52 protein-coding genes and 1 pseudogene (1 of these 53 running past the window's edge) are annotated in these 55190 nt (G+C 58.9%); 24 read left to right on the top strand and 29 right to left on the bottom strand.

Features of this window, described 5'->3' with window-relative positions; translation table 11 throughout:
• Nucleotides 1-74 precede the first annotated feature (74 nt).
• The 4 genes from AC1ROI_RS29075 to AC1ROI_RS29060 form a co-directional block, all read right to left on the bottom strand.
• Complete coding sequence (locus AC1ROI_RS29075; RefSeq protein WP_010455442.1) at nt 75-959, bottom strand: ABC transporter permease subunit; 885 nt, start codon at nt 957-959, stop codon at nt 75-77.
• Nucleotides 956-1837: an ABC transporter permease subunit gene (locus AC1ROI_RS29070; RefSeq protein ID WP_173677532.1), complete on the bottom strand. Its 882-nt coding sequence runs from the start codon at nt 1835-1837 to the stop codon at nt 956-958. The genes AC1ROI_RS29075 and AC1ROI_RS29070 overlap by 4 nt, the downstream gene beginning before the upstream one ends.
• Before the next feature lie 29 nt (nt 1838-1866).
• Complete coding sequence (locus AC1ROI_RS29065; protein WP_010455438.1) at nt 1867-3009, bottom strand: ABC transporter ATP-binding protein; 1143 nt, start codon at nt 3007-3009, stop codon at nt 1867-1869.
• 349 nt (nt 3010-3358) lie between these two features.
• The gene (locus AC1ROI_RS29060; RefSeq protein WP_077749123.1) at nt 3359-4120 is read right to left on the bottom strand and encodes a gamma-glutamyl-gamma-aminobutyrate hydrolase family protein; all 762 of its coding nucleotides are present in this window, start codon (nt 4118-4120) and stop codon (nt 3359-3361) included.
• A gap of 280 nt (nt 4121-4400) precedes the next feature.
• Between AC1ROI_RS29060 and AC1ROI_RS29055 the strand changes: the two genes are divergently transcribed.
• From AC1ROI_RS29055 to AC1ROI_RS29035, 5 genes are all read left to right on the top strand, one after another.
• Nucleotides 4401-5777 (top strand): glutamine synthetase family protein, encoded by a 1377-nt coding sequence (locus AC1ROI_RS29055; protein WP_010455434.1) that lies wholly within the window; start codon nt 4401-4403, stop codon nt 5775-5777.
• A gap of 223 nt (nt 5778-6000) precedes the next feature.
• Nucleotides 6001-7491, top strand: a complete 1491-nt coding sequence (locus AC1ROI_RS29050) for an aldehyde dehydrogenase (RefSeq protein ID WP_102594485.1) — start codon at nt 6001-6003, stop codon at nt 7489-7491.
• Nucleotides 7492-7543: 52 nt separating this feature from the next.
• Nucleotides 7544-8827, top strand: a complete 1284-nt coding sequence (locus tag AC1ROI_RS29045) for an NAD(P)/FAD-dependent oxidoreductase (protein WP_010455430.1) — start codon at nt 7544-7546, stop codon at nt 8825-8827.
• Nucleotides 8828-9244: 417 nt separating this feature from the next.
• On the top strand, nt 9245-9793 hold the full coding sequence (locus AC1ROI_RS29040; protein WP_007946335.1) for a cupin domain-containing protein: 549 nt from the start codon (nt 9245-9247) through the stop codon (nt 9791-9793).
• Between the two features lie 115 nt (nt 9794-9908).
• Complete coding sequence (locus AC1ROI_RS29035) at nt 9909-10385, top strand: NUDIX hydrolase (protein ID WP_083376438.1); 477 nt, start codon at nt 9909-9911, stop codon at nt 10383-10385.
• A 153-nt stretch (nt 10386-10538) separates the two neighbouring features.
• Here the strand turns inward: AC1ROI_RS29035 and AC1ROI_RS29030 are convergent, their stop codons facing one another.
• From AC1ROI_RS29030 to AC1ROI_RS29015, 4 genes are all read right to left on the bottom strand, one after another.
• On the bottom strand, nt 10539-11051 hold the full coding sequence (locus AC1ROI_RS29030) for a DUF6644 family protein (RefSeq protein WP_083376439.1): 513 nt from the start codon (nt 11049-11051) through the stop codon (nt 10539-10541).
• Nucleotides 11051-11401, bottom strand: coding sequence for a DUF6152 family protein (locus AC1ROI_RS29025; protein ID WP_077749504.1), 351 nt, complete (start codon nt 11399-11401; stop codon nt 11051-11053). The genes AC1ROI_RS29030 and AC1ROI_RS29025 overlap by 1 nt, the downstream gene beginning before the upstream one ends.
• A gap of 257 nt (nt 11402-11658) precedes the next feature.
• Nucleotides 11659-12090, bottom strand: coding sequence for a hypothetical protein (locus AC1ROI_RS29020; protein ID WP_042932767.1), 432 nt, complete (start codon nt 12088-12090; stop codon nt 11659-11661).
• A 79-nt stretch (nt 12091-12169) separates the two neighbouring features.
• Nucleotides 12170-12667, bottom strand: coding sequence for a hypothetical protein (locus tag AC1ROI_RS29015; RefSeq protein WP_083376440.1), 498 nt, complete (start codon nt 12665-12667; stop codon nt 12170-12172).
• A 369-nt stretch (nt 12668-13036) separates the two neighbouring features.
• On the opposite strand from AC1ROI_RS29015, the gene AC1ROI_RS29010 reads away from it, so the two are divergent.
• The gene (locus tag AC1ROI_RS29010) at nt 13037-13501 is read left to right on the top strand and encodes a GNAT family N-acetyltransferase (protein ID WP_010455408.1); all 465 of its coding nucleotides are present in this window, start codon (nt 13037-13039) and stop codon (nt 13499-13501) included.
• 120 nt (nt 13502-13621) lie between these two features.
• On the opposite strand, the gene AC1ROI_RS29005 is transcribed toward AC1ROI_RS29010, so the two are convergent.
• Entirely contained in the window at nt 13622-14071 is a 450-nt protein-coding gene (locus AC1ROI_RS29005; RefSeq protein WP_102594483.1) for a hypothetical protein, read from the bottom strand.
• A 200-nt stretch (nt 14072-14271) separates the two neighbouring features.
• Here AC1ROI_RS29005 and AC1ROI_RS29000 point away from each other — a divergent pair, with 200 nt between their 5' ends.
• Complete coding sequence (locus AC1ROI_RS29000; RefSeq protein ID WP_010455404.1) at nt 14272-14694, top strand: hypothetical protein; 423 nt, start codon at nt 14272-14274, stop codon at nt 14692-14694.
• A gap of 53 nt (nt 14695-14747) precedes the next feature.
• Here the strand turns inward: AC1ROI_RS29000 and AC1ROI_RS28995 are convergent, their stop codons facing one another.
• Together AC1ROI_RS28995 and AC1ROI_RS28990 are read right to left on the bottom strand one after the other, a co-directional pair.
• Nucleotides 14748-15041: a hypothetical protein gene (locus AC1ROI_RS28995; protein ID WP_010455402.1), complete on the bottom strand. Its 294-nt coding sequence runs from the start codon at nt 15039-15041 to the stop codon at nt 14748-14750.
• A 674-nt stretch (nt 15042-15715) separates the two neighbouring features.
• Nucleotides 15716-17017, bottom strand: coding sequence for a cation:dicarboxylate symporter family transporter (locus tag AC1ROI_RS28990; protein WP_102594482.1), 1302 nt, complete (start codon nt 17015-17017; stop codon nt 15716-15718).
• Nucleotides 17018-17276: 259 nt separating this feature from the next.
• Between AC1ROI_RS28990 and AC1ROI_RS28985 the strand changes: the two genes are divergently transcribed.
• The 3 genes from AC1ROI_RS28985 to AC1ROI_RS28975 all read left to right on the top strand — a co-directional run bounded on the left by AC1ROI_RS28985 (nt 17277) and on the right by AC1ROI_RS28975 (nt 20335).
• The gene (locus AC1ROI_RS28985; protein ID WP_102594481.1) at nt 17277-18680 is read left to right on the top strand and encodes an MmgE/PrpD family protein; all 1404 of its coding nucleotides are present in this window, start codon (nt 17277-17279) and stop codon (nt 18678-18680) included.
• Nucleotides 18681-18861: 181 nt separating this feature from the next.
• On the top strand, nt 18862-19569 hold the full coding sequence (locus AC1ROI_RS28980; RefSeq protein ID WP_010455399.1) for a TetR/AcrR family transcriptional regulator: 708 nt from the start codon (nt 18862-18864) through the stop codon (nt 19567-19569).
• Entirely contained in the window at nt 19559-20335 is a 777-nt protein-coding gene (locus tag AC1ROI_RS28975) for a pyrroline-5-carboxylate reductase family protein (protein ID WP_102594480.1), read from the top strand. Before AC1ROI_RS28980 ends, AC1ROI_RS28975 begins: the two co-directional genes overlap by 11 nt.
• Nucleotides 20336-20403: 68 nt before the next feature.
• Here the strand turns inward: AC1ROI_RS28975 and AC1ROI_RS28970 are convergent, their stop codons facing one another.
• Entirely contained in the window at nt 20404-22440 is a 2037-nt protein-coding gene (locus AC1ROI_RS28970; RefSeq protein ID WP_102594479.1) for an NADH:flavin oxidoreductase, read from the bottom strand.
• 318 nt (nt 22441-22758) lie between these two features.
• Here AC1ROI_RS28970 and AC1ROI_RS28965 point away from each other — a divergent pair, with 318 nt between their 5' ends.
• Nucleotides 22759-23667 (top strand): glycine betaine ABC transporter substrate-binding protein, encoded by a 909-nt coding sequence (locus AC1ROI_RS28965; protein WP_102594478.1) that lies wholly within the window; start codon nt 22759-22761, stop codon nt 23665-23667.
• 200 nt (nt 23668-23867) lie between these two features.
• Here AC1ROI_RS28965 and ycaC read toward each other — a convergent pair whose 3' ends face one another.
• The 4 genes from ycaC to AC1ROI_RS28945 form a co-directional block, all read right to left on the bottom strand.
• The gene (gene ycaC / locus AC1ROI_RS28960) at nt 23868-24500 is read right to left on the bottom strand and encodes an isochorismate family cysteine hydrolase YcaC (RefSeq protein WP_077749496.1); all 633 of its coding nucleotides are present in this window, start codon (nt 24498-24500) and stop codon (nt 23868-23870) included.
• A gap of 162 nt (nt 24501-24662) precedes the next feature.
• Nucleotides 24663-25118 (bottom strand): VOC family protein, encoded by a 456-nt coding sequence (locus tag AC1ROI_RS28955; protein ID WP_102594477.1) that lies wholly within the window; start codon nt 25116-25118, stop codon nt 24663-24665.
• 51 nt (nt 25119-25169) lie between these two features.
• Nucleotides 25170-26129: an EamA family transporter gene (locus tag AC1ROI_RS28950; RefSeq protein WP_102594476.1), complete on the bottom strand. Its 960-nt coding sequence runs from the start codon at nt 26127-26129 to the stop codon at nt 25170-25172.
• On the bottom strand, nt 26126-27409 hold the full coding sequence (locus tag AC1ROI_RS28945; protein ID WP_102594475.1) for an MFS transporter: 1284 nt from the start codon (nt 27407-27409) through the stop codon (nt 26126-26128). The genes AC1ROI_RS28950 and AC1ROI_RS28945 overlap by 4 nt, the downstream gene beginning before the upstream one ends.
• 125 nt (nt 27410-27534) lie before the next feature.
• On the opposite strand from AC1ROI_RS28945, the gene AC1ROI_RS28940 reads away from it, so the two are divergent.
• Nucleotides 27535-27993, top strand: a complete 459-nt coding sequence (locus AC1ROI_RS28940) for a winged helix-turn-helix transcriptional regulator (RefSeq protein WP_083376446.1) — start codon at nt 27535-27537, stop codon at nt 27991-27993.
• A gap of 34 nt (nt 27994-28027) precedes the next feature.
• Here the strand turns inward: AC1ROI_RS28940 and tspO are convergent, their stop codons facing one another.
• The 3 genes from tspO to AC1ROI_RS28925 form a co-directional block, all read right to left on the bottom strand.
• Entirely contained in the window at nt 28028-28471 is a 444-nt protein-coding gene (tspO, locus tag AC1ROI_RS28935; protein WP_083377295.1) for a tryptophan-rich sensory protein TspO, read from the bottom strand.
• A gap of 63 nt (nt 28472-28534) precedes the next feature.
• Complete coding sequence (locus AC1ROI_RS28930) at nt 28535-29350, bottom strand: DUF1206 domain-containing protein (protein WP_083376447.1); 816 nt, start codon at nt 29348-29350, stop codon at nt 28535-28537.
• 97 nt (nt 29351-29447) lie between these two features.
• Entirely contained in the window at nt 29448-30371 is a 924-nt protein-coding gene (locus AC1ROI_RS28925; protein WP_083376448.1) for an AraC family transcriptional regulator, read from the bottom strand.
• Between the two features lie 197 nt (nt 30372-30568).
• Between AC1ROI_RS28925 and AC1ROI_RS28920 the strand changes: the two genes are divergently transcribed.
• The gene (locus AC1ROI_RS28920; protein WP_077749510.1) at nt 30569-31318 is read left to right on the top strand and encodes a glucose 1-dehydrogenase; all 750 of its coding nucleotides are present in this window, start codon (nt 30569-30571) and stop codon (nt 31316-31318) included.
• Between the two features lie 122 nt (nt 31319-31440).
• On the opposite strand, the gene katG is transcribed toward AC1ROI_RS28920, so the two are convergent.
• The 6 genes from katG to AC1ROI_RS28890 all read right to left on the bottom strand — a co-directional run bounded on the left by katG (nt 31441) and on the right by AC1ROI_RS28890 (nt 40055).
• The gene (gene katG / locus AC1ROI_RS28915) at nt 31441-33699 is read right to left on the bottom strand and encodes a catalase/peroxidase HPI (protein ID WP_102594474.1); all 2259 of its coding nucleotides are present in this window, start codon (nt 33697-33699) and stop codon (nt 31441-31443) included.
• Nucleotides 33700-34089: 390 nt separating this feature from the next.
• A complete protein-coding gene (locus tag AC1ROI_RS28910) occupies nt 34090-36126 on the bottom strand; it encodes an LTA synthase family protein (protein ID WP_102594473.1) in 2037 nt (678 codons plus the stop codon).
• A 28-nt stretch (nt 36127-36154) separates the two neighbouring features.
• Nucleotides 36155-36769 (bottom strand): hypothetical protein, encoded by a 615-nt coding sequence (locus AC1ROI_RS28905; protein ID WP_102594472.1) that lies wholly within the window; start codon nt 36767-36769, stop codon nt 36155-36157.
• Nucleotides 36766-38064 (bottom strand): sialidase family protein, encoded by a 1299-nt coding sequence (locus tag AC1ROI_RS28900; RefSeq protein ID WP_102594471.1) that lies wholly within the window; start codon nt 38062-38064, stop codon nt 36766-36768. Before AC1ROI_RS28900 ends, AC1ROI_RS28905 begins: the two co-directional genes overlap by 4 nt.
• 389 nt (nt 38065-38453) lie before the next feature.
• Nucleotides 38454-39026, bottom strand: coding sequence for a hypothetical protein (locus AC1ROI_RS28895; RefSeq protein WP_102616858.1), 573 nt, complete (start codon nt 39024-39026; stop codon nt 38454-38456).
• Between the two features lie 135 nt (nt 39027-39161).
• Entirely contained in the window at nt 39162-40055 is an 894-nt protein-coding gene (locus AC1ROI_RS28890; protein WP_083376451.1) for an AraC family transcriptional regulator, read from the bottom strand.
• A 152-nt stretch (nt 40056-40207) separates the two neighbouring features.
• Here AC1ROI_RS28890 and AC1ROI_RS28885 point away from each other — a divergent pair, with 152 nt between their 5' ends.
• The 4 genes from AC1ROI_RS28885 (at nt 40208) to AC1ROI_RS28870 (ending at nt 42650) form a co-directional block, all read left to right on the top strand.
• Nucleotides 40208-40930 carry a cysteine hydrolase family protein gene (locus AC1ROI_RS28885; RefSeq protein WP_102594469.1) on the top strand — a complete coding sequence of 241 codons (723 nt, stop codon included), beginning with the start codon at nt 40208-40210 and terminating at the stop codon, nt 40928-40930.
• A gap of 125 nt (nt 40931-41055) precedes the next feature.
• Complete coding sequence (locus tag AC1ROI_RS28880) at nt 41056-41304, top strand: hypothetical protein (RefSeq protein WP_102594468.1); 249 nt, start codon at nt 41056-41058, stop codon at nt 41302-41304.
• Nucleotides 41305-41399: 95 nt separating this feature from the next.
• Complete coding sequence (locus AC1ROI_RS28875) at nt 41400-41900, top strand: CinA family protein (protein WP_077749509.1); 501 nt, start codon at nt 41400-41402, stop codon at nt 41898-41900.
• A gap of 390 nt (nt 41901-42290) precedes the next feature.
• Entirely contained in the window at nt 42291-42650 is a 360-nt protein-coding gene (locus AC1ROI_RS28870; RefSeq protein ID WP_077749483.1) for a hypothetical protein, read from the top strand.
• A gap of 38 nt (nt 42651-42688) precedes the next feature.
• Here AC1ROI_RS28870 and AC1ROI_RS28865 read toward each other — a convergent pair whose 3' ends face one another.
• Nucleotides 42689-43549 (bottom strand): CAP domain-containing protein, encoded by an 861-nt coding sequence (locus AC1ROI_RS28865; protein ID WP_102594467.1) that lies wholly within the window; start codon nt 43547-43549, stop codon nt 42689-42691.
• 227 nt (nt 43550-43776) lie between these two features.
• On the opposite strand from AC1ROI_RS28865, the pseudogene AC1ROI_RS28860 reads away from it, so the two are divergent.
• Nucleotides 43777-44532, top strand: a pseudogene (locus tag AC1ROI_RS28860) (HAMP domain-containing protein); the annotation flags it as partial.
• Entirely contained in the window at nt 44527-45390 is an 864-nt protein-coding gene (locus AC1ROI_RS28855) for a methyl-accepting chemotaxis protein (protein WP_404940322.1), read from the top strand. The pseudogene AC1ROI_RS28860 and the gene AC1ROI_RS28855, both read left to right, overlap by 6 nt.
• A gap of 170 nt (nt 45391-45560) precedes the next feature.
• Here AC1ROI_RS28855 and ilvD read toward each other — a convergent pair whose 3' ends face one another.
• Entirely contained in the window at nt 45561-47243 is a 1683-nt protein-coding gene (gene ilvD / locus AC1ROI_RS28850; protein WP_102594466.1) for a dihydroxy-acid dehydratase, read from the bottom strand.
• 91 nt (nt 47244-47334) lie between these two features.
• Nucleotides 47335-48234 carry a LysR family transcriptional regulator gene (locus tag AC1ROI_RS28845; protein WP_102594465.1) on the bottom strand — a complete coding sequence of 300 codons (900 nt, stop codon included), beginning with the start codon at nt 48232-48234 and terminating at the stop codon, nt 47335-47337.
• A 129-nt stretch (nt 48235-48363) separates the two neighbouring features.
• On the opposite strand from AC1ROI_RS28845, the gene AC1ROI_RS28840 reads away from it, so the two are divergent.
• The 3 genes from AC1ROI_RS28840 (at nt 48364) to treS (ending at nt 52632) form a co-directional block, all read left to right on the top strand.
• Nucleotides 48364-49767 (top strand): MFS transporter, encoded by a 1404-nt coding sequence (locus tag AC1ROI_RS28840; protein ID WP_102594464.1) that lies wholly within the window; start codon nt 48364-48366, stop codon nt 49765-49767.
• A gap of 148 nt (nt 49768-49915) precedes the next feature.
• Nucleotides 49916-50278, top strand: coding sequence for a hypothetical protein (locus AC1ROI_RS28835; protein ID WP_156375903.1), 363 nt, complete (start codon nt 49916-49918; stop codon nt 50276-50278).
• Nucleotides 50279-50565: 287 nt separating this feature from the next.
• Nucleotides 50566-52632, top strand: a complete 2067-nt coding sequence (treS, locus tag AC1ROI_RS28830) for a maltose alpha-D-glucosyltransferase (protein ID WP_083376456.1) — start codon at nt 50566-50568, stop codon at nt 52630-52632.
• A 45-nt stretch (nt 52633-52677) separates the two neighbouring features.
• On the opposite strand, the gene AC1ROI_RS28825 is transcribed toward treS, so the two are convergent.
• Complete coding sequence (locus AC1ROI_RS28825) at nt 52678-53466, bottom strand: alpha/beta hydrolase (RefSeq protein WP_102594462.1); 789 nt, start codon at nt 53464-53466, stop codon at nt 52678-52680.
• Between the two features lie 100 nt (nt 53467-53566).
• Here AC1ROI_RS28825 and AC1ROI_RS28820 point away from each other — a divergent pair, with 100 nt between their 5' ends.
• Both AC1ROI_RS28820 and AC1ROI_RS28815 read left to right on the top strand, forming a co-directional pair.
• The gene (locus AC1ROI_RS28820) at nt 53567-54853 is read left to right on the top strand and encodes an NTP/NDP exchange transporter (protein WP_102594461.1); all 1287 of its coding nucleotides are present in this window, start codon (nt 53567-53569) and stop codon (nt 54851-54853) included.
• A protein-coding gene (locus tag AC1ROI_RS28815) for an aldo/keto reductase (protein ID WP_083376467.1) crosses the window boundary here: on the top strand, nt 54840-55190 show its 5' portion. It continues 594 nt past the right edge of the window; 351 of the gene's 945 nt are visible here — the first part of the coding sequence; the start codon lies at nt 54840-54842; the stop codon falls past the right edge of the window. The genes AC1ROI_RS28820 and AC1ROI_RS28815 overlap by 14 nt, the downstream gene beginning before the upstream one ends.

The following is a 55190-nucleotide window of genomic DNA, read 5'->3' as shown; positions in this document are numbered from 1 at the left end:
GCAACCCTGCCAATTGTGTGAGTGCTGCGCACTCAAGCGGGAGCAAGCTCCCTCGCCACAGTTAACTCAACAACCTAAACCGTCGCTTCCACCATTCGCTTTTCAGGTTGCTGCCACGATTCGCTCGCGGTCTGGTCCATCGCTTCCTGGATCGCACGTTTGCGGGTGGCTTCGGCACGGCGGCTGAAGTACCAGACCATGAAGGTCACGATCGAAACGGCCAACAGAATCAAACTCGCCACGGCGTTGATCTCAGGCTTCACCCCCAGACGTACCGCCGAGAACACTTCCATCGGCAAGGTCGTCGAACCCGGCCCCGAGACGAAACTCGCCAACACCAAGTCATCCAGCGACAGGGCAAACGACATCATGCCGCCGGCCGCCAGTGACGGCGCGATCATCGGAATGGTGATCAGGAAAAACACCTTGAACGGCTTCGCCCCAAGGTCCATCGCCGCTTCTTCGATGGACAAATCCAGCTCACGCAAACGCGCCGAGACCACCACCGCGACATACGCCGCACAGAACGTGGTGTGGGCGATCCAGATGGTGACGATGCCACGCTCCATCGGCCAGCCGATCAACTGCGCCATCGCCACGAACAGCAGCAACAGCGACAGGCCGGTGATGACTTCCGGCATCACCAGCGGCGCGGTCACCAGACCGCCAAACAAGGTGCGACCCTTGAAGCGCGTCACGCGAGTCAGCACGAATGCCGCCAACGTCCCCAGCGCCACCGCCGCAATCGCCGTGTAGCAGGCGATTTCCAGCGAGCGCACCACCGAGCCCATCAGTTGCGTGTTGTCGAGCAGACCGGCGTACCACTTGAACGACCAGCCGCCCCAGACCGTCACCAGTTTGGAAGCGTTGAACGAGTAGATCACCAGAATCAGCATCGGCAAGTAGATAAACGACAGGCCGAAAATCAGCATGAACTTTGAAAATCCGAAGCGTTTCATCCCCGTGCCTCCATCTCTTTGGCCTGGCTGCGGTTGAACAGCAGAATCGGCACAATCAGGATCAACAGCATCACCACCGCCAGGGCAGACGCCACCGGCCAGTCGCGGTTATTGAAGAACTCTTGCCACAGCACGCGACCGATCATCAGCGTCTCAGGGCCGCCCAGCAGCTCCGGAATCACGAATTCACCGACCACCGGAATGAACACCAGCATGCAACCGGCAATGATCCCGTTCTTGGCCAGCGGCACGGTGATTTTCCAGAAGTTGTTGAAGTTGCTCGAACCCAGATCCGACGCCGCTTCCAGCAAGCTTTGATCGTGCTTGACCAGGTTGGCGTACAGCGGCAGCACCATGAACGGCAAGTAGGCGTAAACCACGCCGATATACACGGCCGTGTTGGTGTTGAGGATCTCGATCGGGTGATCGGTCAGCCCGGTCCACATCAAAAACCCGTTGAGCAAACCGTTGTTGCTGAGGATGCCCATCCACGCATACACGCGGATCAGGATCGCGGTCCAGGTCGGCATCATGATCAGCAGCAGCAAAACGTTTTGCGTTTCCTTGTTGGCCTTGGTGATCGCGTAGGCCATCGGAAAACCGATCACCAGGCAAATCAATGTGCTTAAAAACGCGACCTTCAACGAGCCGAAGTAGGCCGAGATGTACAGCTCATCCTGAGTCAGTAGCGAGTAGTTACTGAGGTTCAGCAGCAGCTGGAATTTCTGCTCGGCGAAGGTGTAGATCTCGGAGTAAGGAGGAATGGCCAGGGCCGCTTCCGAGAAGCTGATCTTCATCACCAGGAAGAACGGCAACAGGAAAAACAGGCACAGCCACAGGAAAGGAATCCCGATGACGAGCTTTCGACCACTCGGCATCAGCCGCATGAACCGCTGATTGAGTGTTTTCATGAGCGCAGTACCACGCCGCTGTCGTCTTCCCACCACACGTAGACTTTGTCGTCCCAGGTCGGTCGCGCGCCACGGCGTTCGGCGTTGGCCATGAACGATTGCACGACTTTGCCGCCAGGCAATTCCACGTAAAACACCGAGTGACCGCCGAGGTAAGCGATGTCATGCACCTTGCCTTCGGACCAGTTGTAGCGAGAGTCCGGCTTGAGGGTACTGACCAACATTTTTTCCGGGCGGATCGCGTAGGTGATCGACTTGTCCTGCACCGAGGTGCTGACGCCGTGACCAACGTAAATCTTCTGTTCCAGGTCCGGGCTGTGAATGATCGCGTGACCTTCAAGGTCTTCCACCACCGTGCCTTCGAAGGCATTCACGTTGCCGATGAACTCGCAGACCATGCGGCTGACCGGTGCTTCATAAATGTCGACCGGGCTGCCGATCTGCGCGATCCAGCCCAGGTGCATGATCGCGATGCGCTCAGCCATGGTCATGGCCTCTTCCTGGTCATGAGTCACCATCACGCAGGTCACGCCGACCCGTTCGATGATTTCTACCAGCTCCAGTTGCATCTGCGAACGCAGCTTCTTGTCCAGGGCGCCCATCGGTTCGTCGAGCAGCAACAGCTTCGGACGCTTGGCCAGGGAGCGGGCGAGGGCCACGCGCTGACGCTGACCGCCGGACAATTGATGGGGTTTGCGTTTGGCGTACTGGGTCATGTGCACCAGGCGCAGCATCTCTTCAACGCGGGCGTCGATTTCGCTGGCGGGCAAACGGTCCTGCTTGAGGCCGAAGGCAATGTTCTGCGCCACTGTCATGTGTGGGAACAAGGCGTATGACTGGAACATCATGTTGATCGGCCGTTCATACGGCGGCATGTCGGTGATGTCGACACCGTCGAGCAGAATCCGTCCCTCGGTCGGGCGCTCGAAGCCCGCGAGCATGCGCAGCAGGGTCGATTTGCCGGAGCCGGAACCACCGAGCAGGGCGAAGATTTCGCCTTGATGGATCTCAAGCGAGACATCATCCACCGCGGTGGTTTCGTCGAATTTCTTGGTGACGCGGTCGACTTTCACCAGCACCTTTTTCGGTGCCTGGTGACCCTCAAGAGCCTTCCTGTAGATGCTGGAGGCGTTTGCCATGTGAAACTCCCAACAGGTTTCAGTCGTCGGGCCAACGCGGCCTGACTTAAGAGTGGATTGCTAGCCCGGACAGGTTTAGTCGGAGCACGAACCCTGTAGGAGCGAGGCTTGCCCGCGAAGGCGGTGTATCAGGTATCGATGATGTCGACTGACACTCCGCCTTCGCGGGCAAGCCTCGCTCCTACAAGAGGTTGCGCTCGCCTGATCCGCATCGATCGGGCTTGTTCGGCGCCGCCGTCCTGGCTGCCTGGTAGTACTTGTTGTTATCGCAGTGTGTTGTTGTCGCAAGTCACGGACGCGCAAAGACACGCCCGCCTGACTCGCGGGGGCAGTAAAGGGTTGTTTTAAGTCAGCGGGTTTTACGCAACGCGGCCCGTCGCCGGCACGCATCACCGAACGCCTGGAAAATGCTCAAGTAGGGCGGGTTCGACAGGACCTGCCATTCCGGGTGCCATTGCACGCCGACGGCAAACGCCTGGCTGTGTTCCACCGAAATGGCTTCGATCAAACCGTCCGGCGCAACCGCTTCGGCGCGCAGGCCTGGCGCCAATCGATCAATACCCTGACTGTGAATCGAATTGACCCTGAACTCGGCGGGCAACTCCATCGCTTCGAACACGCCACCCGGTTGCACCGTCACGGTATGCGCCGGGGCGTATTGCACCGCCAGCTCGGGACTGTCCGCTTCCCGGTGATCGAGCATGCCGGGCAGTTCATGCACCTTCTGGTGCAGGCTGCCGCCGAACGCCACGTTCATTTCCTGAAAGCCGCGGCAGATGCCGAGCACCGGCACGCCCGCCGCAATGGCTGCACGCAATAAAGGAAGGGTGGTGGCGTCCCGCGCCGGATCGTGATCCGTGCCGGGGGCACTGTCCGGGCCTTGATAGTGGAAGGGTTCCACATTCGAGGGCGAGCCGGTCAGCAGCAGACCGTCGAGCTGCGCGAGCAGATCGTCGATATCGGTCAATTCGCCTAAGGAAGGAATAACGACGGGCAGCCCCAAAGCCGCAACGCTGACAGCACGCAAGTACTTGTCGCCGCTGATGTGGTAGGGGTGCAGGCCAATCTGTTTGACGCACGCTGTAACGCCGATCAATGGCTTGAATGCCATTTTTATCACCTCGAAGTTTCACACTTGAACGAGCTTTTCCGGAGCTTAGCCTTGTTGATTTTAATTAACAACTCTCATGTAAAAAATTCTAAACGCCGATCGTCCGATCCTCAGGGTTTACGCGGTGCTCAAGACCGTTATGGCACTCTCGTCCCCCAAAAAGGCCCGAAAATAAAGGTGGAGAGGCCAAGTGTTCGCTATTGACTTCACTTTGCCGTTCGGGTTGACTGGGCTCGCAACAAGGTAGTGAACATAATAATTAACAGCTAATAGGTGCATCATGTCGGTCCCTCTGCGTACCGTTCAACTCAACGAAGCAAACGCATTCCTTAAGAAATATCCTGAGGTTTTGTACGTCGACCTTCTGATTGCGGATATGAACGGTGTGGTGCGCGGCAAGCGCATCGAACGCACCAGTCTTCATAAGGTTTACGAAAAAGGCATTAACCTGCCGGCGTCTCTGTTTGCTCTGGACATCAATGGTTCTACGGTGGAAAGCACCGGCCTGGGTCTGGACATCGGCGACTCGGATCGAATCTGCTATCCCATCCCTGGCACTCTGAGCATCGAGCCGTGGCAGAAGCGTCCAACCGCGCAGTTGCTGATGACCATGCACGAACTGGAAGGCGAGGCGTTCTTCGCTGACCCGCGTGAAGTGCTGGCCAATGTGGTGCGCAAGTTCGACGACATGGGCCTGACCATCTGCGCGGCGTTCGAGCTTGAGTTCTACCTGATCGACCAGGACAACGTGAACGGTCGCCCGCAATCGCCACGTTCGCCGGTCTCGGGCAAGCGTCCGGTGTCGACCCAGGTGTATTTGATCGACGACCTGGATGAATACGTCGACTGCCTGCAAGACATCCTTGAAGGCGCGAAAGAGCAGGGCATTCCTGCCGACGCCATCGTCAAGGAAAGCGCCCCGGCGCAGTTCGAAGTGAACCTGCATCACGTCAACGACCCTATAAAGGCCTGCGACTACGCGGTGTTGCTCAAGCGTCTGGTGAAGAACATCGCCTACGACCACGAGATGGACACCACGTTTATGGCCAAGCCGTATCCGGGCCAGGCGGGCAACGGTTTGCACGTGCACATTTCGATTCTCGACAAAGAAGGCAACAACATCTTTGCCAGCGAGGATCCCGAGCAGAACGCCGCGCTGCGACACGCGATCGGCGGTGTGCTCGAGACCCTGCCGGCGCAGATGGCCTTCCTGTGCCCGAACGTCAACTCATACCGCCGTTTCGGCGCGCAGTTCTACGTACCGAACTCGCCGAGCTGGGGCATCGACAACCGTACCGTTGCCGTGCGTGTGCCGACCGGTTCCGCCGATTCGGTGCGCATCGAACACCGCGTGGCGGGTGCCGATGCCAACCCGTATCTGTTGATGGCGTCGGTGCTGGCCGGTATTCACCACGGCCTGACCAACCAGATCGAGCCGGGCGCCCCGGTGGAAGGCAACAGCTACGAGCAAAACGAGCAGAGCCTGCCGAACAACCTGCGCGATGCATTGCGCGAGCTGGACGACAGCGAAGTCATGGCCCGTTACATCGACCCGCTGTACATCGACGTGTTCGTGGCGTGCAAGGAAAGCGAGCTGGCCGAGTTCGAGAACTCCATCTCCGACCTTGAGTACAACTGGTATCTGCATACCGTTTGATGGGTTGAGCGGTGGGGCAATTACTTTCGATATTGAATGTGAGGGCCTCTTCGCGGGCAAGCCTCGCTCCTACAGGGAGAAGTGCCTGGCGCAGAAGCCGTGCACGCTGCAATACCTGTAGGAGCGAGGCTTGCCCGCGAAGACGGCCGCGCAGTCAGCGATGCAATTCGCCTGATACACCACCTTCCAACGACTTCTTATTCCTCTGCGTCGAGTCACAACCATGACAAACACTCGCAGCGACTGGGAACAACGCTTCCAGTCCCTCACTATCGAAGGCCGCGCATTCATCGACGGCCAATACCGCCCGGCACTCAGCGGCGACACCTTTGAATGCATTAGCCCGGTCGACGGTCGCTTCCTCACCAACGTTGCCAGCACCGACGAAGCCGATGCCAACGAAGCCGTGGCCGTCGCGCGTCGCACCTTCGAATCCGGTATCTGGGCCAACCTCGCCCCGGCCGAGCGCAAGCGCATCCTGATCCGCTTCGCCGATCTGATCCTGGCCAACCAGGAAGAACTCGCCCTGCTCGAAACCCTCGACATGGGCAAGCCGATCAACGATTCCATGAACATCGACATCCCGGCGACCGCCAACGCGATCCGCTGGAGCGCCGAAGCCATCGACAAAATCTACGACGAAGTCGCCGCCACGCCGCATGATCAACTGGGCCTCATCACCCGCGAGCCAGCGGGCGTGGTCGCCGCCATCGTGCCGTGGAACTTCCCGTTGATCATGGCCAGCTGGAAGTTCGCCCCGGCGCTCGCGGCCGGCAACTCGTTCATCCTCAAGCCTTCGGAAAAGTCGCCACTGACCGCCATCCGCATCGCCCAGTTGGCACTGGACGCTGGCATCCCCAAAGGCGTGTTCAACGTCCTGCCGGGTTACGGTCATACCGTCGGCAAGGCGCTGGCGTTGCACATGGACGTCGACGTGCTGGCCTTCACCGGCTCGACCGCGATTGCCAAGCAACTGCTGATCTATTCCGGGCAAAGCAACATGAAACGCGTCTGGCTCGAAGCAGGGGGGAAGAGCCCGAACGTGGTGTTCGCCGACGCGCCGGATTTGCGCGCGGCAGCACAAGCGGCGGCCGGTGCCATTGCCTTCAACCAGGGCGAAGTCTGCACCGCCGGCTCGCGCTTGCTGGTGGAGCGTTCGATTCGCGAGCAGTTCATTCCGCTGCTGGTGGAAGCGCTGCAAGCCTGGAAACCGGGGCACGCACTCGATCCGGAAACCACCGTCGGTGCGGTCGTCGATCAGCGTCAACTGGACAACGTGTTGCGCTACATCCAGGTCGGCAAAGACCAGGGCGCGCAACTGATCGCGGGCGGCCGTCGCACCCTCGAAGCCACCGGTGGCCTGTACGTGGAGCCGGCGATTTTCGACGGCGTGACCAACGCCATGACCATTGCCCGGGAAGAAATCTTCGGCCCGGTGCTGTCGCTGATCACCTTCGACACCGAGGAAGAAGCGCTGGCCATCGCCAACGACAGCATCTTCGGCCTGGCCGCCGGCGTGTGGACCAGCAACCTCAGCAAGGCCCACACCTTCGCCCGTGGCTTGCGCGCCGGCAGTGTCTGGGTCAACCAGTACGACGGCGGCGACATGACCGCGCCGTTCGGCGGGTACAAGCAGTCGGGTAACGGTCGGGACAAATCGCTGCACGCGTTCGACAAATACACCGAACTCAAAGCGACCTGGATCAAGCTCTAATACTTCTACAACGGCGGCCGCCGGCTTGTGTCGGCGACCATCGGAGAAACCTATGAAACAGACTCATGTAAATAGCTACTACGCCGCAACCCGCAACTTCACCGGCGACTTCCCCGTCCTGGAACAAGCTGTGGACTGCGACGTCTGCATCATTGGCGCCGGCTACACCGGTCTGTCCTCGGCCCTGTTCCTCTGCGAAGCGGGCTACAGCGTGACCGTGCTCGAAGCCGCCAAAGTCGGTTTCGGCGCCAGCGGTCGCAATGGCGGCCAACTGGTCAACTCCTACAGCCGCGACGTTGATGTCATCGAAGAACGCTACGGCGACAAAACCGCTGAAGTCCTCGGCAGCATGATCTTCGAAGGCGCCGACATCATTCGTCAGCGCATACAGCACTACGACATCCAGTGCGACTACAAGCCGGGCGGCATCTTCGCTGCGCTGAACAAAAAGCAGCTCAAAGGCCTGGCCGAGCAGAAAAGCAGCTGGGAACGTTACGGCAACAAAAACCTGACCATGCTCGACGCGACGGACATCAAGCGCGAAGTCGGTTGCGACAACTACGTCGGCGGCTTGCTCGACATGCAGGGCGGCCACATCCACCCGCTGAACCTGGCCCTCGGCGAAGCCTCGGCCATCATCGGCCTGGGCGGAAAAATCTACGAGCAATCGGCGGCCGTGGAAATCACCTACGGCGAACCGATCACCGTGCGTACCGCCAAAGGCGTCGTACGCGCCAAGTACCTGCTGATCGCCGGTAACGCCTACCTGCCGCAAGACCTCGACAACCGCGTCACGCGCAAAAGCATGCCGTGCGGTTCGCAAATCGTCGTCACTGAACCGTTGTCGGAAAAGGTGGCTCGCAGCCTGATCAAAAACAACTACTGCGTCGAAGACTGCAATTACTTGCTCGACTACTACCGCCTCACCGCAGACAACCGCCTGCTGTACGGTGGCGGCGTGGTCTACGGTGCCCGCGAACCGGACGACATCGAGCAACTGATCAAGCCGAAAATCCTCAAGACCTTCCCGCAGCTGAAGGACGTAAAGATCGACTACCGCTGGACCGGCAACTTTCTGCTGACCATGTCCCGCATGCCGCAATTCGGCCGCATCGAGAAAAACGCCTACTACATGCAAGGTTACAGCGGCCACGGCGTCACCTGCTCGCACCTGGCCGGCAAACTGATCTCGGAAATGATCCGCGGCGACGCCGAACGCTTCGACGCGTTCGCCTCGCTCCCGCATATGCCGATGCTCGGCGGCCGCACCTTCCAGGCGCCACTCACTGCCATGGGCGCCGCGTATTACGCGCTGCGTGATCGGTTCGGGATCTAAGCCCAACGCAATCCCAGTAGGAGCCAAGCTTGCTGGCGAAGACGGCGGCACAGTCAACATCGACGTCGCCAGACACACCGCCATCGCGAGCAGGCTCACTCCTACAGGAGATCTGTGGCGTGCACAGAATGTGTGTACGCCCGGCCCAAACTGTAGGAGTGAGCCTGCTCGCGATGGCGCCAGATCAGCCACCATCACCGCCACCTGACACCCCCCGAACCCACATCGCCAAACGGTCTGACATGAGCACCCTCAGCTTTTTCACTAACCAGTTATCGAACCTGCTGAGCAACACCACCAAACGTGATTTAATACCCGCCTTTCACATTTCCGGGACAGGGAAGCGGTACTTTCGCGGCCAAAAGTCGCCCGCCATCCACCCCCATAACCCTTAAGTATTTCTCGCATAAGGCTGTCATGGACACGGGCTCACGACTCAAATTAGTACGCGAAAGCTACAAACTGTCCCAGCGCGAGCTGGCCCGGCGTAGCGGCGTCACCAATGCCACCATCTCCCTGATCGAACAGAATCGCGTCAGTCCCTCCGTCAGCTCCCTGAAAAAACTGCTTGAAGGCATCCCCATGTCCTTGGCAGATTTCTTCACCTTCGACCAACCGCCGCGTGAGCATCAATACGTATTCCGCGCCAATGAACAGCCGGATCTTGGGCGTCATGGGTTGCGGCTGCTGTTGATTGGCGCTTCGGTGCCGAGCCGGCAGATGCGGCTTTTGCGCGAGCAATACGCGCCGGGCGCGAGTTCGGGGGAAGAGCCGATTGTGCATTCGGAAGGCGAGGAGTGCGGGCTGGTTACGCGGGGGACGGTTGAGTTGACGGTTGATGGTCAGATCAGCGTGCTCAACGCTGGCGACGGCTATTACTTCCCGACGACGTTGCCTCACAAGTTCCGCAATATTGGCCAGGATGAAGCGGAAATCATCAGCGCTAACACCCCGGCCAACTTCTGATATCAAAACGGACGCCATCCTTTAGCAGCTGCCGAAGGCTGCGTCCGCGGCCAACAGCCATGCCCAATGGACGCACCTGCTACAGGGTTTGATCAAAGCAAATGGACTTCACCTCATGACCACGCCCCGCATCCGAGCCCTCGCACTCTGCATCTTCCATCACGATGGCAGGATACTGGTCAACGAAGCACTCGACCCCGTTACTGGAAAGCCCTTCTTGCGCCCAATCGGTGGCGGAATCGAGTTCGGCGAAACCAGCGCCCAAGCCGTACTACGTGAAGTCGATGAAGAACTTGGCTTATCCATTACCGATGTTCGCCTGTTGGGCACACTCGAAAACATCTTCACCTATGCCGGCACGCCCGGGCACGAAATCGTGCAGGTCTACGATGCGAAATTCGTGGATGCCAGCGTCTATGAGCTGCTCCACTTGGATGCTCAAGAAAGCGATGGCGCTGCCTTTGTAGCGAAGTGGTTGGCGCTCGACAGTATTACTGGCGAAACGCCGTTGGTGCCTGCTGGGCTATACGAGTTGCTGAAGAAGGTTGTGCTGCCGGACGGATGCTCGGTCATTAGCAATAGCGCTGTTTAACTTATTGATCGCCAAGGATGCGATCACCTTTCAAGGAGCGAAAATGACATTGACTGCCGAAGCGTTGGTCAGCATCGCGATGACCAATCCAGTAAACGCGGAAATCGGATCTATTTGATGCATAGATCTGGTACTTTTTTTAATGTCTCCCAGTCAGGTGTAAGCCAGCAATCGTCCGCAGAGCACCACGCTGATCCATAACATAATCGAAAATATCGCCTGGATTTTTGCTATTCCTGGCGCCGCGGCGTCGGTGTTCCATCGGGCTACTGACCGAAAGACACCCACATGAAAAAGAGCCGCGTTGAGGCCCGCAATACCGATCAAGCACAGCTTCAGAATAAAAACGCTGTTAGATGCGAAGTCGTGCGGATGGGCTGAAAACATCATCAGCCCCGCCGGGACGATCAACAGCAGGGCCGCGACTCCCCACCTCAGCAGGTGGCGGGCCAGTGCCGTCACCGGAAGATCTCTCGACAGCCCGAGAACCCGCAGATCGAACATGACGACCGAGCCGACAAGCACCACGAAGCCAATGATGTGAACCACCTCGACGATCGGATACAGCCATAACTCGCTTCGCATGGCCAACCCGAGTGGCGAGTCACCCACATCGTCCAGCCAGCCGTCCAGACCCGATCCACCGCGGGTGCCAGTTGTCTGCATCAACGTAACTCAGTGGTTTTGTTGTCGACCGTGATGCGTTCTGCGCGCAGTTCATCGGGGTTGTTGCGATTCTGATAGCCCACCACCGTAGCCCGTTTTCCGACACTCAGCATTTCCCTGGAAAGCCCCCGGTTTTCCATGCGCGATGGCGGCGCAAGCACGACACTCCAGGTCTTGTCGTCGGTCTTCAGGCGAATGAACCCGTGCGGGTGGGAATAACCGGACTCCTCGATCGTTCCGTTCAACTGCAAGGGTTTGCTCGAGTCATACTCACTCCAGCCGTGATGAGCGAACACCGTCGATGCCACCAGTAACGTTGAGAACCCAAGAGCCCCAAGCAAGCGCTTCATGATGCAATCTCCTGTTACGGATCATTGATGACCGTCGACCTGTTCTGATCGGGAACAGGTCAATCCAGAGAGTCTTAAAAATAGTACAGATTCTTGATGAGGGGAGGCCGGGACGGCTTCGCCGTCCAGCGGGAGCAAGCTCCCTCGCCACGGAGGGTGGTTTCTAGGTAAAAGGGGACGTAGGTGGAAAAGGTGACAGATCTATTTAAATAAAAGACCTGTCACCTTTATCACGCGGCTGTCGCTGTGCCGTTCAGCTAAGGCGCCATGGATTTGCACTGATTGCGCAGACCGTCGTCCTTGATGTTCTGGCAACCTCCGGAGCCTTGCTGGGCCTTGCAGTAATTGCGCTGGTCATTGTCGCGAATGTTTCCACAGTCACTCGTACCTTCTGTTTGCGCTTTGCAGGCATTGCGCATGTCGTCGTTCTTGATGTTTTGGCACCCTCCCGAACCCTGCTTGGCTTTGCAATAGTTGCGCTGGTCATTGTCGCGAATGTTTCCACAATCACTCGTACCCTCCGTTTCCGCTTTGCAGGCGTTGCGCTGGTCGTCGTTCTTAATATTCTGACAACCGCCTCGGCCCTCACGCGCCTTGCAATAGTTACGCTGGTCATCGTTGCTGATGTTTTCGCAACTGGCGTAAACGTAGCTGCTGAACATCAGCATCACTGCGAGTATTAGTCTCATTGCACACTTCCTTGATTGCCCGGGAGCCGCATGGCGCGGAGTGGCCCAGGATGAATGGGGACTCGGATGAGCCGTGCTCTCAGTGATTCAAGGCATTACATTGGTTGCGCAGGTCGCTGTTTCTGATACCCGCACAGCTTCCGTTACCTGCTTTGGCATTACAGTAGTAGCGCTGGTCACTGTCATTGATGCCCGCACAACTGCCGTTGCCGGTCTCCGCATTACAAGCATTACGCAAATCTGAGTTATTGATCCCCGCACAGCTTCCGTTACCTGCTTTGGCATTACAGTAGTAACGCTGGTCACTGTCGCTGATGGCGGCACAACTGCCGCTGAAGTTGCCGCTGCCGTTGCCATTGCCATTGCCATTACCTCTGACGTTGACGCTGCCGTTGCCTCTGACGTTGCCGGTCTCCGCATAACAAGCAATGCGCAAACCTGAGTTACGGATACCCGCACAGCTCCCGCCACCTGCTCTAGCATTACAGTAGTAGCGCTGGTCACTGTCACTGATGCTGGCACAACTGGCGTGGGCATACCCGCTAAGCATCAAAAGCGCTGCAATAATCAGTCTCATCACACACGTCCATGGTTTTCCAGGAAACAGCCTGGCGCTGGTTGGCCCACTGATTGATGTTGTGGTGCGCCATCATATCGACATCATCTGGTTAAAAAGTTCCAAGACAGAAAAAGAGAGTGTGAGGAGCGAAATATGTACAAGGGAACGCATTTATTTTCCCCATCAAAATTGACAACCCCGTTCATCCAAAACACTATCGACCCATGATCTACATTTCCCGCATGAACATGATGTGTTCCTCCATGACCGCCGCTGGCGGGCCGTGAGGTCACGCGTTCATCAGATTTGACGTAGTTACCCAAGGCCCCGCCAGAGATGGACGGGGCTTTTTAGTTCTCCGTCCACCGATGGCTCAAGGAGAATGAAATGTTTGAGATCAGACGCGCCGAACCAAGCGATGCCCAGACCGCATTCGATATCCGCCTTCAAGCGATACGGCACCAATGCATCGGCGCTTATACCGCAGAACAAATGCTCGCCTGGACCGTCGGAGCCGCCAAAGATGGGTATGGCGACTTAATGGAAAAGCACTTTTACCTGGGCTGCATTCAAGGTGAACCAGTGGCGACAGGGATGCTTGATCTGGACAACAGCGAAATCGGCGCGATCTTTGTGCTGCCGGGTTTCATGCAACAAGGCATCGGCTTGAAGATGCTCAGCCATCTGGAATGCCTGGCGCGGGAGTTGGGCCTGAAGGCGGTCAATCTGGACGCTACGTTGAACGCGACTGATTTTTACCGGCGCTGCGGTTTCGTGGGTGACGAACCTGCTGTTTACCATGCGCCTTCAGGGCTTCAGTTGGCGTGTGTGCCTATGGCGAAGAGGCTTTAGCCTTGATCGGGGAAGGCGGGCAGGGGTAAATACAGGTCATGAAAAACCCGCAGTGATGCGGGTAATTTGTGGCTGAAATCGGTTGTGGCTTCTACTTGGTTCACTCGATGAACTGTTTGATCATCGCTTCAATGAATCACACTGGTTACGCAGGTCGCTGTTGCTGATATTCGCACAGCTCCCGTTCCCTATTTTGGCATTACAGTAGTTGCGCTGGTCGCTGTCATTGATGTTGGCGCAACTGCCGCTGCCGCTGCCGCTGCCGCTGCCGGTCTCCGCGTTGCAGGCATTGCGCAAATCCGAGTTGTTGATATTCGCACAGCCCCCATTGCCTATTTTGGCATTACAGTAGTTGCGCTGGTCACTGTCATTGATGTTGGCGCAACTGCCGCTGCCGCTGCCGGTCTCCGCGTTGCAGGCATTGCGCAAATCCGAGTTGTTGATACTCGCACAACTCCCGTTACCTGATTTGGCATTACAGTAGTTGCGCTGGTCACTGTCGCTGATGTTGGCACAACCCGCGTAGGCATACCCGCTAAGCATCAAAAACACAGCAAGGATCAGTCTCATCACATACGTCCATGGTTTTATCAGGAATCAGCCTGACTCTGGTAGCCCCACTGACAAGATGTCGTGGTGCGCCATCATATCGACATCATTTTGTAGTAAAGTTCCAGGCAGAAAAGGCAAGAAAAAGGTGACAGGAAAAGGTGATAGAACTATTTGAGTAAATAGGCCTGTCGCCATTTTCCAATAATGGAGAGGCAAGGATGACTGGACAGGTTTTGAAGTCGAAGTTGGTCAATTTTCTGGTGGCCGATGCCGAGGTGAATTACGGCAACGTGGACGATTTGTATTCCATGGCCGAGGCAGGGGATGTGGACGCGTTGGGCGATGTGCTGGAGGCCTTCAAGGAAGCATACGGAGGACTTTGGGTCGGCGGGAAGATGGAGCTGACGCAAAAAATGGTTCGTTTGAGTGCCAATGCCATGAACCGCCTCGTTCAGGACGGGACGCTGGATATTGAGCTCCCACTGGCATTCATCCGAAAGGTCACTATTGAAGGCGGGTTCATGACGAAGATCATCCGTCTGGATACCGGCGCTGGCAGCGTTAAATTCCGGTGTTTTGGTGCGAAGGATGTCGCGGCGCTGATAGAGAAGACAATTCACTCGCCAACTCGACAGGCCTGAACAACACAAAAAACCCGCAACTCAGTGCGGGTTTTTTTACGACTCAACTTTGATCACTGACTCTTGGGTGCATCAAACCCACGCTGCTCAATCACCCGAAACACATCGCTCACATCCTGGACCATGATCCGGGCGATGTTGGTGACGGTGTTGATGTCGTGTTCGGCATAGTCGGGGAGGCTGGTGCAGGCCATGAGGTTGAGGTATTTGAGGACGGCGTTGAGGCGTTCGCTGAGGCAGTTGTGGAGTTCGCGCAGCGGGGCGTCGTAGTCGATGAGCAGGACGGGGTAGTCGGTGGCGAGTTGGGACATGGGAGTGAAGCGGCGAGGCGGTTGTTGAGCTGTCATGGTGTAAATCCTAATAAAAAAGAAGAATTACCACCGTTTGCTGCGAAACAAATTGGGTGGCAGCTGTGCGCGGGTTCGCAGACCGGAGGATTTACACCAAGACCCGGCAGACCCGAGGGTCTCCCACGCACAACCGCCATAAAACACTTTGCAGCCGGAGTCGGCTGCATCATGCCTGACGGTGTTTTGGTGTCAATCTTGAGGGCTGCGAAACCCTATCGCTAATACAGTCAGCGACGGGTCGAATATAGGCGGCGATTTTGGTGCCTGCAAACGGGTGTGTAGGACCAAAATCGTTACTTTGTGGCTGATGGCGGATCCTGCATTCAGCTGAATAACAGTCGGGAAATCAGAACGTGTTTAATGCCAGCTGAACCGTGCGTGCCGGATTTGCGGCTGCTGTGCAGTCGAACGCAGGCTTCGCCAGCGGCTACGGGATGTAGGCATGTTTAAAATGTTGTCGGATTTTGGGGCTGCTTCGCCGCCCAGCGGGAGCAAGCTCCCTCGCCACAGGTTGTGGTTTCCTACGTGAAATTCGGACGTCGAGATTCATAGATTGTACAAAGCAGCCCGAGCTTTCGGCTGTGCCGACTCGCATTGCCGGTTGAATGCTGATTCAAGCGATGAGTGCCGCCCTTACGGCACTCTCGTCGGTCAAGCATCTTGGCCCGTCATCAAAGCGCCGCGTTAGGCATCCGGCCAAGAGCACGTTCATATTCAACCTGTGCCGTCTGCTCGGAAAACTCCCCGGCCCATCTCGACACCACGACCGTAGCGACACTATTCCCAATGGTGTTGCAGAGTGCGTTAGCCATCGACATAAACCGATACACTCCAAAAATCAGCGCCAGTCCTTCAACCGGTAACACGCCGATGGCGCTTACTGTCGCGGCGAAGACCACAAAGCTGCCGCCATTCACGGTTGCCGCGCCTTTGGAGGTCAGCAGCATGACGGCGAGTATTCCCAGCTGCTCGTCCCAGCTCAGTGGCACGCCGTAGGCGTTGGCAATGAACAGTACGCAGAGTGACATGTAGATCGATGTGCCATCCAGGTTGAACGCATACCCGGTGGGCAGCACCAGGCCGACGCTTTGTTTGGAACAGCCAAACTTTTCAAGTTTTTGCAGCAGGCGCGGCAGGACGCTTTCCGAAGAGGCGGTCCCCAGGACGATGAGGATTTCATCCTTGATGTACTTCATAAATCGCCAAAGGCTGAACCCGGACAGTCGGCATATCGCGCCCAGGATGATGAGGATAAAGAAGGCGACCACCACATAGAACATCAGCACCAGGTTGGCCAATGACATCAGTACCGCGCTGCCGTTGCTGCCGACGGCATAGGCCACGGAACCGAAGGCGCCGAGTGGGGCAAGTTTCATGATCAGGTTAATGAATTCGAAGAAGCATTCGGAGATCCGATGCAATCCGTCTTCAATGAAGTTGCGACGTTCCGGTTTAAGAGCCAGCAGAGCGAAACCAAACACCACCGAGATAACCAGCACCTGGAGCATTTGCCCGCCGGAGAACGCACCGACGAAGTTGTCCGGAAAGATGCTGTAAATAAACTCCATGGTCGATGCCGGAGCGTGGGCTTTGGCGACGGCCGCGTTGGCTGCCGCTGTTGCCGCGCTGTTTGGGTGGGCGCCGTGCATGTTGGCGCCGATATCCAGCAAGTTGCCCCACAAGAGACCAATGGCCAAGGCGAGGGTGGAAACCACCTCGAAATAGATAATTGCTCTCACGCCGACTTTGCCGACGCGTTTGATATCGCCTGCCGAGGCAATGCCCTGGACCACCGTGAAAAACACCAAGGGCGCCACGGCGGTCTTGATCAGTTTGAGAAAGAGGTCGCCAAGCATTTTGAATTTGACAGCCAGTTCCGGCGCGAGGAAGCCTAAAGCGATACCCAGCCCCGTGGCGACGACTACCTGGAACGTGAGGTTTTTATAGATGGGCTTCTTTTCTTTGGTGGACATGTCTGTGGCCTCGTTGTTGTTATTGTCGAGTAGTGACGAGGGGGAATTACAGAAGTAACCCATGCCGCAGACAAACGAGTTTTTGGCCTTTTGTTGTTGAGGAAAAATCAAGCCTGAGACGTTTTAGACGGGAGTGGTATGCATTGATTTTTGATCAAGCGAATCGGGACTTTATCTCGCTTGAGCTGACCTGAACCCTGTTTGACGATCACCGGAAACGTGGACAAAACAAGAACGCGACATTCCGGTTGAGGACGTTATGGGAAATACAAACAAGAACATCACCCTTGAGTTGGCGTCTTTGGTCGTCAGCCTCCGGTTGGAGGATATTCCCCCGCAGGTGTTGCGCATTGCCCGCCAGGCTGTACTCGACTGGCTGGGCGTCACCGTGGCCGGCGCCGATGATTCCGTTTCGCAGACGCTGGCCGGGCTCATGGTGTCGGAGGGCGGCCATCCTCGCTGCTCGCTGGTAGGTCAGGTTGATCGCCTTCCTGCTTCGACGGCAGCGCTGGTCAATGGTATGGCGTCCCATGCGCTTGACTACGATGACGTCAATTTTTCCATTCCGGGACATGCCACCGCGCCAGTACTGGCAGCGGCGCTGGCGCTGGGTGAAGACCTCCAGGCCAGTGGTGCACAACTGCTGGAGGCGTTTGTTGCCGGTTATGAAACCTCGTGCCGCGTCGGTCAATTGGTCGCCCCCAATCATTATGCGAAAGGTTTTCATGCGACGGCGACGATGGGCTGTTTCGGGGCGGCTGCCGCAGCATCTCGCTTGCTCGGCCTTGACGCGCAAACGACCGCGCGGGCCTTGGGCATTGCATCGACGCGTGCGGCAGGGCTGAAAGCGGCGTTCGGGTCTTCGTGCAAGGCGCTGCAGGTTGGAGAGGCTGCACGCAGTGGGCTGGTGGCTGCGATGCTGGCGCAAAGAGGCGTGGATGTTTCCGAGGATATGATCGGTCATCGCCTCGGGTTCGCACGGACGCACTCGAGCGACATGGCCGTGCATTGCGCGCTGAGAACACCCCGCTATGTAGCCGATTTTGCTGTCGAGACCACAGACGCCGCACCGGCCTATGGCTTTCATCTGGAAACCAATCTCTTCAAATATCACAACACTTGCTACGAAACCCATTCGGCCATTGAAAGTGCGCTTTACCTGGTTCGTACTGAAGCCATGAAAGTTTCCGACATCGTTGCGATTGATATTCGCGTAAACCCTCATTGCGACGACATCTGCAACATCGCCAGGCCTGCCACGCCGATGCAGGCCAGGTTTAGCCTCAAGCACACGGTGGCGATGGCGTTGCTCGGTAAAAACACCGCTGACCCCAAAGCCTTTAATGAGCTGAGCGTGGTGGATCCGCAGGTGTTGGCTTTGCAGGGGTTGGCGCAGGTGATTCTGGACCCGGCATTGCGAGTGCCGGAAACGACTGTAGGGATCACATTGCGAGACGGACGGAAACTGGAGCGCCGGCATGATTCAAGTCAGCCGGAAACGGACCTCGGCGCGCAACAAGAGCGGCTCATACAAAAGTTTCGGTCGCTGTGCGAAGGGCGTCTTCCTTTTTCCACGATTGTAGAACTGGAGCGGACGGTCGCGCGGCTGGAGTCGCTGGCTGACGTTGGAGAGCTGGTACGGCCCTTTGGAAGTCGTCGTTAATCGGGATATATGATCAGGGCGAGGTCTTCATTTCTGGTGAAGTCTGGCCGATGCCGCCTCTTGAAAATAATTCCAGTGTCCACCGCCGTCTAAAAAATGTACGTTGATGTACATTTTATGTACGGCTTGCACGCAGCCGCGTACAGTTGCCGGGACATCAGATATCAAAGAGGAAGCCAAAATGCCGCAGGCAGGAAAGACGCGAATCAAGGCGCAAGAAGCGGGTTGGCGTGGCTCCGTCAATGGCTGGCTGGACGCAGCTTACGATGCGCTGAAGGAATCCGGTGTGGACGCCGTGCGGGTGATGCCGTTGGCCAAGCGGCTGAATTTGTCGCGCACCAGTTTCTACTGGTTTTATGAAGACCGGGAGCAGTTGCTCGCGGCGCTGCTGGCGCGGTGGCGGGACAAGAACACCGGCGGCCTGATTGGCCAGTGCGAGAGTTATTCAGAAAGTATTTCCGAAGCGATCCTCAACGTTTTCGAATGCTGGTTAAACCCTGATTTGTTTGACTCGCAGTTTGAATTTGCCGTGCGCAGCTGGGCGCTGCAATCGGCTGAGGTGTCCGCCGAAATCGCGCTGGCTGATGAAGCGCGAATCAATGCCCTGGCCGCGATGTTCCGACGGTTCGGTTATGAGGTTGCGGCCGCCGACGCTCGGGCCAGAACGATCTATCTCACCCAGATCGGCTACATTTCCATGAAAACCACTGAGGATATCGTCGTGCGTTTCCGGCGAATCCCTGAGTACGTCACCGTATTTACCGGCAAAGCACCGAAGCGGCGCGAGCTCGACCGGTTTTATGGGAAATTCGGCTACGCAGAAAAAGAGCCGGGGGTTTTCGTGTCACGGGTCGACAGCTTTGAGGAGGCCACCCCCGATGCAGAATAGAACCCTGGGCATCATCGGTGGCACCGGCTGGCTGGGCCGCGCGATTGCGCAGGCGCTGCTCGATACCGGCTTCATCCGTCCTGATCGTTTGCTGGTCTCGAACCGGTCCGGCACCCACACGTTCGAACCACCGGTGCGGCTGCTGGCTGACAACCAGTTGCTGGTGGATCTCAGCGATATCGTTGTGCTGTCGATCCGGCCAGAACAATTTCGCGAACTGCGGATAAACGCCAAGGGCAAGCTCGTGATTTCCCTGATGGCCGGGGTTCCGGCGGCGGCTATTCGCGCGGCAACGGGCGCCGAAGTGGTGGTACGGGCGATGCCGAATGCGGCGGTGGAAATCAGGCAGTCGTTCACGCCTTGGTGCTGTCCTGCCAGTCTGTGCGAGCAGGACCGAGCGCTGGTGCAACGGTTGTTCGAATGCGTGGGCACGGCGGATGAAGTGCCGAATGAGGACTGTATCGATTACCTCAGCGCGCTGTCCGGCACCGGGCCTGCCTTGGCGGCGATGTTGCATCAGGCGTTGATGAATCAGGCGGTGGCGGCGGGCATCCCGGCCGCGATCGCACAACGAGCCGCACAAGGTGTGGTGGTGGGTGGCGGTCAATTACTCGCCAGCCACGATCCCCGGCAAATGATTGAAAACTTGATGGCTTATCGCGGGGTGACGGCGGCCGTGCTGCAGTCGATGGCTGATCAGGGCATCGAAGCCATGGTGGGGCGTGCCGTGCAGGAAGGCGCGCAAGTGGCTCGGCGAGGCATGTAGTCGATCGGTTTGGGCACACACTTTGCGCCCGAGGCGCCTCCTTCCGCTCAGGGAAGGAGGCTGTCGAGTCAAATATCTTTCACCAGTCGCAACGCATCATAGATCGCCGCATGGGTATTTCGAGCGGACACCGCATCACCAATCCTGAACAACTGGAAACGCCCTTGAGGGTTGGTGACGATGTGCTGTGCGTTGCCCGCGATGAGGTCGTGCTGTTCGACTGCGCCTTCATTGCTCGAATGAGGACGAAGGTCGAAATACAGGTCATCCAGGGGGATCGTGCCGTGGTTGACGACGACCTGATCGACCACGCGTTGCTTGTGGACCTTGCCGTAATCGCTGCCGAAGGTCGCAATGAGCCTGCCATCGCGTTTCTCGACCGCTTCGACCCGATAGGTGACGGTGAAGGTGACGGCCAGGTCCTGCAGGCTGCGCATGTAGGGCACCAGGTTCATCGCCATGACTTCGGGTGCAAACGACCGGTCTGGGGTGACGATCTCGACGGTCGCACCGCTTTGCGCGATGACCTCGGCCGCCTGCAGGGCGGCGTGGTCGCCAGCATCATCGAAGATCAGGACATTGTGGCCAGGCTTTACATCGCCGGAGATGATGTCCCAGGTCGAGACCACCAGGTCATTGCCCTGCGACAGCACCTCGGTATGGGGCAGGCCGCCGGTGGCAACGATTACCACGTCCGGTTCATGGGCCAATACCGTGTCGGCCTCGGCCCAGGTGTTGAAGTGGAATTTGACGCCCAGGCGCTCGCACTGGCTCATCCGCCAATCGATGATGCCGATCATTTCGCGTCGGCGCTCGCTCAGCGCCGTCAGCCGGATTTGGCCGCCAGGGCGGTCGGCCGCTTCCAGCACGGTGACATCGTGGCCGCGCTCGCCGGCCACGCGCGCCGCCTCCAGACCTGCGGGGCCGCTACCGATGACCAGGACCTTGCGCTTCACCGCCGCTTTGGGAATGTCATGGGGCATCGTGGTTTCCCGGCCGGTCGCCGGGTTGTGGATGCAATAGGCGGCGCCACCCTGATAGATCCGGTCCAGGCAGTAATTCGCACCCACGCACGGACGGATATCTTCTTCACGCTTCTCGATGATTTTGCGCACGATGTGCGGGTCGGTCATGTGCGCGCGGGTCATGCCCACCATGTCCACCTTGCCTGACGCAATGGCGTAACGCGCGGTGGCAACGTCGGGAATCTTCGCGGCGTGGAAGGTCGGAAAACCCGTGGCGGAGCGAATCTCGCCGGCGAAGTCCAGGTGCGGGGAATTGCGCATGCCCTGGATCGGGATGACGTCGGTCAGGCCCGCGTCGGTGTCGATGTGGCCGCGCACGACGTTCAGGAAGTCCACCAGCCCGCTGTCCTTGAGCATGTGTGAGACCTGCATGCCCTCGCTGGCATTGAAGCCGCCCGGCAGTTGTTCGTCACCCGTATAGCGCACACCCAGCAGGAAATCTTCGCCGACCCGCTGGCGGATGCCCCTGAGGATGTCGAACGTAAAGCGCATGCGGTTTTCCAGCGAGCCACCGTAAGGGCCTTCGAGGTCATTGGTCAGCGGTGACCAGAACTGATCCATCAGGTGCCCGTAAGCCTGTAATTCCAGGCCATCAAGCCCGGCCGCCTTCATGCGCTCGGCGGCATCCACGTAGTCCTTGATGATCCGCTCGATGTCCCAGTCTTCCATCTTCTTCGGGAAGGACCGGTGCGAAGCCTCGCGTCGGTGCGAGGGCGATACCACGGGCAACCAGTCGGCTTTGTCCCAGCGGGTACGGCGGCCCAGGTGTGTCAGCTGGATCATCACGGCCGCGCCGTGTTCATGGCATTCGTCGGTCAGGTCCTTCATCCATTTGACCACTTCGTCCTTGTAGGCGAGCACGTTGTTGAACACCGGAGGGCTGTCTCGGGACACGGCTGCGGAGCCGGCGGTCATGGTCAGGGCCACGCCGGCTTTGGCGCGTTCGACGTGGTAAGCGCGATACAACGCCTGCGGCATGCCATCGACCGGGTAGGCCGGTTCGTGCGCGGTGGTCATGATCCGGTTTTTCAGGGTCAGGTGCTTGATCTTGTAGGGTTGCAGCAAGGGATCGCTGGACATCGTGGTGCGCTCCGTAGTGGGGCTTCATCGGGCTTGGCGAGTTGAAATTAGGATAACTGTACACCTGTGTCAATCATCGTTGACACAGGTGTACATTTTTCTTGCGCGCCGCAAAACTCGTCGATAAGATCAAGCTCGAAAGGGTGCAGAGACCCCGTCGTCAGTGTTCTGGATGGATGACATGCATGGGATTGCGAGGGGCAGAAGAAGAGGGCTGCGCTGCCCGGGCTTAAAGCAGCGAAGACTGCACTGTTCACGACCGTAAGGCTGTTCAAATGAAGACAACCTGCCTATCCCACATCAATAGGAAGACGCCTGATGAACGCTCGTTCGCCGTATCGAAAAAAAGCCTGTGCCTGCCTTTTCGGCTTTGCGCTTGGAGCAAGTGCAGCGCTGGTTCAGGCTGCTGAACCAGAGCCCGTGCGCATTGGCTGGGTCAATTGGTCCGACACCGAAATCACCGTCAAACTGGCCAGCACCGCGTTGCAGGAACATCTCAAGCAACCGGTCAAACTGGTGATGGCCGACATTGGCATTCAATTCCAGGCGCTGGCCAACGGTAATATCGACCTGATCCCGATGGTGTGGCTACCGAGTACCCACAAGGCGTTTTACGACAAGTACAAGGACCGGCTGGAAGACCTCGGCGTGCTGTATGAAGGGCGGATCGGCATGGCCGTGCCCACCTCGGTGCCCATCAGTGAAGTGGCGAGCGTCGAGGATCTGAACAAACCGCAGGTCCGGGAAAAACTCGACGGCAAGATCCTCACCTCTGAAGTCGGCAATGGCCAATACAAGCTCACGGTCAAGGCCATGGAAGAATACAAGCTCGACGGGTACAAGCTGGTGGCCTCCTCGGAAACCGGCATGCTCAATGAGCTGGACCGCAACCTCAAACGTGACAAATGGTCCCTGGTCAATGCCTGGAGCCCACACTGGATGTTCTCCAAGTGGTCACTGCGTTACCTGGATGATCCCAAGCATATCTTTGGTGGCGCCGAGCAGATTCACGCCATGGCGCGCAAAGGTTTTAGCCAGCAGTACCCGGAAGTGGCGTATTTCTTCGCTCATTACTCGATCCCCCAGGCGGACCTGGAAGCGCTGATGATGCAGGCACGCCAAACCTCCTCTGACCAGGCCGTGGCCGCTTATTACGCGGCCAACAAACCGCGTTTCGAAGCGATGTTCGAGCAAGGCGGGCAGCGAGTCAGCACGCGACAGCCTTGAACACCTGAAAACACACAAGGCCGCGAAGGCGGCCTTGTTTTCATTCTCACTGCTTATACAACCGCCACCTCGTCAATGCCGCTCTTCGATCTCGACAACGGTCATGCTCCACTCCTGCCAATTCATAGAAGGCAGCGTGTCTGACTGTCCCATGAAGCTGACAAGACAACGGGCGATGAGGTCATCATCGCCCGTTTTCTTTATGCCTGGCGCGCTGCCATGGCCGAGTAGCTGTTCATCAGGTTGCGGTAGTTCGGAATGCGCTGGGACAGCAAGTTGCCCAGGCCTTCGATGTCGTTGCGCCAGTCGCCCTGCAACTCGCAGGCGACCGAGAACCAGTTCATCATTTGCGCACCGGCTTGCGTCATGCGGTTCCACGCTGCCTGTTGCACGGTGGTGTTGAAGGTGCCGGAAGAATCCGTGACCACGAACACTTCAAACCCTTCAGCCAGGGCCGACAGCGTCGGGAAGGTCACGCACACATCGGTCACGACACCGGCAATGATCAGTTGTTTGCGACCGGTCGCCTTGATCGCCTTGACGAAGTCTTCGTTGTCCCAGGCGTTGATCTGGCCAGGACGGGCAATGTAGGGCGCGTCCGGAAACATTTCCTTGAGCTCCGGGACCAGCGGACCATTTGGGCCTTGTTCGAAACTGGTGGTCAGGATGGTCGGCAGTTCGAAGAACTTGGCCACGTCAGCCAGAGCCAGCACATTGTTCTTGAACTCGTTCGGCGAGAAGTCCTGCACCAGCGAGATCAGACCGGTCTGGTGGTCGATCATCAGGACTACGGCGTCGTCTTTGTTCAGGCGGTTGTATGTGGCGTTGCTCATGATGAAATCCTTTCTCTGTAGGGGTAAGTGGCTTCGTTCAACATGGGCTCAGATTAATGATCTACAGGAAAGGGAAAAAGAGGGTGAAAACGGTTTGACTGTCAACTCGGATGGGACAATCGATCGCCAACCGGCGAAAGCGGGCATTCACCGCAGCCCCATTCAGGCAAACGCATCCTCGATAAAGGCCTCCAACGCCTTGTCTTCCAATATCTCGATGGAGAAGTGTCCGAAGCGCTTGGGCAGCCAGATGATGCGGGTCCCGGACGGAGATTGCAGGTTCGCACGGGCGAGTGGTTTTCCGTTCTCGTCTTCTGGCTGAACACCCGCGGCGATCAATTCGTCATAGGCCTTCTCGATGTCCGGTGTGGAGTAGCAGTGGCGGTAAATCATGCCTTCGCCCGCGCAATCCAGGAGCGCCTTCAGGTTCCCCGCCAGCGGTTGTACCAGCATGAATCGCTCCGCACCGATTAACGCAATCGCGTAGCGCACGTGCAGACCACCGCGTTCCCAGACAAGCGTTTTAGAGATCCTGGCTTGCAGTATCTGTGCGTAGTAAGCACAGGCTTCTTCGAGGTTCTTGACCAGTACATCGACGTGACTGAACGTCAGCTCCATTGCATTCCTCCGGTTGAACCCGTGTCCATGGTAACGACCGCTGCCTCGGCATTAGAAGAATTTTCGTGTGGCCTTGGTTGCCCGTCCATGAGGCAGCGATGCACTTGCTTCTGCTGCACTATGGCGTCGGTCTGCTCGCCTGAGCACGGCACTGAGCAAACGCTGTCCGTATAAACCGACTCCAAGCCCCGATACGATGAGAACGACAGCAACGATTTTGTTGAATGACAGGGGCTCATTGAAAATCATGACTGAACCCAGCAGTCCGAATACCGGCACCAATAACGATAACGGCGCGACGGTAGACACTGGGTATCGTTTCAGGAGTGAATTCCACACCCAGTAGCCGAACAGGGTGTTGGGGTAGACCTGGAACAGGATCGACAGGACGGCACGGTAGTCGAGTTGATTCACCAATGCGCTGTAACCCGTCGAGCCGTTGACCGCGTAATCAAGCGCGAAAAGAGGGATGGGCGAAAAAGCACTGGACCACACCAGGAAAGCAAAGACCTGAGTTGTTCTGGCTTTTTTGTTGATTACGTTGGCCGCACTCCAGGCCACCGCGCCCAGCAGCACCAGCATCAGCCCTGCCGTCGTCACTGTCCCGTCAACAATCGAGATGATGCTCAACAAGCCACAGAAGGCGATGCCCATGCCCGCCAGTTGGTAGCGGGAAATGGTCTCCTTGAATACCCATGAGCCCAGCAGAATCGTGAAAAAAGCGCTGAACTGAAGCACCAGCGAAGCGATGCCAGCGGAGAGGCCCGACTTGATACCAAGGTTGACGACGCCCCAGAGTCCTATGCCGAAGACCAGACCGTAACCCATGATGTAGCGCCACTGTACATCGGGTTTCGGAATGAAAAAGATCGCTGGAAGTGCGCAAAGCGTAAAGCGAATGCCGGCAAGAATCAGCGGGTCAACGGTGGTGAGGTCCAGTTTGATCACTGAAAAATTCACACCCCAGATGGCCGTAATCGAGATGGCGAGTAGCAGGTGCCTGGCTTTCATGCTGATCTTCCTTGATTGGTCGGTGATAGGTGACTCGTAAAAATCCACAGCGCCAAAGCCGCAGCGCTGATCAAGGCGCCAAGCACGCTTGTTGCCATCCAGCCCCAGCGCGCATAAACCAGGGTTGCGGCGACCGCCCCCAGCGCACTGCCGACCGAGTAGAAGCACATGTAGGCGCCGACCATCCGACTTTGCGCGTCGGGTCGTGCCGCAAAAATGAAGCTCTGATTGGTGACGTGCACGGCTTGCACCGCGAAGTCGAGCACGACCACGCCGAAAACCAGCGCGATCAGGGACGTCTGGGCAAAACTGATGGGCAACCAGGAAAGCGCCAGGAGCCCCAGCGAAAGGCCGGTCACGCGTTGACCCCAACCTCTATCGGCCCACTGGCCGGCTCTTCTTGCAGCCAGGGCACCGGCAACGCCCGCCAGGCCAAACAGGCCGATGGCCGTGTGTGAAAGCGACAGCGGCGGAGCGCTTAACGGCAGCACCATAGAGGTCCACAGCACTGAAAAAGCGGCAAAGATCAGCAAGGCCAACAGGCCCCTGGCCCACAAAACCGGTTCGGTCATGAACAGCTTGAAGAGCGACCGGATCAGCGCGGGGTAGGTGTCATGATTGCGTGGCAACGCCGTGGCGGGCACCACTTTCCACAGGACCGCCGCGAGGGTCAGCATCAATCCTGAGGACACGAAATAGACGGCGCGCCAGCCCGCCAGATCGGCGATCAGCCCAGAGATAAACCGCGCCAGAAGAATGCCCAGGACAACTCCGCTTGTTAGGGTCCCCACGGCCTGCCCGCGTTGTGAGGGCGTTGCGAGCGCGGCGGCATAGGCTACAAGCACCTGAACCACCACGGCGAGTAAGCCCATCACAATCATGGCGCCCAAGAGAGCCAGCCACTGCTGTGAAGCGCCGACGGCCGCCAGCGCGAGGGCAGACAGCATCACTTGAGTCAAAATCAGCCGTTTACGGTTGACCCTGTCGCCCAGCGGTACGATGAACAACAACCCCAGCGCGTATCCGGCCTGAGTGGCCGTCACCACGAACCCGATCACACCTGAAGTGACCCCCAGGCTTTCAGCCATCGAGGCGAGCAAGGGTTGGGCAAAGTAAACATTGGCGACGGCCAGCGCGCAGGTGACAGAAAACAATAACGTGAGTGACGGAGAAAGCCCCGAGGATTGGCCAGTCCTACTGCATTCTCCGGTTTCCGCAGGCGGCAATCCCGCAGGCTGCCCGGTGCTACGTTTGGCTATTGCGTTGGCATCTGCTGTCATAAGCGCCTCCATGGCGTTAAGCTGGTTGCAATTAAAAACCGGATTCGATTATTGCTGAATCAAGTTTCAAATTGCAACCAGCTTGGTCGGCAGACTTGGCAACCGTTATCCAAAAGGTAAATACGATGGTCGAAGGCACTTCACCGCAAAGCAGCGAATGCCCGGTAGCAAGAACACTTGAGGTGATTGGGGATCGCTGGTCGCTGATGATCCTTCGCGACGCCTTTGACGATATTCGCCGATTCAGCGAATTTCAGAAGAGCCTGGGCGTGGCCAAAAATATCCTGGCCTCGCGACTGAAAGCATTGGTTGAAGTCGGGGTCTTCGACGTTCGACCGGCGTCAGATGGAAGCGCCTACAAGGAGTACGTCCTGACGGACAAAGGACGTGAGATCTTTCCGGTGGTGGTCAGCATGAGGCAGTGGGGCGAACGTTTCCTGTTCCAGCCGCAGGAAACGCGTTCTGTACTGTTGGACAACGCGACCGGCCAGGCTCTGATGCCGATGGATGTTCGTTCATCAAGCGGGCAAAAACTGGGGCCTTCTGACTGCCACAGGGTGAGACTTGTCGACGGCGAGTCGTGAAACAACAGCAGTCGAGTTAGCTGCTCGAAGTTCGCTATCCGCGGTTATTGCGCAAGATGGAAAAATTCAACGCTGCCGCCACACAAAGCCACACAAGGTAGGGGAACAGGATCAAGCCTGTGATCACATCTAGCCGCATCGCCATCACCACCATCGCTGCGACCACCAGCCAGAGCAGCGTCAGGATCACCATCGCGGCGAAAATGCGGTGTGCGCCGAAAAACACCGGTGTCCACAGCGTATTCAGGGCAATTTGCGCCGCCCATAACGCCAGCACCACCTGACTTCCAGGTATCAGGGACAACCGGTAACCGGCCCAGGCGAGCAACAGATAGATAATCGACCAGGCGACGGGAAACAGCCAGTTGGGTGGCGTGAAGCTCGGTTTGACGAGTGATTCGTACCACTGGCCCGGTTTGAAAAGAAGGCCAGTACTGGCCGCCGCGCCGCAGGCTAAAAGAAAAATCAGAAAGGTCATCATCAGTCCTTCGTTGAGGTCAGCTGTGTGGGGGTTGTAAAAACCGGTCGGCCATTCATGCCGCTAGGCGCCCGGTACGCCTGGCACATCCATGTTGATCTTGCGCCAGGCGGCTTCGGACAAGCTGTACACCGAAAAGGCGATCAATCCCAGGGCCATCACCATCAAGATGACGCCGCCGGCCGGCAGGTTCTGCAGCGCATCGAGGGCCTCCTTCATTCCGGGCGGGTCCATGGCTTTATAGCGGGAGCCGCTGATGATCAGCAACAGCGCTATTTCGATGAACACGACGCCACGGGCGATAAGACCGAATCGAGACACCGGACGGACGTATCGCATGACGTCTTCGTCCGCTTCGAAATATTTCTCAAACGACGACTTCCAGCCCTTGATGATGTGAGCAATGCCTACGCCCAGAGGGATGAGCGCGACGAGGTAGACCACGACATTCGAGTGTTCCCAGGACAACAGGTGCGCCAGTAGATCCTTGGTCTGCCCACCGCCGGAATCGCCCGAGCTGCTGATGCCGCTGATGAGCAAGCCCAACGCAAAAAACGCCAGCGCGCCGTTGACCAAACCTCCTGCCAACAGTCCTGCCCGAATGACCAACCCCTTCATTTCGTGACCGTGATGATCAACGTCGCGCAGGGCTTGCAGCACTCGCCAACAGGCGAAGGCGAGCAGGCCTGCCACCACCAATCCGACTAAAACGTAACCGAAAGGCTGGCTTAACACGGCCTCCAGGCTCCTGTGACTGTCTTTGGGTTTTGTCGAATCTTGAGCCGCCAGCAGCGCGAAGATGCCAATGATCAGGTAAAGAACGCCGCGAGCGGCATAGCCTCCCCGAGCGAGTACAACAAGGCTTTGGTGCGCAGACATGAGAGCTCATTCCAGAGAAGTACTACAGGAGCAGACCTTTCAGGCGTGGAGGGGTTCGATTGAAGATAGGGTTCGACCAACCCCTCGGTCGATATTGTCAGGCAGGATTAAGCTCAGGCTGCAGATCAAGTGTTGTCATCTCAGTATCACCCGGGACAACGGGCGCCCTGAACCTTGCAGCATCACGCGCCGGTGGCATGCCGAACAGGCGTGCATATTCCCGGCTGAATTGTGATGCGCTTTCATACCCCACGGTGAAGGCAATTGAAGCAGCATCGCGAGGGTCGAACAGCAATAACCAGCGAGCCCTGAGCAGGCGCAGGCGCTTTTGATATTGAATGGGCGTCATACCTGTGATGGATTTGAAATGCCGATAAAACGCCGCAACGCTCATGTCGGTCATGGTCGCCAGTGGCTCGACGCGAAAGGGTTCGGTGTAGTGCTCACGGATCCATTGGGTGGCGCGGCGTATCTGCGCCAGACGGCCATCCGGGCGAGCAATTTCACGCAACATCGGCCCTAGCGGTCCTTGCAAGGCTCGAAACAGAATCTCCCGCTCAAGCATCGGCGCCAGTACCGCGGCTTCGTTTGGGCGGTCCATCAGCCGCATCATGCGCAACCAGGCGTCGATCATTTCAGCCTGTGCCGGCACCGCCGCAAAGCGGCTTGCGGGTGGCGGCGCGGTCGTCTTGATGTCGGTTGCCAGCAGCGTCGCGATGACGTTCGGGTCCAGGGTCAGGCTGATCGCAAGATAGGGCAAGCCTGGTCCGCCGGGGTGTATCTCACCGGTGGCGGGCACGTCCACCGGCACGAGGAAGTAAGTCATCGGCAGATACTGATAAACCTGATCGCCGATAGACAAGGTTTTCGCACCCTGGAGCACCAGGTGCAGCATCGGCTGATACACCTGGCTCGCACACGCCTCCGCCTGGACCATCGTCACACGCGGCAGCCCGGTGTCCGTCCACTTGTTTTCCGCGCGCATCACGAGGCGGCGCAGTTCTTCGATCGCAGGATTCATGCGCTGAACATGAGCCATCGCCGCGAGCAGGGCAAGCCATGCGAGAAGAATAGGCAAGCATTCGATAACAACTGGCAAACGTTTGTCCTTCGCCTGCCCGGATACTGGGGGCAAGCGGCAGGTTGCGTTCAGGCCTTCAAAACCTGATGGCAGGCAGACCTGCGATGGATCAATCAACTCAGGTAAAGGTCAGCCTCATGAAACTTGAAGGAAAAATTGCTGTTGTCACGGGCGCATCGAAAGGCATCGGCGCAGGTATTGCCAAAGCATTGGGCGCGGCAGGAGCAACGGTCGTTGTGAACTACGCGTCGAGCAAAGCCGACGCCGATGCGGTGGTCGCGCAGATTCAGGGGCAGGGCGGTAAAGCCGTCGCCATTCAGGCGGATATCAGCCAATCAGCCGATGTGGTCCGCCTGTTCGACACGGTCAAGGCGGACTTCGGGGCGCTGGATATTCTGGTGAACAATGCGGGCGTCGCGGTATTTCAAATGATCGAAGACCTCACCGAGGACGCGTTCCACCAGCAATTCAATCTGAATGTGCTCGGGTATCTCCTGGCGGTCCGAGAAGCCGTCAAGCTGCTTGGCCCCTCGGGCAGCATCATCAACATCAGCTCAATTCTCAGCACCGATCCCTACTTGGCCTCCAGCGTTTATTCGGCCACCAAGGGCGCGGTTGATACATTGACGTTTGCCTTGGCCAGAGAGCTCGGGCCGCGAGGGATCAGGGTCAACTCGATCTTGCCCGGTCACACCAATACGCCGGCGACGGAGGGCAACTTCGCCGGAGCGTTTGGTGAACAGCTGATCGCCGGTACGCCGCTTGGCCGTTTCGGTGAGCCCGAAGACATTGCGCCGCTGGCCGTTTTCCTGGCATCCGACGACTCGCATTGGGTCACCGGCGAATCCATTCGGGCATCGGGTGGTGTTCGTGGAGTGGGTTACTGAATACTGTGATGATTGCGACCGGTGCGGGGTGACAGGCACCCGCAAATGACAAAAGGGCCACCCCTCTCCGTATCACTGGATCGAGGTGGCCCCTTTCAGGCGTCACAGATTCAACAACGGCATCACTTCACATCAAAGCGATCCAGGTTCATCACCTTGGTCCACGCCGCCACGAAGTCTTTCACAAACTTCTCTTTCGCGTCACTGCTCGCGTACACCTCAGCCAGCGCCCTCAATTGCGCATGAGAGCCGAAGACCAGATCAACCCGCGTGCCGGTCCACTTCAACTCACCGGTTTTGCGATCGCGTGCTTCAAACTCCTCGTTGGTCTCTGAGGTCGGTTTCCATTCCACGCCCATGTCCAGCAGGTTCTTGAAGAAGTCATTGGTCAATGCCTCTGGCTGCTGGGTGAACACGCCGTGTTTTGTTTGCCCGACGTTGGTGTTCAACACGCGAAGACCACCCACGAGCGCGGTCATTTCTGGCGCGGTGAGCGTCAGCTGTTGCGCCTTGTCGATCAACAGATGCTCGGCCGACACGCTGTAACGGGATTTGAGGTAGTTGCGAAAGCCATCGGCGATGGGTTCGAGGAAGCCGAAAGACTCGACATCCGTCTGCTCTTGCGAGGCGTCCATCCGCCCGGGTGTGAACGGCACGGTGACGCTGTGGCCGGCATTTTTTGCGGCCTGTTCGACACCTGCATTACCCGCCAGAACGATCAAATCCGCCAGCGAGATTTTCTTGCCGCTGTTGTTGAACTCACTCTGGATGCTCTCCAGTTTCGCCAGCACGTTCGCCAGTTGCTCAGGCTGGTTGGCTTGCCAGGATTTCTGCGGCGCCAGACGCAGACGACCGCCGTTGGCGCCGCCACGTTTATCGGAGCCACGGAAGGTGGAAGCCGCTGCCCAAGCTGTTGATACCAATTGCGAGACGCTCAGGCCCGAGGCAAGCACTTTGCTCTTGAGCGCTGTGACGTCGCTGTCGTTGACCAAAGCATGGTCGATCTCTGGGATCGGGTCTTGCCACAGCAGTTCTTCGCCGGGCATTTCCGGGCCGAGGTAGCGGGAGAGGGGGCCCATGTCACGGTGGATCAGTTTGAACCAGGCACGGGCGAAGGCGTCGGCCAACTGATCCGGATTGGCCAGGAAGCGCCGCGAGATCGGTTCGTAGATCGGGTCGAATCGCAGGGCCAGGTCTGAGGTCAGCATGGTGGGATTACGCCGTTTGGACGGGTCGAAAGCATCCGGGATGGTGCCGGCGCCCGCGTTGTTTTTCGCAACCCACTGGTGCGCACCGGCCGGGCTTTTGCTCAGTTCCCAGTCGAAGCCGAACAGGTTTTCCAGGTAGTTGTTGCTCCATCGGGTGGGTGTGGTGGTCCAGGTCACTTCCAGACCGCTGGTGATGGTGTCCGGGCCTTTGCCGGTGCCGAAGCTGTTCTTCCAGCCAAGGCCTTGTGCTTCGAGGCCCGCCGCCTCAGGTTCGGCGCCTACGTTGTCGGCGGGGCCGGCGCCGTGGGTTTTGCCGAAGGCGTGGCCGCCGGCAATCAGCGCCACGGTTTCTTCGTCATTCATTGCCATGCGGCCGAAGGTTTCGCGGATGTCTATGGCGGATCTGACCGGGTCTGGCTCGCCTTCCGGGCCTTCGGGGTTGACGTAAATCAGGCCCATTTGCACGGCGGCCAGCGGGTTTTCGAGGTTGCGACCGTGTTCGGTACGGCTCTCCTCGTTTTTGCCGGGTTCGGCCACGAGTGGACCGTCACCGGGTGCTTCCACGGGAGCATTGTCGTCTTTGCCGTAGCGGGTGTCGCCGCCCAGCCATTTGTTTTCCGAGCCCCAGTAGACGTCTTCATCGGGTTCCCAAACGTCCGCACGACCACCGGAAAAACCGAAGGTCTTGAAGCCCATGGACTCCAGCGCGACGTTGCCGGTAAGGACGATCAGGTCGGCCCAGGAAATTTTGCGACCGTACTTTTGCTTGATCGGCCAGAGCAGCCTGCGTGCCTTGTCGAGGCTGACGTTGTCCGGCCAGCTGTTGAGCGGTGCAAAACGCTGTTGGCCCGAGCCGGCGCCGCCCCGACCGTCGCCTGTGCGGTACGTGCCTGCGGCGTGCCAGGCCATGCGAACGAACAGCGGTCCATAGTGACCGAAGTCCGCCGGCCACCAGTCTTGCGAATCGGTCATCAGCGCCGTCAAGTCGCGCTTGACCGCCTCAAAGTCCAGGGTCTTGAATTCTTCGGCGTAGTTGAAGCCCTCGTCCATGGGGTCGGACAGGGACGAGTGCTGGTGCAGGATCTTCAGATTCAGTTGGTTCGGCCACCAATCGCGGTTCGTCGTGCCACCGCCAGCGGCGTGATTGAACGGGCATTTCGATTCATTTGCCATGTGTGAGCTACCTTTGGTCGTGTTTCATCCGGCTATCGGCCCGGGGTGGGCGTTAGATAGCAACGAGCGAATTCAATGACATAGGCTGCAGGACCCAGAGTTGGATCAACTGATTGTCTGGACCACACGGGAATTCTGAACTGCGGCAATCGAGTTGCCTGCGCGGTGGCCCACGGGTGGCCTAGTCAAGCTTCGGACTCATTCCTGTCTCCTTATCAGCACTAAACCGGCCAGCTTGTTCCGCCAGCGCTGGATACAGGTTAGACCCCACTTGGGAAGTCAGCTAATAGGTGGAGTATTGGGGAGTAATAGACAGAGTCTTTTACGGGTGTCGCGGGGAGGGCCCGCGTCTATCTGGAGCATAGACGCGGGTTTGCGGGGCTTGAACGGTTACTTTCGAACGTTCTGGTACAGCATCAACCGTGAGGTTTCATGCATGGCGCGGGTCAGCGCCGACAGGCGTTTGAACTCTTCAGGGTTTTTCTCGGCAACGTTGTCCCGTGGCGTCATCGAAGCCAGGTCGTGAAGGGTTGGCGAACTGCCGTCGTGCTCCATCTGCACCATGTAGTGTTGAGTCACGCCGGCAATCAGCGGGAATGTGCCCTCGCGCAATACCAGCGGCACCACGCGTTCACCCTCGCGCGCGGGCTGCTGGATATCACGGCCCATGCCGCTGTTGCGAAACTCAAGGCCGGCCATCCCCGCCACGGTGGGCAGCAGGTCCACCAGGCCGACCGCTTCCTTGACCTGGCGCGTCCCGATCAAGCCTGGTGCGTGGATGATCATCGGCACCGCGTTGCTCTCCAGGCCCAGTTGCTCGTAGGCCGGTGCCAGGAACGGGATCTGCGCGATACGGGTGTTGTGGTCGCCAAACATCACGAAGATGGTGTTTTCGTACCAGCCACCGGCCTTGGCGATTTCCATCAAGCGGCCGAGGTTGAAGTCCAGCAGGCGCACGGCGTTGTACTGCTCGACACTGCGCGATCCGGCGGCCTGCACTTCGGCCAGGGTAGGGTGCTTGACCTCGAAGCCGTCATTGCTTTTTGGGATCGTGAACGGACGGTGGTTGCCGGCCGTCTGCACATAGGCAAAGAACGGTTTGTCCTTGGGCAGTGCTTGCAGGATCTGGTCGGTTTCCTTGAACAGGTCCAGATCGGAAATACCCCAGACGTCCACCACCGGCGATTTCCAGTCCCGCTCTTCGAACAGACGCACGCCGTCGATGCTCTGCCGGATCAGGGCATTCATGTTGGCCCAGCCGGAGTTGCCGCCGATGGTGTAGATCTTCTCGTAACCGGTAAACGCATTGATCAGCGTGTTTTGCTGGGTGATCAGCGGATTACGCGTCGCGGTTTCCTGCCGCGTGACATCAGGCACCCCGCTGATGCTGGCCCAGACGGTTTTCGCGGTCCCCGTTACGGGTACGTAGAAGTGCTCGAAGAACCAGCTCTGAGTGGCCAGCCGATCGAGATTGGGCGTCGGATTGATCGGGTTGCCGTAGGCCCCGACAGCACTGGTGCCCAGCGATTCAAGCATGATGAACATCACGTTCGGGGGACGCGAGCCCGGGATTTTGTACGGTTGGGGGGCCTGGTGCCGCACGAAATCAAGGGTCTGCGGGTCGGGTTTGTCGACGCCCAGGTAGTTGGCCATGACCGCGTAATGTTCGCGCACTTGCGCCTCGTCATAACGCGATTGGCCGACTTTGCCCGTATCGTAGAGAAACAGCACCGGGTTCAGGCCGAGTGCGGCGATCTGGTTATTACCCGAGAAGAACGCATCGCTCCAGCGCAACGGAACGGGGTTTTCAAGGTTCATGTTTTCGACACGACCCAAAATGCCCAGCAGCACCAGGACGACCATCAACGCACCGCCCCACGTCGCGGAGAGCTTGCGAATGGCTTTGCTAGGGCGGTCCAGCGTGACGCGTTCCAGACGCACCAGGGCCAGTGTCACCAGCGCGATCGTTACCAGCCAGCCCAGTGAAATCCAGATTACCGGGTAAGTCTGCCAAACCATGTCGCGGGAGATCTGCGCATCCTCGATGAAGCGCAGCACGGTGGCGTTGATCCTCACGCCCAGGTAGGCGTAGTGGCCAAAGTCGATGATGTAGATCAGCAGCAAAACGCTCAGGGCGGCGACCAGATAGACGCGTGCGATACGGCGCAGCAGGCGGCTGCGGAGCAGGTTCCAGCGAGGCATCCAGGCCAGCAGCGCCAACGGCAACATGGTCAGGATGGCCAGGCGCAGATCGAAACTGAAGCCGATGCTCAGGGTTTCCCAGACGCCCTTTGTGTCGATCAGGGCTTTGGGTTCGAACCCGGAAAAGCCGAAGAAGAACGCCATCCTCAGCAGTGCAAACAGCACAAACGCAATCGCTGTAGCGCCTAGCCAATAATGTAAACGTCTCGAGTGCAGCCAACCCATCCTTGTTCCCCTGTTAAAAAGTTAAATCTCAAACGGATTTGAGTTCGTCGCTCACTGCACCGCGCCGCTTGCTTGAGCGGCGATAGGTCCAGCGCAGGGCAAGCGTCAGCAGTGCCCCGCAGCAATACAGACCCAACAGCGGATCAACCAGGTAATCCCAATAGTTTTGCGAAGGTTTGATCCCGGCGATGAAGGCCAGGGTAGCGCTGGCCAGCATCAAGACGGCCAGGCCATTGCGCAGGTAAAACAGGCCCAGCGTCAGCACTGCGAAGAAAATCAACATGGGGCGCGGGCTGTAGCCTAACCGATAGGGGTCCACATCACTCATGCCCAGAGTGGCCGGGTACAACACCAGGGCCATCGCGGCGAAGAGGATCAATACGCCGGTTTTGCCGCGTGCCGGTGGCAGCATGTCCAGTCGACGCAAGCAGCCCCACGCTATGAACACCAGGGTGGTGATCGCAAGGTCATCAATGTAGCTGCGCAAATACGCGGCCAACGACAAGCCGTCCGGCGAGAAGAAGCTGACGGCCAGCAAGGCGGCCAGCAGTGCGATCCGCCAGTTCCTGGACAAGCCGAACGACGGCAGCAGCAGGAAGATGATCATTGCGAAGCTGAGATGGGCTTGCCACAGGCTGATCATTTGAGGCGCTCGCTAAGCCATGCATCGTTAAAGGTGACGTGCTTGATGAAGGTGTTGTTCCAGGAATAAACCAAGTGATACATACCGTCAGGACTGCGGATGAAATACGGGTATTCGTATTCGAATTCACACCCCTGGTTTTTACAGACACGGTTGTCGAGGTTATCCAGGAACTCCGCTTCCAGTGAATGGCGGCGTGCGCCGCTGGAACCGCGGAATTCTCTGCCGATGATCTCCTTGTAGGCTTCGGGAGAAAATGGCGCGCCCAGTGGATCCGGGGATTTGTCCAGGTCGCGTAATGAGCGCCAATCGTCCATTTTGGCGTCGGTCCCATACAGGCTCAGCTTGAAGCGCCCCTCCTGCAGGTCGTTGAGCGCCACCAGCAACCCATGTTCGGGTGTTGCGACGGCAGCCAACGAGGAATTCGGATTCGAGGGGTCGAGCGGATAAGGTTCGCTCCAGGTTTGCCCGGCGTCTTCAGTGCGGGTCGCCAGGACACGGTGGTGGGTGTTGCCGGCATAACGCAGCAAGGCGATGCCGCGCTGGCCATCCAGCGGCACCACCGCGGGTTGCAATGAATTCATGCCGTGGCTGATGCGGAATTTGTCGATTACATCGCCGTCTGCGCTCAGGTAGAGGTACTCGGCAAACTTGCCCAGGAACTCATGATAGACCGGCAGGCCGATGGAACCGTCGGCATGAAACACCGGTGCCGACCGGACCAGGGTGCTGATGTTCAGAAAGGGCGAGGTGATCAGTTGGCGCGGAGCGGACCAATGTTCACCGAAGTCATCGGACACCATCACGTTGACCGCGCTACCGGCCCAGCCACCCATGGACACGGACACGTAGAACAACCACACCCGATTATCCGGCGCGAGCGCCACCACCGGGTTGCCCAGCTTGCGGATGTATTTTCGAGTGCCCTGTTGGGTCGAGTCCCGAGTGGCCAATACCTGTTCAGCACCCCATTCGCCGGTTTTCGAGTCGAACCGGGCGGAGCGCACCTGTACATCGGCTGCGCCTTCGCGGGAGCCAGCAAACCAGACCGTCATCAGACTGCCGTCGGGCAGTGCGGTGACCGCCGAGGAATGCACGAAATCCACCAACCCGGAGGAGGCGAAACGGCTGGTATAGATGGGCTTGGCCACTTTGCCGGCCACTGCCATCACGGGGCTGATCAGGGCAAAGGAAGAGTGCGTATTGGCAGGATTGGTGATCCACGCGGTCGCAAACAGGCAGGACAGTAGAAGGTAAGCACAGAAGGCAGGAAAACTGGGAAGTTTGATGCGCATGACTACGTTGGCATCTCATGGACCGATAAGGCGGCCAAACTAACACTCGTTAGTACACGATCGGGTTTTATGACTGGCTAAATTGTAAGCAGGTATTTGTAGCGGCCAGCCATGTCGTCGCGTTCAGTTTGATTGAGCGCCGGAGACTGTCGGGCCAGAGGGATTGTGGCGGGCTTGAGGTGAATTACGCCGTTGGTCGCAAAGGCTGGGGCGGTAACAGGGACGTCTTCGGAATATGTGCTGTTTGTTCCGGCCTCTTCGCGGGCAAGCCACGCTCCTACGGTTGACCTGCGTCGTTCACACAAGACGTGATCGACCCCTATCTCTGTGGAAGCGTGGTTTGCCCGCGAAGACAGCAGCACAGGCACAAACGCTTTTTCTGCTGAAACCTAGTGCTGTCTGTACGTCTGTAGGGTGAAGGCATTCCCTGCCGGGTCTTTACCCTCAAGCGTTATCTCATTGTCCTTGATCATCAGGATTTTGAGTTCGTCGGAAGCGCCGGACGCTAAGCCGTCGCTAAAGTTTGGCAAGGAGGGCCCGGCAAACTTGGCAACCAGCAAGGGGGAAATGGCTGTGCCGTTGATTACGTAAGACTTGGGAATTGATTTCATGTCAGCCAATGTGAACGAAAGCAGGCTGGAATCGGCCGTCCAGCTGCCGGCTCCGTTTACGCTGTACTCAAGCCGGTAAGGTTTGGCTTCAACGGTTCCGTCCACAAAGACAACGCCATTGACGTTGTACCGTCCGTTGCGGAAGTACTCCGTCATTCCCTTGAATTCGAACGTGCCGTTGGTGATCGGGTAGGTGTAATCGGTCGTCCAGCGACCTATGAAGCGGGGATTGTTGGGGTTGGTTTCGTGAAACGTGGCGTAAATCGTTGCAATGCCGCTTAGAACTGTCACCAGGGCCGCAAGCGCGAACCAGGCTTTAGTGGAGACTTTTTGTATAGCAGTGAAACTCATTGTGATGGATTCCATTCGATTGATTTGTCGTGCGCGGACGTCTTCCATGGGAGGTGGTGATACCGCACCCCGGTGTATTGGCCACCGGGACAGAAGTATAAAACTCAAGGCGCTAGAAGACACAAAAGCGCGAGCTCACGCAGTTTCATTTGCCGCGTCATCCGACCGAACCCGCTGCACGCGCGCGGTCACCCGCGGCACCTCCCCAGCGGCATCACGTTTCAACCATTCAGCCGGTGGACAGCCAATCACGTTGAGAAAAGTACGGGAGAAAGAAGCTTGCGAGCTGTATCCAACCGATGCGGCAACCACTTTGATCTGAACCCCGTCGCGTAGCAGGTCCTGGGCCACTTTCATCCGCCAGGCCGTCACGTAGCCCATTGGTGATGCACCCATGATCTGCGTGAAGTACGCAGAGAATTTCGACCGGGACATGTTCGCCAGGCCAGCAAGTTTCTCGACAGTCCACAGCGCCTCCGGCTCCTGGTGAACACGTTGGAAAACCGCCCCAAGTCGCCCATCCTGAAGCGCATAAAGCAGGCCGCTGGAAATCTTTTGCTCGACGACCGAACGGCGCACCAACACCACGAAAATGTACTCAAGCAACAGGTTGAGCGCTTTGGTTCTGCCGGGGGCCTGATCCTTGAATTCGGCAAGCAGTGAGCCGATCACGGGCGTGATGTTCTGCAGTTCACTGAACGGGAAAACCAGTGTTTCCTTGAGGCCCAGAGGGAAGGGTTGCAGGGCGTTGCGCCCGAACTGGAACGAGGCGCAGATTAGCTCGGCGCCGTGTGCCGAACTGGCGCGCAACTGGTAGCGGCAGCTGCTCGGGCAAAACAACACGCTGGGTTCGGTGATGGAAATCTTCGGCAGGCCGGGTTGCACCATGTCGATCCCGCCTTCACTGATGACATGGATGAACGCCATGCCAGGAGGCTTGTCGAGCACCAGCGTGCCATCGACCCTGCCAGAGAAGAACAGCCTGCCCTGAAGGTTGGTGCGTTCGAAGAATTCGGACAGGATATCCATGATAGAGACGACCGGGTAAAGACTCTGCACGTCCAGGCAAAAGCCGCGCAGGGCAGGGCAATAGGATGAAGTTCTCGCCGATGGTAGACAACGCCCCACCCGGGCGCCATGGCGCAGAGCGATTTTCCTGTTATCGACCGGAGTCCACTGTCATGAGCAACGATTCGAACCGCATCGCCCCCCAGTATGCAGACCCGGCAGAGCCTGCGCTGCCAGATCCCGGCATGAAGCTTGATCTCTCGCGGGCCGCGCTGGTGGTGATCGATCCGCAAATCGACTTCCTCAGCCCCGAAGGCGTGAGCTGGGGCGTGTTTGGAAAAAGCATCGTCGAGCACGATACCGTCAAGCACATCGGCCAGCTGTTTGCGGCCGCCAAGGGCGCGGGCATCACGGTCGCCGTTTCGCCGCACTACTACTATCCATGTGACCACGACTGGCATTTCGGCGGACCGCTTGAGAAGGTCATGCACAGTATCTGCATGTTTGATCGCAAGGGGCCGCTGACCCTCGACGGTTTCGAGAACTCCGGTGCCGACTTCATGCCCGAGTACAAGCCCTACATTCTCGACGGCAAAACCATCATCGCGTCACCGCACAAGGTGTACGGCCCGGAAACCAATGACCTGGCGTTGCAGCTGCGCAAGCACGGCGTGTCGCAAATCATTTTGGCGGGCATGGCGGCGAACCTCTGTGTCGAGTCGCACTTGCGTGAACTGCTGGAGCTTGGCTTCGAAGTGGCCGTGGTTCGGGACGCCACCGCCGGCCCGACGACTCCCGAGGGCGATGGCTACCTGGCAGCGCTGATCAACTATCGCTACATCGCCAATGCGTTGTGGAGTACGGCGCAAACGGTCGAGTTTCTTAAGGGGGAATAAGCTATGGCAATGGACTGCGTCTCACCATTGGGGCGCAGCCTTGAAAAACTGCCTTTGGTCGGTGCACCTGAACCGCTTTCACGATGGATTGATCCATTCTGAAAGAACTCTCGGGGGGCGCTGCCATGCACTCGTTTGCCAATCTGCTGACTCCGGCGCAAGAGCAAAAGCTGCGTGCGCTCAACACCTGGCATCTTGTCCTTGAGGACTTGAAGCTGCGCATGGAGTGCCCCGATGCGTATCACGAGGAACTGATTCGTCAGTCTGACGAGATGGATCGTCTGGGAATCGTGAGCTGGCAGGAATGGCGCGACCTCAGGGTTGAGGCCGATCAAGCGTACCTGCGCGCCATCGCGGGCGAGGATTATCACTGAGCACTAAGGAAGAGGAGCGGTTGATGAGCTTCGCCGGTGCACAGCTGAGGCTGAAGTTTGATTCGGTGTTAAACACGGAAAACGGGTTAAGTGCGATGTCGATCGTTGAAACAGTCGTCGATTATCTGCGTCAACAGTCGTTGCGGCTGACCACCGCAGAATCCTGCACGGCGGGCAGTATCATCACGCTGCTGGCCCAGGTGCCCGGCAGCGGTGAGCTGATTGAAAGCGGCTACGTGGTTTACTCACCCGAGGCCAAGCAACGCTTGCTCGCAGTCAGTGCAATCACTATCGAGACCTTTAATCTCACCAGCTGCGAAGTGGCTCGGGAAATGGCCATCGGCGCGCTGCGTGACAGCCCGGCCAACGTGGCGGTGTCCACGACAGGGCTGCTGGGGCCGGAGGATGTTGATGGTATTCCAGCCGGCACGGTTTGCTTTGCATGGGCCTTCATGGCAGGGCAGGAAATGGCGGTATTCAGCCGCAAGCAGCGATTTTCTGGCAGTCGGGAGTCCGTGCTTCAGCAGGCGTCGTTGTATGCTTTGAAAGAATTGCCGACGTTTCATCAGGCCATGCTCAACGGCGAGCGGGGTTAGATGATGAAAACTTCGGTGATCCCGTTCGAGTGAGTCGGGGTTCGATAGCATGAACAAAACCATCAGCGCTAACGATCTGGGCCCTGTTGGACGACGGGATGCCTCCGGATGTCCTGGTCGCTACCGCCAAGCGCATGGGCGCTCGATCAGAGGATCTGGAAGGGTTGCGGCTGGAGCTGTTGAAGACTATTCAACAAGGGGAAAATGTACCGGGTTTCGGGTTTTGCCGATCTTGTCGCTTCCATCAGACAGTGGCTGGCGGGGCCTTTTGTGGGCTGACTCAGGAACCTGGAGTCCGGCGAAATCGGTTTGATTGACAGGGAGCATCGATTGCCCGAAGACGTGAACGATTGACAGCGGTTTAACATTTCGACCATCAAAGGATTCCCCATGGGTTTAAGCAAACGCGATCAGGCACACATCGAGCGTCGCCTGATTGCCACCCTGACTGAGGCGTGTGAAACGGCCAAAGCGCACATCGTCGGCTTTGAATGGCTGACCCACGAAGTCGATTACGAGGAGTTTCCTTCCAGCCTGAGGATTGTCTGGGTTTTCGACACCCAGGCCAACAAGGATCAGGCGCTGGCGAGCGGGCAGGGCGAACGCATGGTCGAACTGACGGCTACAGCATTAAGCGAAGCGGATGTACACGTCAGATCGGTCGCGGCCCATGTGCAGTTTGATTCTGAAGAACAATGCCAGCGCGCCAATGGCGGCAATTGGCAGCAACGCCTGGCGCGCAAGCGCTAGCCCTGGAGCGAATCGGAAGCGTCAGCGCAGAATCAGGATCACGGCGCACCAAACATCATCGTCCAGTAAACCCCTTCATCACTGCGTGCGTCCGCTGCATACGCCGCGCCCACCTGGGTAAACATCGGGTTCATCAAGTTGGCGCAATGCCTGGGGCTGGCCAGCCAGCCTGCCATTGCCTTGCCCGGTGAGCTCTGCCCGGCGGCGATGTTTTCGCCGATCTGCCGACCTCGGTAACCGGCGGCTCTTGCTCGATCCGCCGGGCCATCACCGTCGGGGTCACGGTGTGCAAAGTAATTGCCATAGGCCATGGCCTTGCTGTGCCCTTGCGCTGCCGCGCCGAGGGCGGGGTTCCAGCTCAGCGGTCGTGCGGCGGGGTAGCGCTGACGACCGCACATCCGTGATTTGGCCCGGGCGGCATTGACCTGCGCCAACAGCCCCTTGCTCGCCGCACGCGAATCACCCACACGGCTATCGAGAACGGGTTGCGCCAGCACGATCTGCCACTCGCTTCGGGCTCGACTGACGCCAATGTCGGCGTACTGGTTATCCAGCAGCGCCCCGCAGTATTCGTCCTGAAACAGGTCAAACGCTTCGTCGGCGTCCTGCGCGCCTACCACACGCAGGGTGCGCACCGTCACCGCTGCATAGCCTGAAGCCTTCAATCGATCGCGCAAACCGCCGCCATAGCCAATCGGCAACGCCAGGTTCGACTTCAATGACAGCGGGGCCAAACGTTGGGCCGGGCGCCTGTCGCAACGTTGCGGGTGGGCGCGGTAGTCGTTGATGGCTTCCACCAGTTGCCGTTCACCGCTGGCATAAGCAGGACTGGCAAACAAAGCAAGCAAAGGCATGAAACAGAGCGAGACAAAACGCAAGGCAAGGCGAGGTTGGCGCATGGGACGGCAGCTCTGATGAGATGACAGCGGCAATGGGAATTCACGGCTCGGCTAAGACTTGCGTTCAGGCACTAGGTTCAGGCGTGAAGAGGGGAAATTTGCGCTGGAGACAGCGGCGGTGACTACCGCATGTCGCAAAACACTGAAAGTCCGGTGTCAGGCATCAAAGAGTGGCGGGCGCCGCCGATAACGTGTTCATAAAAGCGACGTACCGAGAGGGCTACCCCATGTCTATAAAATTACGTTTGTTGCTGCTGATTGGTACGAGCTTGCTCACCGCGCTGATCGTGAGCCTGGTCAGTTACGTGGGAAACACCCGGATGGCCGAAGCGGTGAAGGACAACGAGGTCAGCTTGACCGCGCTGCGCAATCACCTCGAAGCCGACATGATGCACGACGCACTGCGCGCCGATGTGCTGTCCGCGATGGTGGTCGGACTGGGCAAAAGCACCAGCAGCAAAGCCGAGGTGCACAGCTCCATCGAGGAGCATGCGGCGCATTTTCGTGAAGTGCTGGGTGAAAACCTCCAGTTGCCGGTCAACGACACCATCAAGGCGGGGTTGAACAAGGTCAAGCCGAGCCTCGACACCTACATCAGCGCCGCCGAGCGCATTGTCGGTCTGGCGCTGGAAAATCCGGATTCCGCGCAAAAGGAACTCGGCACGTTCAATACCGCGTTCAGCCAACTGGAAGACCAGATGGCAGCCCTCAGCGAGGTGATCGAAACCAGCACCCAACAGACCAGTAAAAACACCGAGCAGGCCATCAGCAGCGCCAACTTCACGCTGGGTATCGTGCTGATCGCCAGCCTGTTGTTACTGCTGATCCAGGGACGCTGGGTGATTTCGAGCATCATGGGGCCGTTGCAGACCGCCAGCCGCATTGCCCAAAGCATCGCCCATGGCAACCTCAGCGAGCCGATTGTCGAACCGACCCACAATGACGAAGCGAGCGCCTTGATCCGCAGCCTGGCGACCATGCAGCGTGACTTGCGCGGCATGATCGAGGTGGTTCGCAGCAATGCGCATGGCGTCAGCGGCATGAGCGTGCAGTTAAGCAGTGGCTGCCATCAGGTCGCGGACAGCAGCCAGCAGCAAAGCGTCGCCGCCAGCACCATGGCCGCTGCCGCCAGTGAAATGACCGCCAGCATCGAGGAAGTCACCCGTCACGCCGAACGCGCACTGAACATGGCCAACCAGGCCGAAGCATTGGCCAAAGACGGTGGTCGGGTGATTCATCAGGTGGTCAATGACATGGACGGCATTGCGCGTTCGGCGCAGCAGTCAGCCCAGGTGATCCGCACGCTGGACAAGGAGTCCGAGGGGATTTTCAGCATCATTCAGGTGATCAAGGGCATCGCCGATCAAACCAACCTGCTGGCCCTCAACGCCGCCATCGAAGCTGCTCGTGCCGGTGAACAGGGCCGTGGATTTGCCGTGGTGGCCGACGAAGTCCGCAGTCTCGCAGGACGCACCAGTGCCTCCACGCAGGAAATTGCCAGCATGGTCGCGCGCATCCAGCAAAGCACCCGCGAGGCGGTGACCAGCATGGAGGCGGGCGTTGCGCAGGTCGACAAAGGCATGGCCGTGACCGCCGACGTCGAGCGCGCGATCCGTGAAATCCTCGAAGCCACGCTCAATACCACTGAGCTGGTGAATGACATCACTCGCACGATCGGCGAGCAGAGCCTGGCCAGTAACGAAATTGCCCAACAGGTGGACATGATTGCCGGGATGTCGGAGGGCAACAGCAAGATTATTGGCCAGACGGCTTCGACGACTGATGAGCTGTCGACCTTGGCGGGCAAGCTGTCGCAGTCGGTGGATCGGTTTCGGCTTTGAGGCTTGTGCGCTGATCCATTGATTCTTGGTGATATTGAAGGCCTCTTCGCGAACAGGCCCGCTCCTGCATGGGGTCTGCTTCGAACACAGATCCTGTGTTCAATGAAGATCCCATGCAGGAGCGAGCCTGCTCGCGAATGCGCCAGATCAGACAGCGCAGAACCTATCCCTTAAAGATATTTATCCGTCACCGCACCCTCCGAAGCACTGGACACAGTCTTCGCATACTTGGCCAACACCCCGCGTTTGTATTTGGATTCCGGCCGCACCCAACGGGTCTTGCGCTCGGCCAATTCCGCGTCTGAAACATCCACCGTAATCTGCCGGGTCTCAGCATCGATGGTGATCCTGTCGCCATCTTCAATCAGCGCAATCGGCCCGCCGTCAAAGGCTTCCGGCGTGATATGCCCCACCACAAAACCATGGGAACCACCGGAGAAGCGGCCGTCGGTGATCAGCGCGACATCCTTGCCCAGCCCTTTGCCCATGACTGCCGACGTCGGCGAGAGCATTTCGCGCATGCCCGGCCCTCCCTTGGGGCCTTCGTAGCGAATGACGATGACGTCGCCGGCCCGGACTTCGCCATTGAGAATCCCGGTCAACGCGCCTTCTTCACCGTGATACACGCGCGCCGTGCCTTCAAAGCGCAAACCTTCCTTGCCAGTGATCTTGGCCACCGCGCCCGTCGGCGAGAGGTTGCCGCGCAGCACCACCAGATGAGAGTCCTTTTTGACCGGCTGATCGAACGGCAGAATCACGTCCTGGCCTTCGGGGTAGTCGGGCACGTTTTCCAGGTTCTCGGCCAGGGTCTTGCCGGTCACCGTCAACACATCGCCGTGCAGCATGCCGGCCGCGAGCATGCGTTTCATCAGCGGCTGGATGCCGCCGATGGCCACCAGCTCGCTCATCATGTATTTGCCGCTGGGACGCAGGTCGGCCACTACCGGAGAGATCTTGCCCAGCTCGACAAAATCATCCAGCGTCAGTTCGACATCCACGGCATGCGCCATGGCTAAAAGGTGCAGCACGGCATTGGTCGAGCCGGCGAGGGCGATCACCACGCGGATGGCGTTCTCGAATGCCTTGCGGGTCATGATATCGCGCGGTTTGAGGTCCAGCTTGAGCAGCTCCATGACCTGCCGGCCGGCGCGGAAACTGTCCGAGGCTTTATCGCTGCCGACGGCGTCCTGGGAGCTGGAACCGGGCAGGCTCATGCCCAAAGCCTCAATGGCCGAGGCCATGGTGTTGGCCGTGTACATGCCGCCGCAGGAGCCGGGGCCGGGGATCGCCACTTCCTCGATCTGCTTGACCTGAATCTCGTTGATGTCACCCCGGGCGTGCTGACCCACGGCCTCGAACACGGAAATGATGTCGGTGTGGCCAGCGCCCGGGCGGATGGTGCCACCATAGACGAAGATCGACGGGCGATTCAGCCGCGCCATCCCGATCAGGCACCCCGGCATGTTCTTGTCGCAACCGCCCACGGTCACCAACCCGTCGAAGCCTTCGCAACCGGCCACCACTTCGATGGAGTCGGCGATCACTTCCCGCGACACCAGCGAATACTTCATGCCTTCGGTGCCGTTGGCGATGCCGTCGGAAATGGTGATTGTGTTGAAAATGACGCCCTTGGCGCCCGCGGCATTCGCGCCTTTTTCGGCCTCGATGGCCAGCTTGTCGATGTGCATGTTGCACGGCGTGACCATCGCCCACGTCGAGGCGATGCCGATCTGCGGTTTCTTGAAGTCTTCATCCGTGAAGCCCACGGCCCGCAGCATGGAACGGCCGGGCGCGCGCTCCACGCCGTCGACCACTTGAGAGGAGTACTTACGCAAATTGTCTTTGTCGCTCATGACGTTCCCTTCTATCCAGATCGCTGGCCCGACCGGTGTGGCCCGAAGCAACGCATAGAGTCTAGACCCGGCGGCGACAAAAATCAGTTTGCTAATCCAGCGATCCCGCACACACCGCCCGAAGACATCCGCGCAACCACTGGTGCGCGGCATCGGCGTCCATTCGCGGGTGCCAGAGCATTGAAACGGTGATCACTGGCGTGGCGAGCGGAAGGGGAAAACTGTGGAGGCCGGCGCGCAGCGTGTGGGTGTGGCGTTCGGGCACCGTCGCGATCAGGTCCGAGGCCCGGGCCAACGCCAGGGCCGCGGAAAAACCGCCGACGATGGTGACGATCTCACGGGTCAGTCCAAGCGTGTCCAACGCATCATCCATTGGCCCTTGGTCCCGTCCGCGCCGCGAGACCAGGACATGCCGGCCGGCCGCATACCGGGCGGGCGTGATCTTGCCCTTGCTCAGTGGATGCCCCGGCCGTACCACGCCGATGAAACGGTCCTGGTACAACGCGCGGGTACGCACTTCCGGGCTGGTGGTGTCCGCCACAACGCCGGTTTCCAGATCGACCGTGCCGTCCCGCAGCAAGGTGCTGTCCTGGTTCAGTTTCTGCAAAAAGTGCAGCCGTACCCCCGGTGCTTCTTCGCTGAGGCGAGCAATCAACGCCGGCCCGAAGTTTTCTACAAAGCCGTCGCTGGTGCGCAGGGTGAAGGTGCGTACCAAGTGCTTGAGGTCGAGCTGCTCGGCGGGGCGCAGTACCGCTTCGGCGTGCTGCACCAGTTGGCTGACGTGTTCGCGCAGTTCCAGTGCCCGGGGTGTCGGCACCAGGCCGCGTCCGGCGCGGACCAGCAGGGGATCGCCGGTGGTTTCACGCAGTCGCGCCAGCGCCCGGCTCATGGCCGACGGGCTCAGCCGCAGTCGTTGGGCGGCACGCGCCACACTGCCTTCTGTGAGCAGCGCATCGAGGGTAATCAGCAGGTTCAGGTCGGGAGTCGTCATGCTTTAACGTTAGCACGGCCGGATGGTGACATGGCGTTGTGTGCAGGTATCAAGTGCAAACGGTGCGTCTTCCGCCTTGTCAGGCGCCGGCATACGCTGAAGGTCTACAGTTCACAAGTGAGCCCTACCATGAAACTTATCGCATCCTCCGGTTCGGTCCGCTGGGCGTTGGCCAGCCTCTCGCTGTCGATGCTGATGCCTTCGCTCGACACCAGCATCGCCAATGCAGGCTTGCCCACCTTGTCCCAGGCACTGGACGCTTCATTCCAGCAAGTGCAGTGGATCGTCCTGGCCTATCTGCTCGCGATAACCACCTTGATCGTCAGTGTTGGACGTTTGGGCGACATCGTCGGTCGTCGCCGCTTGATGCTCGCCGGCATCGCCATTTTTACGTTGGCTTCGCTGGCGTGCGGCCTGGCGCCGTCGCTGGGGTGGCTGGTCGCCGCCCGGGCCGTGCAAGGTCTGGGCGCCGCGATCATGTTGGCGCTCACCGTGGCGTTGGTCGGTGAGACGGTGCCCAAGGCGCAGACCGGCAGCGCCATGGGATTGCTCGGCACGGTGTCGGCGATCGGCACGACGCTGGGGCCGTCGCTCGGCGGTGTGTTGATTTCCGGCTTCGGCTGGCAGGCGATTTTCCTGGTCAACCTGCCGCTGGGTGTTTTGAACGCTGTGCTCGCCTATCGCTATTTGCCCGCCGATCGCCAAGCGCCGAAGGTTCAGCGCGGTGCATTCGATCTGCTCGGCACGCTGGTGCTGGCCCTGACGCTCGGTGCGTATGCGCTGGCCATGACATGGGGCGAAGGCGATTGGGGGGCGCTGAACCTTGCGTTATTGCTCATCGCTGTTGCCGGGGCAGGCGTTTTCCTGTTCGTCGAGGCGACAGCTGCATCGCCTCTGATCAAACTGGCGCTGTTGCGTGATCGGGGATTGAGGACGAGCCTGGCCATGAGCATGCTCGTCTCGACGGTGATGATGGCGACGCTGGTGGTCGGGCCGTTTTATCTCTCGGGCGCACTCGGTTTGAATGCCGCGTTGGTCGGGCTCGCGTTGTCCGTCGGTCCGCTGGTGGCTGCATTGGCTGGCGTCCCTGCAGGTCGCCTGGTGGATCGTTTAGGCGCCCGGCGCATGACGGTGGCGGGGCTCGTCGCGATGGCGCTCGGCGCGTGCGTGTTGTCGCTGATCCCGGCGCGTGTCGGCATCATCGGCTACCTCGCGCCGATTGCAGTGATGACTGCCAGTTATGCGCTGTTCCAGGCGGCAAACAACACGTTGATCATGACCGATGTGAGCCAGGATCAGCGCGGTGTCATTGCCGGACTGTTGAGCCTGTCGCGCAATCTCGGCCTCATCACCGGCGCCTCGGTCATGGGCGCGGTGTTTGCGCTGGCGTCCTCGACGCCCGACATCACCCATGCAGCCCCGGAAGCGGTCGCCCACGGCATGGCGATCACCTTTGCGGTCGCGGCGGGGCTGATTGGCCTGGCGTTCGCCATTGCGTTGCCCGCGCTGAAAAGAGAACCCGTGGTGGCGTAACGCAGAAGAAAAAAACGCCCGCCAAAAAAACGGGTTGGCGGGCGTTTGGGAAGCGTTATTCAGGAACTGAAAAAGCCCCTTGTAGACGTCTTGCTGTTCACCTGAGCGTGGAGCTTTTGTGGTGAGGGGCTTTGTTGTCGAGCATTGAATGGGTGTTCGATCAGCGGCAGGCGTAGCAGAAGTCCGAGTTCGTGTCGGAACCGAAGTCAAAGCCACCGTCGGCAACACGGTTCTGCATCAAACGATCAGACCCGCCTTCCGCTACACGCGTACCGCGCATATTGCTGTTGGCACCGTAGGCAAGGCTGTTCTGCTTCAGATGATCGGAGCCATCCGATGCCAGTTGCCGTTCTTTCAAGCGGTCAGCACCGCCCTCGGCAAGGTGTTGGTCAGCGGGTTTATCAGCGGCGTGTTGGACCAAAGGGGCCGTTGCATCCCGATCTCCGCCTGCCCGGCTGCCGCCGGCAGCGCCAGCGTGTGGTTCGGCGATCCGACGTCAGCGTCGAATTGACTTGAGCCTGGACGTTTTTGGGTCCGGTCAAGCCTTGGCATTTGACGTCTGTATCTTAAACAGAGGCGAAATTACGTCACTTATGCCTAGGTTGTTTCGAAGGGATATATAGGTGTTAAGGATTCACCCACAGGTATGACTTGCAACAGCAAGCGGATTCTGAATCGTTACCGCGTGATGCAACGAATGCCGGCCCAGGGCCTCATATGAAAAGGACGGGTCCATCGGTGCAGGTACGCATGGGATGGCCACGCGCACTTTTTCCCCGACAACAGGTGATTGCTTTTATGACCGCGGCTGACAAAAACCATGTGACCTGGCTGGTTGAACAATCGATGCTGCATGCCGCCAGGCAGCGGGCCAAGCTCTATTCGGGGCAAGGTCGACTGTGGCAACAGCCTTACGCCCATACCCGGCCCCGTGATGCTTCCGCCTTGGCCTCGGTGTGGTTCACCGCCTACCCGGCGTCCATCGTCACCCGCGAAGACGGCAGCGTGCTGGAAGCCCTGGGCGATGAAACCTTATGGCATGCCCTGTCGAAAATCGGCATCCAGGGCATTCACAACGGGCCGCTGAAAATGTCGGGCGGCCTGACAGGCACCCAACGCACGCCGACCATTGACGGCAATTTTGACCGCGTCAGTTTCGAGATCGACCCGGAACTGGGCACCGAGGCGCAGCTCCAGGCGCTGGTGCGCATGGCCGCCGCGCACAATGCGGTGATCATCGATGACGTGATCCCTTCGCACACCGGCAAAGGCGCAGACTTCCGCCTGGCCGAGATGGCCTATGAAGACTATCCGGGCCTCTACCACATGGTCGAAATCCGCGAAGAGGACTGGCCGTTGCTGCCGGACATCGCCGATGGCCGGGATGCGCAAAATCTCAGTCCGCTGCAGGTCGACGTGCTCCGGGACAAGCACTACATCGTCGGCCAGTTGCAACGGGTGATTTTCTTCGAACCCGGGGTCAAGGAGACCGACTGGAGCGCGACGCCAATCGTGATCGGCGTCGATGGCAAGCCGCGACGCTGGGTCTATCTGCATTACTTCAAGGAAGGGCAGCCGTCGCTGAACTGGCTGGACCCGACCTTCGCCGCGCAGCAGATGATCATCGGCGATGCGCTGCACGCCATTGACGTCATGGGCGCGAAAATCCTGCGCCTGGACGCCAACGGATTCCTCGGCGTGGAGCGCAAGCTCGACGGTACGGCCTGGTCTGAAAGCCACCCGTTATCGATCACCGGTAACCAGCTGCTGGCCGGGGCGATCCGCAAGGCCGGCGGTTTCAGTTTCCAGGAGCTCAACCTGACCGTCGACGACATCGCCAACATGTCCCACGGCGGCGCCGACCTTTCCTATGACTTCATCACCCGACCGGCCTACCAGCACGCGCTGTTGATGGGCGACACCGAGTTCCTGCGCTTGATGCTGCGGCAGATGCACACCCTCGGCATCGACCCGGGGTCGCTGATCCATGCCTTGCAAAACCACGACGAACTGACCCTGGAGCTGGTGCATTTCTGGACGCTGCACGCCCATGACACCTACCTCTATCAGGGCCAGAGCTTCCCGGGCAACATCCTGCGTGAACACATTCGCGAGCAGATGTACGAACGTCTGGCGGGCGAGCACGCGCCCTACAACCTGAAATTTGTCACCAACGGCGTGTCTTGCACCACTGCCAGCATCATCACGGCAGCGCTGGGGATTCGTGATCTCGACGCAATCACCGAGGCGGACATCCAACAGATTCGCCAGGTGCATTTGCTGTTGGTGATGTACAACGCCATGCAACCGGGCGTGTTTGCGCTGTCCGGCTGGGACCTGGTCGGCGCGCTGCCGTTGCCGGCGGAACAGGTTGAGCATTTGATGGGTGACGGCGACACGCGCTGGATTCATCGTGGCGCCTACGACCTGGTGGACCTCAATCCGGACGCACCGCTGTCCGCAGGGCAAATGCCACGGCCGAAAACTTTGTACGGCAGCCTGCCCAGCCAGTTGAAGGACTCCGATTCGTTCGTCTCGCAACTCAAGAGGATCCTCGCCGCGCGCCGCGCTTACGATATCGCCGCCAGTCGGCAGATCCTGATTCCCGATGTCCAGCACCCGGGCCTGCTGGTCATGGTCCACGAATTGCCGGCCGGTAAAGGCACGCAAATCACTGCGCTGAACTTCGGCTCGACGCCGATCACCGAAACCTTGCACCTGCCCAATATTGCGCCGGGCCCGGTGGTCGACATCATCAACGAGCGAGTCGAAGGTGATCTCACGCCTGAGGGTGATTTCACCATTACCCTGGACGCCTACGAAGGGTTGGCACTGCGCGTCGTGAGCACTTCGCCGATGATTTGAGGGCGTTGGCAGGCGTCAGGGAACAAGGCCATAGACAGGCGTTGTTCACAGCGCATCGCCAAGTAATTTCAGGTATTCGGGACTTTCGGAAATGGAATTGTGGCCCGCCCCCGGTACGACTCGCAGCGTGGCCACGCCTTTGGCGAAATGCGTGTAGAGCAGCTCGGTGCTTGAACGCGGTATGACTTCATCGTGCTCCGCCGCGATCAGCAACGTCGGTATCGTGATGTGCGCCGCGTACTTCCACGATTCAAAGCGCTCCTGCAGCAACCACTTCACCGGAAACCACGGGAACTGGCGCACGGCGAGGTCTTCCAGGCTGTTGTAGGGCGTAATCAGGATCAGGCTCGAGGCCGGCCGCTGGCTGGCGAGGCGCACGGCGACCCCCGAACCGAGGCTGCGTCCGACCACGGCGATGTGCGGATGAGTATCGTAGACCTTGTCAAACAAGGTCATGGCATCGCGCTGAATTGACTCCTCCGAAGGCGAGCCGGAGCTTCCCCCGAAACCTCGATAGTGCAGCAGATAGATCGCATGCTCCGGAAAAGCCTGGGCGAACCCTGGCAGGTTGCGAGAAACATCCTCGGCATTGCCGCCGAAATAGATTAACGCCTTCGGCCCGTCGTGGGGCCTGATCGACACCGCCACGTCCACATCGTCCACCGTCAGCTTGAGCAGCGTTTCGGGCGTCTCGATGGCGCTGGGCTGCGGGAAGTAGATGAGCGCGCGCTGAAACACGAACAGCGCTGCACAGAGCGCCAGGTACAACGCGGCCGGGATGACGACGATTAACACCAGGGTTCGTGGCATTCGGCTAACTTTAGTGGGCGACATTGACGGCTCTGGGCTGAGAAACCCAATCCACTGGGTCGGAGCCAGAGTTTAGTTCATCGGTAGTGGGGCACACCAAGTCCGGCTACAGAGGAGGGCGCCCATGCCCATCGCGGCAAAATGGCTCGACGTGCAGCCCGGCGAAAGAACCGCCCTGATGCTGGGGTTCGCGTTCCATTTCTGCGTGCTGGCCAGTTATTACCTGGTGCGACCGTTGCGCGATGCCCTGGGCCTTGAGGGCGGTGCCGACAAATTGCAGTGGCTGTTCACGGCGACGTTCGTGGTGATGTTGCTGATGGTGCCGGTGTTCGGAGCGCTGGCGTCGCGGCTGCCGGCCACGCGGTTCGTGCCGTTGATCTATCGCGTGATCGCCGCGTCGATGCTGGTGTTTGGTGTGTTGATCGCCAATCGCATTGCGCCGGTGGCCGTCGGGCGGGTGTTTTTCGTCTGGATCAGCATCTACAACCTGTTCATCGTCAGCATTTTCTGGAGCGTGCTGGTCGACCGGTTTTCCAGTGAACAAGGGCGACGGTTATTCGGGTTCATCGCCGCGGGTGGCACCCTGGGCACGTTCATCGGGCCGTTGCTGGCCGCGACCATGGCCACGCGCTTGGGCCCGGTGGCATTGACCATCGCGGCGGCGTTGCTGCTGGAAGTCGCGGTGCGCTGCTATCGGGCGCTGCTCTCGCGCACCCAATCGCAGTCCGGCAGCCGCTTGATGGAGGATCGGCGCATGGGCGGCAGCATGCTGGCCGGGATCACGTTGATTACGCGTTCGCCTTATCTGCTGGGACTGGTGTTGTTCATGTTGCTGCACACCAGCGCCGCAACCTTGTTGTATTTCGAGCAGGGACGGATTGTGGCGGGTAGCTATGCTGATGTGGCCAGCCGGACGCAATTCTTCGCCGTGGTCGATTTGATCGTGTCGGCGCTGACCTTGATCTTTCAACTGCTGCTGACGGCGCCGTTGATTCGGCTGGTCGGTGTCGGCGGGGCGCTGGTGGCATTGCCGCTGGCGACCATCGTGGCGTTTAGCGCCATGGCGCTGGCGCCCGTGCCCGCTACCGTCGCCCTGGCGCAGGGGCTGCGTCGTGCGGTCGAGTTCGCCATCGTGCGGCTGGCGCGTGAAGTGTTGTGGACCGTGGTCAGCCGCGAGGAAAAGTACAAGGCCAAGAATGTGATCGAAACCCTGGTGTATCGCGGCGGAGACGCCGCCAGTGGCTGGTTGTCGGTCGGTCTGACGGCACTGGGCGCCGGTTTTGGTCTGGTGGCGCTGGTGATCGTGCCGTTTGCCGGGCTGTGGGGCTGGTTATGCCTGTGGCTGGCCAGGCATCAGGAAAAACAGGTTGAAAGCAAAAAGGTGGAAGGGTCATTCCATGAGCCACACTGATGAATACACACGTCGCCAAATACTCACGCTGGCTGCCGGTGCTTCGGCGGTTTTCACCTTCGGCCCGGCCTTCGCTGCAACCACGCCGTCGAAGGACACAGGAGGCAAGAACATGCTGACCCGCGCCATTCCTTCCAGCTCCGAGCCATTGCCCCTTGTCGGGTTGGGCACCTATCGCGGGTTTGATGTCGGGCCTTCGAGCCCCGCCTACAAGCAGTTGCCCGCCGTTCTGCGCGCATTGTTCGAGAAGGGCGGAAAGGTAATCGACAGCTCGCCGATGTACGGCCGGGCGGAAGAGACGACCGGTGAGTTGCTGTCGATTCATGAGCCACGTTCG

The sequence above is a fragment of the Pseudomonas sp. GW823-FHT02C02 genome (genome assembly GCF_058797635.1).
This window is presented reverse-complemented; position numbering and strand designations above follow the sequence as displayed.

What these genes read in the sequence shown, in the direction of transcription:
- AC1ROI_RS28820 (WP_102594461.1), top strand. Translation starts at nt 53,567, where the DNA reads ATGCCCATCGCGGCAAAATGGCTCGACGTGCAGCCCGGCGAAAGAACC.
- AC1ROI_RS28930 (WP_083376447.1), bottom strand. Translation starts at nt 29,350, where the DNA reads ATGTCTGCGCACCAAAGCCTTGTTGTACTCGCTCGGGGAGGCTATGCC.
- AC1ROI_RS28840 (WP_102594464.1), top strand. Translation starts at nt 48,364, where the DNA reads ATGAAACTTATCGCATCCTCCGGTTCGGTCCGCTGGGCGTTGGCCAGC.
- AC1ROI_RS29025 (WP_077749504.1), bottom strand. Translation starts at nt 11,401, where the DNA reads ATGAAGCGCTTGCTTGGGGCTCTTGGGTTCTCAACGTTACTGGTGGCA.
- AC1ROI_RS28845 (WP_102594465.1), bottom strand. Translation starts at nt 48,234, where the DNA reads ATGACGACTCCCGACCTGAACCTGCTGATTACCCTCGATGCGCTGCTC.
- AC1ROI_RS28945 (WP_102594475.1), bottom strand. Translation starts at nt 27,409, where the DNA reads ATGACAGCAGATGCCAACGCAATAGCCAAACGTAGCACCGGGCAGCCT.
- AC1ROI_RS28870 (WP_077749483.1), top strand. Translation starts at nt 42,291, where the DNA reads ATGGGTTTAAGCAAACGCGATCAGGCACACATCGAGCGTCGCCTGATT.
- AC1ROI_RS28950 (WP_102594476.1), bottom strand. Translation starts at nt 26,129, where the DNA reads ATGAAAGCCAGGCACCTGCTACTCGCCATCTCGATTACGGCCATCTGG.
- AC1ROI_RS28905 (WP_102594472.1), bottom strand. Translation starts at nt 36,769, where the DNA reads ATGATCAGCCTGTGGCAAGCCCATCTCAGCTTCGCAATGATCATCTTC.
- AC1ROI_RS28965 (WP_102594478.1), top strand. Translation starts at nt 22,759, where the DNA reads ATGAACGCTCGTTCGCCGTATCGAAAAAAAGCCTGTGCCTGCCTTTTC.
- AC1ROI_RS28970 (WP_102594479.1), bottom strand. Translation starts at nt 22,440, where the DNA reads ATGTCCAGCGATCCCTTGCTGCAACCCTACAAGATCAAGCACCTGACC.
- treS (WP_083376456.1), top strand. Translation starts at nt 50,566, where the DNA reads ATGACCGCGGCTGACAAAAACCATGTGACCTGGCTGGTTGAACAATCG.
- AC1ROI_RS28855 (WP_404940322.1), top strand. Translation starts at nt 44,527, where the DNA reads ATGCAGCGTGACTTGCGCGGCATGATCGAGGTGGTTCGCAGCAATGCG.
- AC1ROI_RS28985 (WP_102594481.1), top strand. Translation starts at nt 17,277, where the DNA reads ATGGGAAATACAAACAAGAACATCACCCTTGAGTTGGCGTCTTTGGTC.
- AC1ROI_RS29010 (WP_010455408.1), top strand. Translation starts at nt 13,037, where the DNA reads ATGTTTGAGATCAGACGCGCCGAACCAAGCGATGCCCAGACCGCATTC.
- AC1ROI_RS29070 (WP_173677532.1), bottom strand. Translation starts at nt 1,837, where the DNA reads ATGCCGAGTGGTCGAAAGCTCGTCATCGGGATTCCTTTCCTGTGGCTG.
- AC1ROI_RS28900 (WP_102594471.1), bottom strand. Translation starts at nt 38,064, where the DNA reads ATGCGCATCAAACTTCCCAGTTTTCCTGCCTTCTGTGCTTACCTTCTA.
- AC1ROI_RS28990 (WP_102594482.1), bottom strand. Translation starts at nt 17,017, where the DNA reads ATGTCCACCAAAGAAAAGAAGCCCATCTATAAAAACCTCACGTTCCAG.
- AC1ROI_RS28910 (WP_102594473.1), bottom strand. Translation starts at nt 36,126, where the DNA reads ATGGGTTGGCTGCACTCGAGACGTTTACATTATTGGCTAGGCGCTACA.
- AC1ROI_RS28825 (WP_102594462.1), bottom strand. Translation starts at nt 53,466, where the DNA reads ATGTCGCCCACTAAAGTTAGCCGAATGCCACGAACCCTGGTGTTAATC.
- AC1ROI_RS28835 (WP_156375903.1), top strand. Translation starts at nt 49,916, where the DNA reads ATGGGTGTTCGATCAGCGGCAGGCGTAGCAGAAGTCCGAGTTCGTGTC.
- AC1ROI_RS28890 (WP_083376451.1), bottom strand. Translation starts at nt 40,055, where the DNA reads ATGGATATCCTGTCCGAATTCTTCGAACGCACCAACCTTCAGGGCAGG.
- AC1ROI_RS29060 (WP_077749123.1), bottom strand. Translation starts at nt 4,120, where the DNA reads ATGGCATTCAAGCCATTGATCGGCGTTACAGCGTGCGTCAAACAGATT.
- AC1ROI_RS28925 (WP_083376448.1), bottom strand. Translation starts at nt 30,371, where the DNA reads ATGAATCCTGCGATCGAAGAACTGCGCCGCCTCGTGATGCGCGCGGAA.
- katG (WP_102594474.1), bottom strand. Translation starts at nt 33,699, where the DNA reads ATGGCAAATGAATCGAAATGCCCGTTCAATCACGCCGCTGGCGGTGGC.
- AC1ROI_RS28880 (WP_102594468.1), top strand. Translation starts at nt 41,056, where the DNA reads ATGCACTCGTTTGCCAATCTGCTGACTCCGGCGCAAGAGCAAAAGCTG.
- AC1ROI_RS29015 (WP_083376440.1), bottom strand. Translation starts at nt 12,667, where the DNA reads ATGAGACTGATTATTGCAGCGCTTTTGATGCTTAGCGGGTATGCCCAC.
- AC1ROI_RS29075 (WP_010455442.1), bottom strand. Translation starts at nt 959, where the DNA reads ATGAAACGCTTCGGATTTTCAAAGTTCATGCTGATTTTCGGCCTGTCG.
- ilvD (WP_102594466.1), bottom strand. Translation starts at nt 47,243, where the DNA reads ATGAGCGACAAAGACAATTTGCGTAAGTACTCCTCTCAAGTGGTCGAC.
- AC1ROI_RS28920 (WP_077749510.1), top strand. Translation starts at nt 30,569, where the DNA reads ATGAAACTTGAAGGAAAAATTGCTGTTGTCACGGGCGCATCGAAAGGC.
- AC1ROI_RS29035 (WP_083376438.1), top strand. Translation starts at nt 9,909, where the DNA reads ATGACCACGCCCCGCATCCGAGCCCTCGCACTCTGCATCTTCCATCAC.
- AC1ROI_RS28995 (WP_010455402.1), bottom strand. Translation starts at nt 15,041, where the DNA reads ATGACAGCTCAACAACCGCCTCGCCGCTTCACTCCCATGTCCCAACTC.
- AC1ROI_RS28940 (WP_083376446.1), top strand. Translation starts at nt 27,535, where the DNA reads ATGGTCGAAGGCACTTCACCGCAAAGCAGCGAATGCCCGGTAGCAAGA.
- AC1ROI_RS29040 (WP_007946335.1), top strand. Translation starts at nt 9,245, where the DNA reads ATGGACACGGGCTCACGACTCAAATTAGTACGCGAAAGCTACAAACTG.
- AC1ROI_RS29030 (WP_083376439.1), bottom strand. Translation starts at nt 11,051, where the DNA reads ATGCAGACAACTGGCACCCGCGGTGGATCGGGTCTGGACGGCTGGCTG.
- AC1ROI_RS29005 (WP_102594483.1), bottom strand. Translation starts at nt 14,071, where the DNA reads ATGAGACTGATCCTTGCTGTGTTTTTGATGCTTAGCGGGTATGCCTAC.
- AC1ROI_RS29000 (WP_010455404.1), top strand. Translation starts at nt 14,272, where the DNA reads ATGACTGGACAGGTTTTGAAGTCGAAGTTGGTCAATTTTCTGGTGGCC.
- AC1ROI_RS28895 (WP_102616858.1), bottom strand. Translation starts at nt 39,026, where the DNA reads ATGAGTTTCACTGCTATACAAAAAGTCTCCACTAAAGCCTGGTTCGCG.
- ycaC (WP_077749496.1), bottom strand. Translation starts at nt 24,500, where the DNA reads ATGAGCAACGCCACATACAACCGCCTGAACAAAGACGACGCCGTAGTC.
- AC1ROI_RS28865 (WP_102594467.1), bottom strand. Translation starts at nt 43,549, where the DNA reads ATGCGCCAACCTCGCCTTGCCTTGCGTTTTGTCTCGCTCTGTTTCATG.
- AC1ROI_RS28875 (WP_077749509.1), top strand. Translation starts at nt 41,400, where the DNA reads ATGTCGATCGTTGAAACAGTCGTCGATTATCTGCGTCAACAGTCGTTG.
- AC1ROI_RS29055 (WP_010455434.1), top strand. Translation starts at nt 4,401, where the DNA reads ATGTCGGTCCCTCTGCGTACCGTTCAACTCAACGAAGCAAACGCATTC.
- AC1ROI_RS28885 (WP_102594469.1), top strand. Translation starts at nt 40,208, where the DNA reads ATGAGCAACGATTCGAACCGCATCGCCCCCCAGTATGCAGACCCGGCA.
- AC1ROI_RS29020 (WP_042932767.1), bottom strand. Translation starts at nt 12,090, where the DNA reads ATGAGACTAATACTCGCAGTGATGCTGATGTTCAGCAGCTACGTTTAC.
- AC1ROI_RS28980 (WP_010455399.1), top strand. Translation starts at nt 18,862, where the DNA reads ATGCCGCAGGCAGGAAAGACGCGAATCAAGGCGCAAGAAGCGGGTTGG.
- AC1ROI_RS29050 (WP_102594485.1), top strand. Translation starts at nt 6,001, where the DNA reads ATGACAAACACTCGCAGCGACTGGGAACAACGCTTCCAGTCCCTCACT.
- tspO (WP_083377295.1), bottom strand. Translation starts at nt 28,471, where the DNA reads ATGACCTTTCTGATTTTTCTTTTAGCCTGCGGCGCGGCGGCCAGTACT.
- AC1ROI_RS29045 (WP_010455430.1), top strand. Translation starts at nt 7,544, where the DNA reads ATGAAACAGACTCATGTAAATAGCTACTACGCCGCAACCCGCAACTTC.
- AC1ROI_RS28955 (WP_102594477.1), bottom strand. Translation starts at nt 25,118, where the DNA reads ATGGAGCTGACGTTCAGTCACGTCGATGTACTGGTCAAGAACCTCGAA.
- AC1ROI_RS28975 (WP_102594480.1), top strand. Translation starts at nt 19,559, where the DNA reads ATGCAGAATAGAACCCTGGGCATCATCGGTGGCACCGGCTGGCTGGGC.
- AC1ROI_RS29065 (WP_010455438.1), bottom strand. Translation starts at nt 3,009, where the DNA reads ATGGCAAACGCCTCCAGCATCTACAGGAAGGCTCTTGAGGGTCACCAG.